The sequence below is a fragment of the Dokdonella fugitiva genome (genome assembly GCF_004342425.1).
Taxonomy (GTDB): domain Bacteria; phylum Pseudomonadota; class Gammaproteobacteria; order Xanthomonadales; family Rhodanobacteraceae; genus Dokdonella_A; species Dokdonella_A fugitiva.
Window position 1 is genome coordinate 1 of sequence record NZ_SLWQ01000011.1, and the last position, 57004, is coordinate 57004.

Annotated in this window: 50 protein-coding genes and 1 riboswitch; of the genes, 31 read left to right on the forward strand and 19 right to left on the reverse strand. The window is 69.3% G+C overall.

The window, feature by feature from the left end; translation table 11 throughout:
- Positions 1-355: 355 nt before the first annotated feature.
- The 3 genes from tnpC to tnpA are packed head-to-tail and all read right to left on the reverse strand — an operon-like array spanning position 356 to position 2567.
- Complete coding sequence (gene tnpC, locus EV148_RS16075; protein ID WP_425479882.1) at positions 356-1909, reverse strand: IS66 family transposase; 1554 nt, start codon at positions 1907-1909, stop codon at positions 356-358.
- A 41-nt stretch (positions 1910-1950) separates the two neighbouring features.
- A complete protein-coding gene (gene tnpB, locus EV148_RS16080) occupies positions 1951-2292 on the reverse strand; it encodes an IS66 family insertion sequence element accessory protein TnpB (RefSeq protein ID WP_131999873.1) in 342 nt (113 codons plus the stop codon).
- Positions 2286-2567 (reverse strand): IS66 family insertion sequence element accessory protein TnpA, encoded by a 282-nt coding sequence (gene tnpA / locus EV148_RS16085; RefSeq protein WP_131999874.1) that lies wholly within the window; start codon positions 2565-2567, stop codon positions 2286-2288. Before tnpA ends, tnpB begins: the two co-directional genes overlap by 7 nt.
- A gap of 127 nt (positions 2568-2694) precedes the next feature.
- Between tnpA and mobI the strand changes: the two genes are divergently transcribed.
- On the forward strand, positions 2695-3282 hold the full coding sequence (gene mobI / locus EV148_RS16090; protein ID WP_131999875.1) for a conjugative transfer protein MobI(A/C): 588 nt from the start codon (positions 2695-2697) through the stop codon (positions 3280-3282).
- A 107-nt stretch (positions 3283-3389) separates the two neighbouring features.
- Here the strand turns inward: mobI and EV148_RS16095 are convergent, their stop codons facing one another.
- Positions 3390-4394, reverse strand: a complete 1005-nt coding sequence (locus EV148_RS16095; protein ID WP_131999876.1) for a tyrosine-type recombinase/integrase — start codon at positions 4392-4394, stop codon at positions 3390-3392.
- A 102-nt stretch (positions 4395-4496) separates the two neighbouring features.
- On the opposite strand from EV148_RS16095, the gene dusA reads away from it, so the two are divergent.
- Complete coding sequence (dusA, locus tag EV148_RS16100) at positions 4497-5531, forward strand: tRNA dihydrouridine(20/20a) synthase DusA (RefSeq protein ID WP_131999877.1); 1035 nt, start codon at positions 4497-4499, stop codon at positions 5529-5531.
- 66 nt (positions 5532-5597) lie between these two features.
- Here the strand turns inward: dusA and EV148_RS16105 are convergent, their stop codons facing one another.
- Positions 5598-6530: a LysR family transcriptional regulator gene (locus tag EV148_RS16105; RefSeq protein ID WP_158287510.1), complete on the reverse strand. Its 933-nt coding sequence runs from the start codon at positions 6528-6530 to the stop codon at positions 5598-5600.
- A gap of 96 nt (positions 6531-6626) precedes the next feature.
- Here EV148_RS16105 and EV148_RS16110 point away from each other — a divergent pair, with 96 nt between their 5' ends.
- The 4 genes from EV148_RS16110 to EV148_RS16125 all read left to right on the forward strand — a co-directional run bounded on the left by EV148_RS16110 (position 6627) and on the right by EV148_RS16125 (position 10246).
- Positions 6627-7007 carry a tautomerase family protein gene (locus EV148_RS16110; protein ID WP_131999879.1) on the forward strand — a complete coding sequence of 127 codons (381 nt, stop codon included), beginning with the start codon at positions 6627-6629 and terminating at the stop codon, positions 7005-7007.
- The gene (locus tag EV148_RS16115; protein WP_131999880.1) at positions 7004-7900 is read left to right on the forward strand and encodes a DMT family transporter; all 897 of its coding nucleotides are present in this window, start codon (positions 7004-7006) and stop codon (positions 7898-7900) included. Before EV148_RS16110 ends, EV148_RS16115 begins: the two co-directional genes overlap by 4 nt.
- 170 nt (positions 7901-8070) lie before the next feature.
- Positions 8071-8256: a hypothetical protein gene (locus EV148_RS16120; protein WP_131999881.1), complete on the forward strand. Its 186-nt coding sequence runs from the start codon at positions 8071-8073 to the stop codon at positions 8254-8256.
- A gap of 76 nt (positions 8257-8332) precedes the next feature.
- Positions 8333-10246 carry an ATP-binding cassette domain-containing protein gene (locus EV148_RS16125; RefSeq protein WP_131999882.1) on the forward strand — a complete coding sequence of 638 codons (1914 nt, stop codon included), beginning with the start codon at positions 8333-8335 and terminating at the stop codon, positions 10244-10246.
- Between the two features lie 141 nt (positions 10247-10387).
- On the opposite strand, the gene EV148_RS16130 is transcribed toward EV148_RS16125, so the two are convergent.
- From EV148_RS16130 to EV148_RS16145, 4 genes are all read right to left on the reverse strand, one after another.
- Entirely contained in the window at positions 10388-12439 is a 2052-nt protein-coding gene (locus EV148_RS16130) for a M13 family metallopeptidase (RefSeq protein WP_158287511.1), read from the reverse strand.
- A gap of 179 nt (positions 12440-12618) precedes the next feature.
- On the reverse strand, positions 12619-13872 hold the full coding sequence (locus EV148_RS16135) for a PDZ domain-containing protein (protein WP_131999884.1): 1254 nt from the start codon (positions 13870-13872) through the stop codon (positions 12619-12621).
- Positions 13873-13879: 7 nt separating this feature from the next.
- Positions 13880-14443: a hypothetical protein gene (locus tag EV148_RS16140; protein ID WP_131999885.1), complete on the reverse strand. Its 564-nt coding sequence runs from the start codon at positions 14441-14443 to the stop codon at positions 13880-13882.
- A gap of 2 nt (positions 14444-14445) precedes the next feature.
- On the reverse strand, positions 14446-15027 hold the full coding sequence (locus tag EV148_RS16145) for an RNA polymerase sigma factor (RefSeq protein WP_131999886.1): 582 nt from the start codon (positions 15025-15027) through the stop codon (positions 14446-14448).
- 305 nt (positions 15028-15332) lie between these two features.
- On the opposite strand from EV148_RS16145, the gene EV148_RS16150 reads away from it, so the two are divergent.
- From EV148_RS16150 to metJ, 13 genes are all read left to right on the forward strand, one after another.
- Positions 15333-16601 carry an efflux RND transporter periplasmic adaptor subunit gene (locus EV148_RS16150; RefSeq protein WP_131999887.1) on the forward strand — a complete coding sequence of 423 codons (1269 nt, stop codon included), beginning with the start codon at positions 15333-15335 and terminating at the stop codon, positions 16599-16601.
- Between the two features lie 112 nt (positions 16602-16713).
- A complete protein-coding gene (locus EV148_RS16155; RefSeq protein ID WP_131999888.1) occupies positions 16714-17442 on the forward strand; it encodes an ABC transporter ATP-binding protein in 729 nt (242 codons plus the stop codon).
- 11 nt (positions 17443-17453) lie between these two features.
- Positions 17454-18758 (forward strand): ABC transporter permease, encoded by a 1305-nt coding sequence (locus EV148_RS16160; protein ID WP_131999889.1) that lies wholly within the window; start codon positions 17454-17456, stop codon positions 18756-18758.
- A gap of 113 nt (positions 18759-18871) precedes the next feature.
- Entirely contained in the window at positions 18872-20083 is a 1212-nt protein-coding gene (locus tag EV148_RS16165; RefSeq protein WP_158287512.1) for an ABC transporter permease, read from the forward strand.
- 170 nt (positions 20084-20253) lie between these two features.
- Entirely contained in the window at positions 20254-22053 is a 1800-nt protein-coding gene (locus EV148_RS16170; protein WP_131999891.1) for a DUF885 domain-containing protein, read from the forward strand.
- A gap of 171 nt (positions 22054-22224) precedes the next feature.
- A complete protein-coding gene (locus EV148_RS16175; RefSeq protein ID WP_131999892.1) occupies positions 22225-23574 on the forward strand; it encodes a sigma-54-dependent transcriptional regulator in 1350 nt (449 codons plus the stop codon).
- Positions 23575-23812: 238 nt separating this feature from the next.
- Positions 23813-25168, forward strand: coding sequence for a sensor histidine kinase (locus tag EV148_RS16180; RefSeq protein ID WP_131999893.1), 1356 nt, complete (start codon positions 23813-23815; stop codon positions 25166-25168).
- 316 nt (positions 25169-25484) lie between these two features.
- Entirely contained in the window at positions 25485-26435 is a 951-nt protein-coding gene (locus EV148_RS16185; RefSeq protein ID WP_131999894.1) for an SPFH domain-containing protein, read from the forward strand.
- 11 nt (positions 26436-26446) lie between these two features.
- Positions 26447-26887 (forward strand): NfeD family protein, encoded by a 441-nt coding sequence (locus tag EV148_RS16190; RefSeq protein ID WP_131999895.1) that lies wholly within the window; start codon positions 26447-26449, stop codon positions 26885-26887.
- 192 nt (positions 26888-27079) lie between these two features.
- A complete protein-coding gene (gene gcvT / locus EV148_RS16195; RefSeq protein WP_131999896.1) occupies positions 27080-28180 on the forward strand; it encodes a glycine cleavage system aminomethyltransferase GcvT in 1101 nt (366 codons plus the stop codon).
- Between the two features lie 149 nt (positions 28181-28329).
- Complete coding sequence (gene gcvH, locus EV148_RS16200) at positions 28330-28728, forward strand: glycine cleavage system protein GcvH (protein ID WP_131999897.1); 399 nt, start codon at positions 28330-28332, stop codon at positions 28726-28728.
- A 443-nt stretch (positions 28729-29171) separates the two neighbouring features.
- Entirely contained in the window at positions 29172-29717 is a 546-nt protein-coding gene (locus EV148_RS16205) for a hypothetical protein (RefSeq protein WP_131999898.1), read from the forward strand.
- 38 nt (positions 29718-29755) lie between these two features.
- On the forward strand, positions 29756-30169 hold the full coding sequence (metJ, locus tag EV148_RS19110; protein ID WP_131999899.1) for a met regulon transcriptional regulator MetJ: 414 nt from the start codon (positions 29756-29758) through the stop codon (positions 30167-30169).
- 272 nt (positions 30170-30441) lie between these two features.
- Here metJ and EV148_RS16215 read toward each other — a convergent pair whose 3' ends face one another.
- The 4 genes from EV148_RS16215 to EV148_RS16230 are packed head-to-tail and all read right to left on the reverse strand — an operon-like array spanning position 30442 to position 32544.
- On the reverse strand, positions 30442-31545 hold the full coding sequence (locus EV148_RS16215) for an AI-2E family transporter (protein ID WP_131999900.1): 1104 nt from the start codon (positions 31543-31545) through the stop codon (positions 30442-30444).
- Positions 31542-31841, reverse strand: coding sequence for a hypothetical protein (locus EV148_RS16220; RefSeq protein ID WP_131999901.1), 300 nt, complete (start codon positions 31839-31841; stop codon positions 31542-31544). Before EV148_RS16220 ends, EV148_RS16215 begins: the two co-directional genes overlap by 4 nt.
- The gene (locus EV148_RS16225; RefSeq protein ID WP_131999902.1) at positions 31838-32245 is read right to left on the reverse strand and encodes a hypothetical protein; all 408 of its coding nucleotides are present in this window, start codon (positions 32243-32245) and stop codon (positions 31838-31840) included. Before EV148_RS16225 ends, EV148_RS16220 begins: the two co-directional genes overlap by 4 nt.
- A gap of 2 nt (positions 32246-32247) precedes the next feature.
- Positions 32248-32544 (reverse strand): DUF883 family protein, encoded by a 297-nt coding sequence (locus EV148_RS16230; RefSeq protein ID WP_131999903.1) that lies wholly within the window; start codon positions 32542-32544, stop codon positions 32248-32250.
- 290 nt (positions 32545-32834) lie between these two features.
- Here EV148_RS16230 and EV148_RS16235 point away from each other — a divergent pair, with 290 nt between their 5' ends.
- Positions 32835-33917, forward strand: a complete 1083-nt coding sequence (locus EV148_RS16235; protein ID WP_131999904.1) for an energy transducer TonB — start codon at positions 32835-32837, stop codon at positions 33915-33917.
- Between the two features lie 155 nt (positions 33918-34072).
- Here the strand turns inward: EV148_RS16235 and EV148_RS16240 are convergent, their stop codons facing one another.
- A complete protein-coding gene (locus tag EV148_RS16240; RefSeq protein ID WP_338419069.1) occupies positions 34073-35452 on the reverse strand; it encodes a serine hydrolase domain-containing protein in 1380 nt (459 codons plus the stop codon).
- Positions 35453-35666: 214 nt separating this feature from the next.
- Here EV148_RS16240 and EV148_RS16245 point away from each other — a divergent pair, with 214 nt between their 5' ends.
- From EV148_RS16245 to EV148_RS16255, 3 genes are all read left to right on the forward strand, one after another.
- Complete coding sequence (locus tag EV148_RS16245) at positions 35667-36254, forward strand: LemA family protein (protein WP_131999905.1); 588 nt, start codon at positions 35667-35669, stop codon at positions 36252-36254.
- Positions 36255-36309: 55 nt separating this feature from the next.
- Positions 36310-38238, forward strand: coding sequence for a M48 family metallopeptidase (locus EV148_RS16250; protein WP_131999906.1), 1929 nt, complete (start codon positions 36310-36312; stop codon positions 38236-38238).
- Between the two features lie 128 nt (positions 38239-38366).
- Entirely contained in the window at positions 38367-40577 is a 2211-nt protein-coding gene (locus tag EV148_RS16255) for a winged helix-turn-helix domain-containing protein (RefSeq protein WP_158287513.1), read from the forward strand.
- Positions 40578-41113: 536 nt separating this feature from the next.
- Here EV148_RS16255 and EV148_RS16260 read toward each other — a convergent pair.
- The gene (locus EV148_RS16260; RefSeq protein ID WP_158287514.1) at positions 41114-41854 is read right to left on the reverse strand and encodes a DUF1223 domain-containing protein; all 741 of its coding nucleotides are present in this window, start codon (positions 41852-41854) and stop codon (positions 41114-41116) included.
- 326 nt (positions 41855-42180) lie between these two features.
- Here EV148_RS16260 and EV148_RS16265 point away from each other — a divergent pair, with 326 nt between their 5' ends.
- The 5 genes from EV148_RS16265 to EV148_RS16285 all read left to right on the forward strand — a co-directional run bounded on the left by EV148_RS16265 (position 42181) and on the right by EV148_RS16285 (position 48375).
- Entirely contained in the window at positions 42181-43053 is an 873-nt protein-coding gene (locus EV148_RS16265; RefSeq protein WP_158287515.1) for a helix-turn-helix transcriptional regulator, read from the forward strand.
- 291 nt (positions 43054-43344) lie between these two features.
- Positions 43345-46272: a TonB-dependent receptor plug domain-containing protein gene (locus tag EV148_RS16270; protein ID WP_241988128.1), complete on the forward strand. Its 2928-nt coding sequence runs from the start codon at positions 43345-43347 to the stop codon at positions 46270-46272.
- A 717-nt stretch (positions 46273-46989) separates the two neighbouring features.
- Complete coding sequence (locus EV148_RS16275; protein WP_131999911.1) at positions 46990-47544, forward strand: RNA polymerase sigma factor; 555 nt, start codon at positions 46990-46992, stop codon at positions 47542-47544.
- 4 nt (positions 47545-47548) lie between these two features.
- On the forward strand, positions 47549-47980 hold the full coding sequence (locus EV148_RS16280) for a hypothetical protein (protein WP_131999912.1): 432 nt from the start codon (positions 47549-47551) through the stop codon (positions 47978-47980).
- A gap of 215 nt (positions 47981-48195) precedes the next feature.
- Entirely contained in the window at positions 48196-48375 is a 180-nt protein-coding gene (locus EV148_RS16285) for a hypothetical protein (RefSeq protein ID WP_131999913.1), read from the forward strand.
- 75 nt (positions 48376-48450) lie between these two features.
- Here EV148_RS16285 and EV148_RS16290 read toward each other — a convergent pair whose 3' ends face one another.
- Entirely contained in the window at positions 48451-50055 is a 1605-nt protein-coding gene (locus tag EV148_RS16290) for a peptide chain release factor 3 (protein ID WP_131999914.1), read from the reverse strand.
- 589 nt (positions 50056-50644) lie between these two features.
- A riboswitch (SAM riboswitch) is annotated at positions 50645-50782 on the forward strand.
- Positions 50783-50865: 83 nt separating this feature from the next.
- Between EV148_RS16290 and metX the strand changes: the two genes are divergently transcribed.
- The 3 genes from metX (at position 50866) to EV148_RS16305 (ending at position 54416) form a co-directional block, all read left to right on the forward strand.
- Positions 50866-51924, forward strand: coding sequence for a homoserine O-succinyltransferase MetX (metX, locus tag EV148_RS16295; RefSeq protein ID WP_131999915.1), 1059 nt, complete (start codon positions 50866-50868; stop codon positions 51922-51924).
- Between the two features lie 147 nt (positions 51925-52071).
- The gene (gene metB, locus EV148_RS16300) at positions 52072-53250 is read left to right on the forward strand and encodes a cystathionine gamma-synthase (protein ID WP_131999916.1); all 1179 of its coding nucleotides are present in this window, start codon (positions 52072-52074) and stop codon (positions 53248-53250) included.
- The gene (locus EV148_RS16305; protein WP_131999917.1) at positions 53247-54416 is read left to right on the forward strand and encodes a homoserine dehydrogenase family protein; all 1170 of its coding nucleotides are present in this window, start codon (positions 53247-53249) and stop codon (positions 54414-54416) included. Before metB ends, EV148_RS16305 begins: the two co-directional genes overlap by 4 nt.
- 298 nt (positions 54417-54714) lie before the next feature.
- Here the strand turns inward: EV148_RS16305 and EV148_RS16310 are convergent, their stop codons facing one another.
- Genes EV148_RS16310 through EV148_RS16320 form a run of 3 tightly spaced genes read right to left on the reverse strand, consistent with a single transcriptional unit; the run spans position 54715 to position 56730 of the window.
- On the reverse strand, positions 54715-55620 hold the full coding sequence (locus EV148_RS16310; RefSeq protein WP_131999918.1) for a DUF4097 family beta strand repeat-containing protein: 906 nt from the start codon (positions 55618-55620) through the stop codon (positions 54715-54717).
- Positions 55621-55635: 15 nt separating this feature from the next.
- The gene (locus EV148_RS16315) at positions 55636-56112 is read right to left on the reverse strand and encodes a hypothetical protein (RefSeq protein WP_131999919.1); all 477 of its coding nucleotides are present in this window, start codon (positions 56110-56112) and stop codon (positions 55636-55638) included.
- 57 nt (positions 56113-56169) lie between these two features.
- On the reverse strand, positions 56170-56730 hold the full coding sequence (locus EV148_RS16320; protein ID WP_131999957.1) for an RNA polymerase sigma factor: 561 nt from the start codon (positions 56728-56730) through the stop codon (positions 56170-56172).
- Positions 56731-57004 lie beyond the last annotated feature (274 nt).

Below are 57004 nucleotides of genomic sequence, written 5' to 3' on the forward strand. Positions count from 1 at the left end.
AGGCAATGCAGACCTTCCAGATCCTGTTCGGCGAAGACCGCGTGCCGGTCAACACATGACACCAACCGCAGTTACACAGTTCGTTTGACAGACCCTCGCTCCGTCGCAAGCAGCCGGTCGCGTGGGCGTTGCCGGCGCAGAGAAGCGCGCGACCGAAGGCATACCGGTGAAGCGGCGGTGCACCGGGTGCTCCTCGATAATTGGCGCTGCGCCGGTGCTACGCTAATGACACACTTGGGATGGCAGGTTGGCGCAAGCGATCGCTTCGCAACGAGGGGGGCTTCACTTTCGATCTTGCGAGGTCCTGGTACAAGGGTAAGCGTCCGCCCACCGCACCTTGCAGCGCGTGGCGGGATCAGGCCAGCGGCAGCAGCGATTCGATGTCGCGGTCCCTGGTGGTCGGCAGGCGCGTGAGCACGTCGGTGAGCCAGGCGTGGGGTTCGATGCCATTGGCCTTGGCAGTGGCGATCAGGCTCATGATCGCGGCGGCGCGGCGCGCGGCGGTTTCGGAGCCGGCGAACAGCCAGTTCTTGCGGCCGACGGCGATCGGCCGGATCGCATTCTCGATCGGGTTGTTGTCGATCGGGAAGGCGCCGTCTTCGACGACGCGAGCGAGCGCAGACCAGCGCCGCAGCGCGTAGTCGATCGCTTTGCGCACGCCGCTGTTGCCGAGCGTTTGCGCGCCGTCGAGCCAGGCCTTGAACGCGGCCAGCCATGGACCGATGTAGCGCTGCCGTTCGGCGCCGCGCGCTTCGTCGTCAAGGTCACGCAGTTTGGCGTCGATCGCGTAGAGCTCGGCGATGCGATGCAGGGCGTCCTGCGCCAACGGATGACTGCTGGCGGCGTAGGCGTCGAAGAACATGCGCCGCGCGTGCGCCCAGCACGCCAGCTCGGTGATGCCGCCCTGGTCGAACAACGCCTTGTAGCCGGCATAGTCGTCGACCATCAGCGCGCCGTTCCACTCACCGAGGAACGCAGCCGCGTGCTTGCCGGCGCGGCTCGGGCAATGGTCGAACACGACGATCGGCCGCGGGCCCGTGCTGCGATAGGCGAACAGGTACGTGCGCCTGGTCTTCCCGGCACCCGGATCGAGCTGGGCGACCGGCGTCTCGTCGGCGTGCAGCACCGGACACTGCAGCAGTTTCCTGCGCAGCGCATCCACCAGCGGCTGCAGGCGCAGTCCGATCACGCCGGTCCACTCGGCCAGCGTGGTGCGGCCGATCTCGATGCCATGGCGCGCGAAGATCGCTTCCTGCCGATACAGCGGCAGGTGATCGGCGTACTTCTGGATCACCACCTGCGCCAGCAGGCCCGGCGCGGCGAGGCCTCGGTCCAGGATCGAGGGCGCCACCGGCTCGGCCACGATCGTCTCGCAGGTGCGGCAGGCGTACTGCGGGTGCACCTCGCGGCGCACGAAGAACCGCAGCGGTTCGACGTCCAGCTTCTCCGATACGTGCTCGCCGATCTTCACCAGCGCCGCACCGCAGGCGGAGCAGTTGCAGGACGCCGGTTCGTGGATCGTCTCGATGCGGGGCAGCTCGGCAGGCAATGGGCGGCGTTGCGGCGCACGACGCTGCGCCGGCTCGCGGGTGCCCGTCGGCGAGCGCAGGTCCTCCAGCTCCGCTTCCAGTGCCGCGATGTCCGCCGCCATCGCCGCGTCGAACAGCTCGCGCTGCGTCGGATCCATGCGCTCGGACTTCGCCGCGTACTGCAACCGTCGCAGCCGCGCGATCTCGTGCGTCAGATGGGCAATCTTCGCGTCCTTGTACGTGATCGTGCGGTCGCGCTGTTCGATCAGCGCGTCGCGCTGCGCGATCATCGCTTCATGATGCGCCAGTGATGCCTGGTGATGCGCGATCGTGTCGATCTGCTCGCGCACCAGCGCACGCAGGACCTCGACATCGGTGATCGCATTCAGGGCGGCGGCATCCATGCCCGTAGTCTAGCCGTCTAAACGATCTTTGGAAGCGTGCGCACGTCACGCGACAGGCGCTGCCAATCGACACCCGCCGCCAGCCACGCGAACTGCTCGCGCGTCAGCGACCACGCCGCCTCGCCCGAGCGCGGCCAGTGGAACGACCCCTCGTGCAACCGGCGCACGCACAGCCACACGCCCTGCGCATCCATGCACACCACCTTGATGCGGTTCCCGCTGCGGTTGCGGAACACGTACGCGCCGCCCGCGCGCGCATCCTGGCCCAACCCCGTGCCGATCGTCCCCAGCAGGCGATCGATCCCGCAGCGAAGGTCCACCGGCTCCAACGCCAGCCACCAGCCGGTCGGACTCAACACAGCGCGCGCACCAGCGCCGCCAGCTCCGCCATCGGCAGGGCCGGCACGCGCAGCCGCAATCCGCTCGGCAGCACCACCTCCACGCCCGCGACCGACTCGGCCTGGGCGGCAGGCCGCGTCTCGATCGCCACCGGCACCAGCGCCGACGAGCGACGCTGCCAGTACACGAACTGCGAATACGACAGCCCACGCGCACGGCAGTAGGCCGCCGCCGACTCACCACTCGACCGCCACGCCACTATCCGCTTCGACCACACCGTCGCCTTGCCTTGCACTGCGCACTCCTGTTCGCAAAGGAACGCGGATCGCAGCAGGTGTCACGCACGGGTGGAAGGTGGCGGACGCTTACGTACAAGGCGATTCCGTCAATGAAGAAGCATCACGCGTAAACGCGCCTGCTTTGTGGAATGGCTGTTCGATAACGACACGCAGCTACAGTTGTCACAGAGGCGGGCGAACGGAATGGATGTGAAAGACGTTAACGACGCGGAATGGGGCATGCTGGCTCTCTGCAATGGCGAGGCAAGCCTCGATGCGTGGGCGCACGCCGTTCGTACGCGAGCGAAGGCGCTGTGCGATGAGTTCTACGCAGTGAGGATGGCGCCGCCGGAAGGGGCGCCATACGCGCCGTTGAACTGCCAAGCGCGGGCGCACGGAAACACGCTTGTGCTCGAGTGGTACCAAAGGCATCGTTTCAAGGGGAAACCGGCGTTCCGGCTGCCGATTGCACGACAGGCAGACGGCCTTTCGTACAATATCGCCGAATTGCAGGCGCTGGCGAGGCCGGACGAACGGGAAGTGGTCGCGCGGGTCGAGGCCGAGATGGTGCTGATCCGCAAGGTCTATATGGAGACGTTGGTCATCCGCAAAGCCTTCACCAGCGCCCATCGCGCCATGAAGGCGATTTGCGACGGCAAGACACCCCGAGTGCGCAAGGTCATGAAACGGCCCCAGCGCGAGGGCAGCCGTCTCATCCGGCGGCCAGAGTAGCCCGATACCAAGCGCGCCTCGGACGAGAGCCAGTAGGGGCGCGGGCGGAGAATTTGCCGTAGCGAGGCGGTACGGTGATCCGGTTCGGTTCCGCATGCCACGCGAACTCATTTGCGAAGCAGCTCATGTAACGCCTCCGGCTTGAGGTTGGTGTAGCGCTTGAGTGACTTCCAGTCACGATGCCGCGTCACGAGGGCGACCTGCTGGATCTGCAGGCCTGCTTCGAACAAGCGCGAAGCACCTTCGTGTCGGAGGTCATGGAAGTGAAGGTCGTCGATCGCGCAGGCCTTGCATGCGCGGAGGAACGCGCGACTGATGGCATCCCGGTGGAACGGAAAGACCAGCTCGCCGCGTGGCTGGCGGAGCAGGATGTCCCAGCTGTCACCGAGAAGCGGTATCCACAGATCGTTGCCGATCTTGTCCGTGGGGTGCTTGCTGTCCCTGATCAGCGCGAGCTTCTTTTCGTGGTCGATGTCGGCCCACCGGAGGCGGACGATCTCTCCGAGGCGCATCGACGTCGCGATCGCGAAGTCCATGATGGCGGTCATAGGCAGTTCCTTCCCACGGGGAAAGCGCCAGTAGTCGCGCAGCCGCTCGAGTTCGAGCGCGGTCGGCCTGCGCGTGCGTTCCTTCGGTTTCGCGATCAGGTGGAGCCGGCGCAGCATCGGCCGCGCATCGGCCACGGGGTTGCCGACGGGAAGCTTCATTCGCGCATAGGTCAAGAGCTCGTCGAGGAATCCGATCTCCATGTTGAGCGTCGCAGGACCGGTGCCCGTCGCTCGGCGGCGCCGCACGTGCGTGAGGACGTCGTCCGCTGTCAGGGCCACGACAGAAAGAGCGCCGAGGCCCTGACGCAGCATTCGGTAGGCGCTGAGCTTCGTCTTGCTTCGGCGATTGCTGGCCCGCAACTCTTTTTCGTAGTCGTCGATCACCGTGGCCAGGGTGACGGATGAGGCTTGCGCGGACCGGAACTCACCGCGGTCGATCTGTGACTCGACCCTGCGCGCCCATTCCTTCGCGGCCGACTTCGTGAGGAAGCTCTCCGATACACTCTCGCCCTTGCGGCGAACGAATGCGCGCCACCGTCCGTTGCGTTCCTGGATGCTCGCCATTTACACCACCTCCTGGGATTTGGCGGCCTCAAGTTGACTGGTGCAGATTTGGTGCACAAGCATCGGGAATCCGCGGGAAAGTTGAGGAATGGTCGGGAAGCGATGGGCATTGAAAATCAACATGTTGCGGAAAAATCGGCGGCGCTGAAGAGCACGAAATTCAGCGTAGCACCGATGATGGACTGGACCGACCGCCATTGCCGGTACTTCCATCGCCTGCTCGCGCCGCACGCGTTGCTCTACACCGAGATGGTGACTGCGCCCGCGGTCATCCACGGCGATCGCGCGCGCCTGCTCGGTTACGACGAGGCGGAGCATCCGGTCGCGTTGCAGCTCGGCGGATCGGAGCCGGACGAGCTCGCCGAGGCGGCGCGCATCGGTGCGGAGCTCGGTTACGACGAGATCAACCTCAACGTCGGCTGCCCTTCGGATCGCGTGCAGTCGGGGCGTTTCGGCGCTTGCCTCATGCGCGAGCCGGCGCTCGTGCGCGATTGCGTCGCGGCGATGCGCGAGGCGGTCGCGCACCTCGGCGTGCCGGTCACGGTGAAGTGCCGCATCGGGGTCGACGACCAGGACGAATACGCGGGGCTCGCGTCGTTCATCGAGACCGTGCAGGCGAGCGGCTGCGACACCTTCATCGTGCACGCGCGCAAGGCGTGGCTGCAGGGCCTGTCGCCGAAGGAGAACCGCGAGGTGCCGCCGCTCAACCATGCGCGCGTGTACCGGCTCAAGCAGGAGCACGCGCGCCTCACGGTCGTCATCAACGGCGGCATCGCGACGCTTGCCGAGGCCCTGGAACACCTGCGCCACGTCGACGGCGTCATGCTCGGGCGCACCGCGTACCACGAGCCGTACCGGCTCGCCGAGATCGAGCATGCGTTGCACGGCACGCCGTTGCCGGATCGCGACGAGGTGCTGCAGCGCCTGCGGCCATACGTCGAGGCGCATCTCGCGCGTGGCGATCGCCTGCAGCACATCACGCGGCACGTCCTCGGGCTTTACCAGGGGCTGCCCGGGGCGCGCATGTTCCGGCGCGTGCTGAGCGAGCAGGCGCATCGGGCGGATGCGGGGTGGGATGTCGTCGAGGCTGCGATCGAGGCGCGTCGGGCGGGTGAGCGGGCGTTGCGCGCGGCGTAACGCACTGCGCGGCGAAGGGCAAAATGGATTCCCGCTTTCGCGGGAATGACGTCGAGGTGGGCGAACTCAGCGGCGCGACGCGCGTGCGCGCGGTCGTGCTCCGGCACCGACGCCGCGCACGCAGGTTTCGACGAACTCGACGAACGCTCGCACCTTGGCCGGGATGAAGCGGTTGCCCGGGTAGATCGCGAAGATGCCCTGTTCCATCGCGGCCCACGCATCGAGCACGCGCACGAGGCGCCCGGCCGCGAGGTCGTCGGCGACCGCGAATTGGGGCAACAGCGCGATGCCCACGCCGACGCGGCAGGCGTCGAGCAGGGCGAGCGCATTGTTCGAGCGCACGCGGGCGCGCACGCGCACGGTTTCGCCGTGGCCGCGCCGCTCGAGTTCCCAGCGCTCGGCGATCGCGCCGACGTCGAGCACGAGGCAGGCGTGACGGTCGAGGTCGGCCGGCCGCCGCGGCCGGCCCGCCGCCGCGAGGTACGCGGCGCTCGCGACGAGGATGCGCCGGCTGTCGCCGAGGCGGCGTGCGACGAGGCGCGAGTCGCGCAGTTCGCCGACGCGGATCGCGACGTCGAACGCCTCCTCGACGAGGTCGACGTTGCGGTTGGACAGGTGCAGGTCGAGTTCGAGTTCGGGGTGCGCAGCGAGGAACTCGCCGAGGCGTGGCGTGAGGTGGGCGAGGCCGAGCCCGCTCGGGATGCTCGCGCGCAGCCGTCCGCGCAAGGCGCCGCCCGTGGCGCTCGCCGCGGCTTCCGCCTCGGCGATCTCGGCGAGCACGGCTTCGCAGCGCGCGAGGTGTGCGCGGCCGGCTTCGGTGAGGCCGACCTGGCGCGTCGTCCGCTGCAGCAGGCGCACGCCGAGGCGCGACTCGAGCGCGGCGACCGCGCGGCTCACGCCGGATACATGCATGCCGAGCCGCACCGCCGCCTGGGCGAAGCTGAGCCGGTGCGCGACCTCGACGAAGCAGGCGATCTCGGCAAGCTGGTTGCGCAGCATTGTTGCCATTCTCGCAATGATGATTTCGCCGAGGGCGAGTTTATCGCAGCGCGGCGCGTCCGTATGTTGGGCGGGGTTTCCAACCGGAGGTGCCCCATGCCGCTCGTCACCGTGACCGTCCGCAAACCGACGCCCGCCGTGCGCAAGCGCGCGATCCTCGACGCCGTGCACGACGCGCTCGTCGCGAGCGGCGTCCCCGTGACCGATCGCTTCCAGCGCTTGCTCGAACTCGATGCCGCGGACTTCGTGTTCGACCCGCGCTATCCGGACCTCGCCACCGACCGCGGCGAGGACTTCGTGCTGATCGAGATCCTCTGGTCGGTCGGACGCAGCGTGAAGGTCAAGCGCCAGCTGCTGGCCGGCCTGCTCGCGGGGCTCGCCGGCCACGACATCGACGGCGAGCACGTGATGGTCGTGTTCAAGGAGACCGCCTGGGAGAACTGGGCGTTCGGCGGCGGCAGGATCCTGCACGCATGAGCCGCCTCGCGACCTGGCCGCTCGATCGCGAGGCCGACGCGCGCGTGCGGCGGCGCGCGATGGCGGTCGCCTTCGTCGTGCTCTGGTGCACGGGCTATCCGGCCGGGTTGATCGCCGTGCAGCACGCGGCGCCGTTCACGATCCTGTTCCTGCGCTTCGCGTCGGCGGGTGCGATCTTCGCGGCGATGGCGTCGTTCGCGCGTGCGCGCCGCCCGGCGTTGCGCGAGGTCGCGCACCACGCGGTGGTCGGCGTGCTCTCGCTCGCGATTGCGTTCGGCGGCATCTACGAGGCGCTGCGGCTCGGCATCGGCACCGGCATCGCCGCATTGTTCGTCGGTGCGCTGCCGCTCGCGACCGCGACGATCGGCCTGCTGCTCGGCGAGCGCATGCGCGCGGTGCAATGGATCGGCCTTGCGTTCGGCCTCGCCGGCGTCGTGCTCGTGCTGCAGGGGCGCTTTGCCGCCAGCGGCGACACCGCCGCGTACGCGGCGAGCACGCTCGGCCTGTTCGCGCTCGCCGCCGGCACGCACTACCAGAAGCGACGCGCCCCCGCGATCGACCTGCGCGTCGCGCTCGCCGTGCAGCACATCGTCGCGGCGCTCGCCCTGCTGCCGGTCGCGGTGCTGGCCGAGCACTTCCGCATCGATGCGGGCGCGGCCTTCGCGGCGGCGCTTGCGTGGCTCGTGCTGGTCAACTCGGTCGGCGGCTTCGCCCTGCTGTTCACCCTGCTGCGCGGCGGCGCCGCGACCGAGGTCGCGACCCTGTTCTTCCTGATGCCGCCGGTCACCGCGCTCATGGGCTGGCTGGTGCTCGGCGAGCACCTCGCGCCGGCGATGATCCCGGGCTTCGCGCTCGTTGCATTCGGCGTCTGGCTCGGCACGCGCTTGCGTTGAGCTGCGTGGCGGGATCGGGCGCCAAACGACGTACTGGACCTTGGGAGGCAGACGCCGGCGGCGAGGGTGGCATGCACGAGGACGATACGACTTCGAACGGCGCCAAACGGCGCACGTGCGGCGAAGGCGCCCCGTCCCTGGACGCCGCGGCCGTGCCGGCCGGAAAGCCAGTGGCGCGGACGCCCGCGCCGCTCGACGTGCGCTGCCTCGCCTGCGGCAGTGCGGACCTCGACATGAGCGTCCATCCGCGTGGCGACGAGCCGGTGCAGTGCCGCCAGTGCGGGGAATGGAACACCTATCTGCGCCTGGAGATCGCGGCGGTCGAACGCGTGCGCCAGCGCCTGCGTCGCCGCTGAGCGCACCGCCCGCCGTACTTCGCGCGCCATGGCGCCGAACCGCTAGAATCGCAGGCCCGATCCGTCCCCTCCTGCGATGTCCCTCGTCAATCTCGTCAACGTCGACTACTCGGTCGGCGGCCCGCTGCTGCTCGATGGGGTCGATCTCGCGATCGAGCGCAACGAGCGCATCTGCGTGGTCGGCCGCAACGGCGCGGGCAAGTCGACCCTGCTGCGCCTGATCGCCGGCGAGCTGCGTCCGGACGACGGCGAACTGCGCGTGCAGGGCGGCGTGCGCATCGCCAAGCTCGCGCAGGAAGTGCCACACGACGTCGCCGGCAGCGTGTTCGACGTCGTCGCGGGCGCGCTCGGCCATCTCGGCGCGCTGCTCGCCGAGTTCCATCACCTGAGCCACCACCTCGACGTCGCCGGCAATACCGAGGCGCTCGCGCGCGTGCAGGCGCGCATCGAGGCCGAGCATGGCTGGGACCTCGACCGCCGCGTCACGCACGTGCTCGAACGACTGGAACTGCCCGAAGACGCGGAGTTCGGCGCGCTCTCGGGTGGCATGAAGCGCCGCGTGCTGCTCGCGCGCGCGCTCGTGCTCGACCCCGACGTGCTGTTGCTCGACGAACCGACCAACCATCTCGACATCGACGCGATCGCCTGGCTCGAACGCCTGCTGCTCGACTTCGCCGGCAGCGTGGTGTTCGTCACCCACGATCGCCGCTTCCTGCGCGCGCTGGCCACGCGCATCGTCGAGATCGACCGCGGTGCGCTGACGAGCTGGCCGGGCGACTGGGACAACTACCTGCGCCGGCGCGAGGAGCGCCTGCACGCGGAAGCGCAGGCGAACGCGCAGTTCGACAGGAAGCTCGCGCAGGAAGAAGTGTGGATCCGCCAGGGCATCAAGGCGCGCCGCACGCGCAACGAGGGGCGCGTGCGCGCGCTCGAGGCGATGCGCCGCGAACGCGCGCAGCGGCGCGAACCCGGCGGCAACGCGAAGCTGCAGGTCGGCATGGCGGGCGCGTCCGGGCGTCGCGTGATCGAGGCCGAAAACGTGCGCTTCGGCTGGAACGGACGCGTCATCGTCGACGGCTTCTCGACCACGATCCTGCGCGGCGACCGCGTCGGCCTGATCGGTGCCAACGGCTCCGGCAAGACGACCCTGCTCAAGCTGCTGCTCGGCCAGCTCGCGCCGCAGGCAGGCGAAGTGCGGCTCGGCACGAACCTCGAGATCGCCTATTTCGACCAGCATCGCGCGCACCTGCGCGAGGACCAGAGCGCGCTCGACAACGTCGCCGAAGGGCGCGAATACATCGAGATCGGCGGCAGCCGCAAGCATGCGCTCGGCTACCTGCAGGATTTCCTGTTCTCGCCCGATCGCGCGCGCGCACCGATCACCGCGCTGTCGGGCGGCGAGCGCAACCGCCTGCTGCTTGCCAAGCTGTTCGCCCGGCCGTCCAACCTGCTCGTGATGGACGAGCCGACCAACGACCTCGACGTCGAGACGCTGGAACTGCTGGAGGAACTGCTCGCGGGTTACGCGGGCACCCTGCTGCTCGTCTCGCACGACCGCGACTTCCTCGACAACGTCGTCACGAGCACGCTCGCGCTCGAGGGCGACGGCCGCGTCGGCGAATACGTCGGCGGGTACAGCGACTGGTTGCGCCAGGCGCCGCAGAAGGCGGAGAAGGGCGCGGCAAAAAAGGGGACGGAGGCATTCTCACGACCCGAAGCTGCAGCTGCGAAGGCGCCTTCCGCGAAAATGCCTCCGACGCCCTCTTCGGCAAAGCGCAAGCTCAGCTACAAGGAATCGCGCGAACTCGACGAGTTGCCCGCGCGCATCGACGCGCTCGAGGCGCGCATCGCCGCGCTCGGCGAGGCGATGCAGGATCCCGGCTTCTACCAGCAGGACAGCGCGCGCATCGTCGCCGCGAACAACGAACTCGCGGCGTTGCAGGCCGAGCTCGACGCCGCCTACGCGCGCTGGTCCGAACTCGACGCCTGACGCCATGCCGCGCGCGGCGGCACGCGCGGTGCGCGTACCGCCCTACGACGCACACCGACACCGTAGGGCGGGTCGAGCCGCGCAGCGGCGAGTCCCGCCGCAGGCACGCCGCGACACCCCGCAGCCCTCAGCCGTTGCTTCTCACCACACCTCGCACCGCTCGGCCCCCTGCCGCACCATCGGCGCATCCGCCTTGCACTGGAACGCGTCGCGGAACGCGGGGAGGTTCGACAGCGGCCCGTTGACGCGATACTTCGCGATCGGATGCGGGTCGCCCTGGACCATCGTGCGCTGCGTTTCCGGGCGGATCTCGTCGCCGCGCCACTGGCCCCACGAGAGGAAGAACTGCTGCTCGGGCGTGAAACCGTCGAGGGTCGGCTCGGCCGGCTTGCCTTCGCGCGACTTCCGGTAGGCGAGGAACGCGAGCTTCGCGCCGGCGAGGTCGCCGATCGATTCGCCGAGCACGAGTTTGCCGTTGTGGTGGATGCCCGGTTCGATGAAGTAGCCGTCGAACTGCTTGACCACGCATTCGGCGCGCGCCTTGAAGCGCGCTTCGTCCTCCTGGGTCCACCAGTTGGCGAGGCGGCCCTGCGCGTCGAACTGCGCGCCCTGGTCGTCGAAGCCGTGGCTGATCTCATGCCCGATGACGACGCCGATCGCGCCGTAGTTGACCGCATCGGTCGCGTTCACGTCGAACGCGGGCGGCTGCAGGATGCCAGCCGGGAACACGATCTCGTTGAGCAGCGGGTTGTAGTACGCGTTCGAGGTCGGCGGCGTCATGCCCCAGCGGCCGCGATCGACCGGCTTGCCGATCTGCGAACGGCCGTCGGCGACGTTCCAGCGCGAGGCGGAGACGACGTCGTCCCAGTACGAGCCACGCGTGACCTTGACCCCGGCGTAGTCCTTCCACTTGTCCGGGTAGCCGATCTTCGGGTTGAACGTCGCGAGTTTCTCGAGCGCCTTCTGCTTGGTCGCGTCGCCCATCCAGTCCAGGCCCTGGATCGTGTCCTTCATCGCGAGCAGGATGTTCTTCACCATGTCCTGCATGCGCGCCTTCGCCTCGGGCGGGAAGTACTTTTCGACGTACTTGCGGCCGAGCGCCTCGCCGAGCTGGTTGTCGGTCGCCTCGGCGCAGCGCTTCCAGCGTGGCTTCATCTCGGTCGCGCCGGTGAGGTACTTGCCGTTGAACGCGAAATGCTCTTCGACGAAGGGCGCGGAGAGCGTGTCCGCGGCCGCGTTGAGCACGTGCCATTCGAGGTAGGTACGCCACTGCGCCGCCGGGGTCGAGGCGAACTCCTTCTGCACCTGGCGCAGGAATCTCGGCTCGGTCACGTTGACGTCGTCGTGCGGGATGCGCGCGGCGTCGAAGTAGGCCTTCCAGTCGAACGCGGGCACGAGCTCGCCGAGCTGGGCGAACGTCGTCTTGTTGTCCTGCAGCTTCGGGTCGCGCAGCTGCACGTTGTCGAGCGAGGCCTCGGCGAGGCGCTTCTCGAACGCGAACACCGCCTGCGCGTCGGCCTTCGCCGCGGCGGGCTTCGCGCCGGCGAGCTCGAACATCTTCGCGACGTGCGCGAGGTACTTTTCGCGCGCTTCGACGAAGCGCTTGTCGGGCTTCAGGTAGTAGTCGCGGTCGGGCATGCCGAGCGTGCCGGGTGCGACGTGCGCGATCACGCGCGTCGGCTCGTGCAGGTCGGACGCCGCCACGATCGTGAACGGCACGGCGATGCCGACGTCGTGCAGGTGGCCGATCGTGCGCTGCACGCCGGCCTTGTCCTTGATCGCCCGGATCTCGTCGAGCATCGGCTGCACCGGCTTCACGCCGAGCGCATTGACACTCTTCTCGTCCATGCAGGCGGCGTAGAAATCGCCCGACAGCTGCTCGGCGCTGCCGGCTGGCCAGTCGGTGCGCGCGGACAGCTCGGCGAGGATGTCGCGCACGTGCTCCTTGTTGACCTCGCCCGATTCCCAGCGCCGGCTCCAGCGATCCATGTAGTCGGGGATCGGATGGCTCGCGCGCCAGGCGCCGTTCGCGTAGTCGAAGAAGTCGTTGCAGGCGGCGCCGTCGCGGCGGATGTCCCCCGCTTCGATGCCGTGCATGGCCAGCACGGGCGTTGCGCAGGCGGCGAGTGTCGCGGCGAGGAGGCGGCGGGCGATCCGGCGCATCGGAGCGCCGTTGTCACGAACGTGGAGCATGGCGTCGTCCTGGAGGTCCAAGTGGGGGCATCGTGGCCGATGCGGCCCGGCGCCGACATGGCCCGAATGGCATAGGTCCACAATGCCGCACCGCGACACGAGGCGCCATAGAGCGCACCCCGTGCGCGACCGCGGCATCCGATTCCGCGGTCACGACGGGTCGCCCACGGGGCGGGCTCCTACAACGGAAGCGAAGCGCGGTGCGGAGGTGGTGGCGGTGGCGGTGGCGGTGCGGGCACCGCGGCCGGCGCGGGCGCGGCCGGCACGGCCGGGACGGCCGGCACGGCCGGAGCCGCGGGGACGGCCACGGGCGCCGCCGGCATCGGCGGCATGGGCGGCACCGGCACGCTGAAGATCGACTTGAACTCGGGTGTCTTCATCGTCAGCGCGAGCACCTTGTGGTCGCGCATGAGCTTGATCGCGACATCCTTGCCCTCGGGCTGGTCGCGCAGCGCGCGCATGACGTCTTCCGGTCGCGCGATCGCATCCTTGCCGACGGCCGTGATCACGTCGCCCCCGCGCAGACCGGGCAGCGATGCCTCGTCGCTCGCGATCACGAGCGCGCCGCGATCGGTGCCGAAATAGCGCCCGAGCTCGCCGTTCATCGGCGCGAGGTTGAGGCCCCACCACGGCATCGAATGGCGCATCGACTCGCGCGCCCGGGCGAACGCTTCGCGCACCTGCTCCGAGTCCATGTGCCCGCGCGCCTGCGCCATCGCCTCGCGCGCGGCACTGCGGGCGGCCTCGCGTTGTGCTTCGCGACCGGCCACGTGCGAGGCACGTTCGACGTCGGCGCGAATCCGCTCGTCGAAGTCCTTCGGCAGGAACGGATGCTCGGGGTCCTCGTTCATGAGCGCAGGCCAGTTGAGCGCCTCGCGCCGTTCGGCGTTGACGACGACGACGCCCTTCTGCGTGCCGCGCCGGTATTCGATCGACACGGCCTGGCCTTCCTTGAGGTCGGCGAGCAGGCCGCGCGCCCTGTCGACGGCTTCGCGCGGCGTCTTGCCGGCGACGGCCTGGCCGTCGATCGCGGTGATGACGTCGCCCGAACGCAAGCCCGCCCGCGCAGCCGGGCCGTCGGGCGTGAGGCCGCCGAGCACGACCTGGCCGTCCTCGACGCCGAGCACGATGCCGACCATCGCGCGGTCGGGGTCGCCGATGTAGCGGAACGCGTAGGCGCGCGGACCGACGTCGCCGAGCTGCGTCGACAGGTCGGCCATGCGTCGCGACAGGTCGCGCATCTGCGCGCGCAGTTCGCCGAGTTCACGCCGGGCGGCGGCTGCTTTCGCGTCGGCGGCGGCATCGGCATCGGCGTCGGCGCGCGCCGTGGCCTTCGCGGCCGCGCGCGGTGCGGGCGCGGCGGCGGGTGCGTCGGTCGCAGCGGCGACGCCGGTGGCGAGCACGCATGCGAGGTAGAGCAGGGTGTGTTTCATGGCGTCCTCAGTCGATCCCGTGGTAGGCGGCGTCCTGGACGCCGGCGATGTCGTCGTTCGCGGCAATCGCGAAGGCGCTGCCGCGGATGGTGGCGAGGTCTTCGAGCAGGGCGACGCGCTGGCGCCACAACGGCAGCGCGTCGGACGGCGCACGCGCGCCGGAAAGCTGCAGGTCGACGAGGCCGATGAGGTCCTCGACTTCGACCGCCGCCATGAGGTCGCGGCTGCTCTGCGGTGCGCGCGCGGCGACCGCGGCGATCCAGCGCTCGAGCGTCCGCGATCGCGTGCGCAGCGCGTCGAGTTCGTCGTCCGTCGCGTGCATGGAGGGCGCCTCCTGCGCGGGCGCGACGACCACGTCCGGCGGCGTGGCTTCATGCATGAGCGCACGCGGCAGCAGCACCGCCAGCAGCAAGCCGGCGGCGAGCGCGAGTGGCACGACCGTGCGCCACGCGCGCGGCTTGCGGCGTGCGGCGAGTTCGCGCGCGAGGCCGGGCCAGAGGTCCGGCTGCGGCGCCGCGTCGGGCAGGGCGCGCAGCGCGGCGGCGAGCATGGGGTCGCGTTCGGTGTTCATGGTCAATGCGCGGTCGCGCCGAGGCACGGTGCCGCCTCCTGTTCCGGTTCGAACAATGCACGCAGCCGGCTGCTGCCGCGTGCGACCTGCGATTTCGAGAAGCTGACCGACTTGCCGGTCATCTCGGCGATTTCCTGGTGCGTGTATTCCTCGACGTGGTAAAGCCAGAGCACGCTGCGCGTGAGCGCGGGCAGCTGCGCGAGCGCCTGTTCGAGCCGGCGCGCGTCGGCGAGCGCCCATGGCGGCGGTGCGTGCCCTTCACTCGCGTCGTCGTCGGGCAGTTCCTCGAGCACGAGGCCACGCTCCTTGCGCAGGCGCATGAGCGCCTGGTTGACCACGATCTGGCGCAGCCAGCCCCAGAACGGCGCTTCGCCGCGGAACTGCCCGATGCGTTCGAGCAGGTGCAACATCGCGTCGTGCACGGTCTCACGCGCGTGGTCCGCGTCGCCGAGCATGCGCAGCGCGAGCGTGTACGACGGCCGTTCGAATGCGCGGTAGATCTGCTCGAGCGCGCCGACCTCGCCGCGCCGGGCGCGGGCGAGGACGGTGTCGGGGACGTCGATCTGGAAGCTGGCGGCGCTCACGGTCGGGTCAGATGCACGAGGCGGCGATTGGGTCGCATGGAAAAGGGGACGGGGCAATTTCCCCGGCCTCGTCCCTGGCCCGGTAATGATGAGCCGAAATTGCCTCCGTCCCCTTTTCGAGCCCGGTTCCCCTCCGTGCCCTTTCCGCGCCGACGACGCGTTGTCCGCCGCGTGTCCGGCAGCGTACTGGACACTGTCCGCGTCGCGGTGTCCGCCAGTTTTGTCCATTCAATTCAAAGAGTTGATTGTTGGCACGCTCGTTGCTGAAACGAGCGCAGACCACCTTTCGATGGAGCCCGCCCCCGATGATCCGCGACACCTCGGCACAGGACCGCCCGATCGCCGCCCCGCGCAACCGCAAGAAGCAGATCGTCTGGATCGGGCTCGGCCTCGGCGCGCTCGTCGCGCTCGGCCTCGTCGTGCCGACGGTCGCGCGCCTGATGTCGGCCGATTCGTCGGCGAGCACGGCGCGCCTGCGCATCGCCGAGGTCAAGCGCGGCACGCTCGTGCGCGACGTGTCGGTGCAGGGGCGTGTCGTCGCCGCGGTGAGCCCGACGCTGTATGCGCGCACCGCGGGCACCGTCACGCTCGACGTGCATGCGGGCGACCAGGTGAAGAAGGGCGACATCGTCGCCGAGATCGATTCGCCCGAACTCACCAACCGCCTCAAACAGGAACAGGCGACGCTCGACAGCCTCGCGCTCGACGTCGAACGCACGACGATCGACAACCGCAAGGCCGAGGCGGCGTCGAAGATGGCCTACGAGCAGGCGGTGATCGATCGCGAGACCGCCGAGCGCGAGGTCGAGCGCAACGAGAAGGCGTTCCAGCGTGGCGCGCAGCCGGAGATGACCGTGCTGCGCGCGAAGGACGCGCTGGCCAAGGCGAAGCTGTCGGAGGTGAATGCGCAGCACAACGTGCAGCTGGATCGCGAGAGCCTCGCGTTCAACCTCAAGACCAAGCGCGTCGCGCTCGATCGCCAGAAGCTGCTGGTCGAGGACCTCAGCCGTCAGGTCGACGAACTGAAGATGCGCTCGCCGGTCGACGGCATCGTCGGCCAGCTCATCGCGCAGCAGCGCGCCAACGTCGCCGCGAGCGCGCCGATCCTCACCGTGGTCGACCTCACCGCGCTCGAGATCGAAGTGCAGGTGCCGGAAGTGTTCGCGCACGACCTCGGCGTCGGCATGGCCGCGGAGATCCAGGACGGCGGCGAACGCTACGCGGGCCAGGTCAGCGCGATCTCGCCGGAAGTGCAGAACGGCCAGGTCACCGGCCGCGTGCGCTTCGGTGACAAGAAGCCGGCGGGCCTGCGCCAGAACCAGCAGCTCACCACGCGCATCCTCATGGACGAACACCCGAACGTGCTGATGGTCGAACGAGGCCCCTTCGTCGACACCGGCGCCGGTCGCGTCGCCTACGTCGTGCGCAACGGCACCGCCGAACGCACCGCGATCCAGGTCGGCGCGACGAGCCTCAACGCTGTCGAGATCGTCAGCGGCGTCAAGGAAGGCGACCGCATCGTGATCTCGGGTACCGACGAGTTCAAGGGAGCGCAGAGGGTGGCGTTGAACTGAAGCCGTGATTGGTGATTCGTGATGGGTGATTCGGAAAACCGAACCCTTTCGACGCGTCGCCGAACACGAATCACCAATCACCAATCACGAATCACAAACCGAGGCCAAGCCGATGCTCAAGATGACCCACCTCCAGAAGGTCTACCGCACCCACCTGATCGAGACCTACGCGCTGCGCGACTTCTCGATCAACGTGCGCGAAGGCGAATTCGTCGCGGTGACCGGCCCGTCCGGTTCCGGCAAGACGACGTTCCTCAACATCGCGGGCCTGCTCGAGGAGTTCACCGGCGGTGAGTACCTGCTCGACGGCGACGACGTCGCGGGCCTCGGCGACGACGCGCGCTCGCGCCTGCGCAACGAGAAGATCGGCTTCATCTTCCAGAGCTTCAACCTGATCCCCGACCTCAACCTGTTCGACAACGTCGACGTGCCGCTGCGCTACCGCGGCTTCGGTGCGGCCGACCGCAAGAAGCGCATCGAGGAGTCGCTCTCCCGCGTCGGCCTCGCCTCGCGCATGAAGCACTACCCGGCCGAACTCTCCGGCGGCCAGCAGCAGCGCGTCGCGATCGCGCGCGCGCTTGCCGGCTCGCCGCGCCTGCTGCTCGCCGACGAACCGACCGGCAACCTCGACTCGCTGATGGCGCGCGGCGTGATGGAACTGCTCGAGGAAATCAACCGCCAGGGCACGACCATCGTGATGGTCACGCACGATCCCGAGCTCGCCGCGCGCGCGCACCGCAACGTGCACGTCATCGACGGCCAGGTCACCGACTTCGACGACGAACCGAAACTGCGCCGCCCGGTGCGCGACGGCGACGCCGCGAACGCCGCGATCGCCTGAGGAGGACGCGCATGTTCGCCTACTACCTGCAACTGGGCCTGCGCAGCCTGAGGCGCAACCCGATCCTGACCGCGCTGATGGTCGCCGGCATCGCGCTCGGCATCGCCGCGAGCATGACCACGCTGACCGTGCTGCACCTCATGGGCAGCAACCCGATCCCGTGGAAGAGCGACAAGCTCCACTACGTGCAGCTCGACAACTGGAGCGGCGACCAGCCGTATTACGACGACGGCCGGCCGCCCGACCAGGTCACCTACCAGGACGCGGTCGCGCTGATGAAGGCGGGCAAGGCCGACAAGCAGGCGGCGATGTTCAAGCTGTCGCTGCCGGTGCAGCCGGAGAACAAGGACCTGAAGCCGTTCCAGGCGCTCGGCCGCGTGACGTACTCGGACTTCTTCGCGATGTTCGAGCCGCGCTTCCGCTACGGCGCGCCGTGGAACCACGACCAGGACGAGGGCCATGCGCGCGTCGTCGTGCTCGGCAACGACATCAACGAGAAGCTCTTCGGCGGCCAGGACAGCACCGGCCGGAGCGTGCGCCTCAACGGCATCGATTACACCATCGTCGGCGTGCTCGACAAGTGGAACCTGCGCTCGCGCTACTACGACCTCACCAACGGCGCGTTCGCCGACCCGGACGAGTTCTTCATGCCGTTCACCACCGCGATCGACCTCAAGCAGCGCTCGACCGGCAACAACAGCTGCTGGAAGTCGTCCGGCGACGGCTGGGATGCCTACCTCGCGTCCGACTGCGTGTGGATGCAGATGTGGGTGCAGCTCGATTCGCCCGCGCGGCTCGCCGAGTACAAGTCGTTCCTCGACAGCTACGTCAACGAGCAGAAGAAGCTCGGCCGCTTCCCGCGCCCGCTCAACAACCGCCTGCTCGACGTGACGGAGTGGATGAAGGACCAGAAGGTCGTGTCGCGTGACATGGAGGTGCAGACCGGCCTCGCGTTCGCATTCCTCGTCGTGTGCCTGGTCAACACGATCGGCCTGCTGCTCGCCAAGTTCACGCGCAAGTCCGGCGAGATCGGCCTGCGCCGCGCGCTTGGCGCGAGCCGCCGCGACGTGTTCACCCAGTTCCTGGTCGAGTCGGGCGTGGTCGGCCTCACCGGCGGCGTGCTCGGCCTGATGCTGACCGGGCTCGGCCTGCTCGCGGTGCGCGCGCTCTACAGCGAATACAAGACCGTCGCGAGCCTCGATTGGGCGATGGTCGCGACGACGATCGTGCTCGCGGTCGTGTCGGCGCTGCTCGCGGGGCTCTATCCGACCTGGCGCGCGTGCCGCGTGCAGCCGGCCGCGCAACTGAAGGTGTGAAAGGCAGGGAATCGGGCATGGGGAATCGGGGATCGTCGAAGCAGTACACCGCGTGACGCCCCGAGGCCCTCTTCCGGTTCCCGTTCCCGTCTCCCCATTCCCGGATGAAAACCATGGAAATCCGCCCGATCCTCTCCGCGCTGATGCGCAGCAAGGTGTCGATGATCCTGATCGGCCTGCAGGTCGCGCTCACGCTCGCGATCGTCTGCAACGCGCTGTTCATCATCGGCCAGCGCCTCGACCTCATGAACCGCCCGAGCGGCATGAACGAGGCCGACACGTTCCTGTTCGGCAGTTCCGGCTTCGGCCAGGGCTACGATGCGCGTGCCGTGATGAAGTCCGACCTCGCCCTGTTGCGGCAGATCCCCGGCATCGTCGACGCGGCGCCGGCGAACTCGGTGCCGATGAGCGGCGGCGGCTGGAGCTCGGGCATCTCGCTGCAACCGAGGCAGAAGACCTCGACGGCCGACTCGACGTTCTACATGGTCGACGACCATGGCCTGAACACGTTCGGCGTCAAGCTGATCGCCGGCCGCAACTTCACGCCCGCGGAGATCGAGGACCACGACCAGGGCGCGCGCGTGCAGCCGCCGGTGATCATCGTGACCAAGGCGCTCGCCGACAAGCTGTTCCCCAACGGCGATGCGCTCGGCAAGCAGGTCTACCTCGACGAGGACGAGCCGCGCAGCACGATCATCGGCATCGTCGAGAAGACGCAGGAACCGTGGACCGACAGCGCGGACATCGAGCACGCGACGTTCATCCCGTACTTCCTGCCGTACGGCAACTACACGCGCTACCTCGTGCGTACCGAGCCGGGTCGCCGCGACGAAATCATGAAGACGGTCGAACAGAAGATGGCGGAGGCGAACCCGAGCCGCATCATCGGCAAGCTGCGCAGCATGGAGCAGGTGCGCCACGAGGCGTACGCGAACGACCGCGCGATGGCGATCATCCTCGGCGCGGTGATCCTCGCGCTGCTCGCGGTGACCGCGCTCGGCATCGTCGGCATGGCGAGCTTCTGGGTCGCCCAGCGCACGCGCCAGATCGGCACGCGGCGCGCGCTAGGCGCGACCAGGTTCGACATCCTGCGCTACTTCCAGACCGAGAACTTCATCATCACGACGATGGGCCTGGTCGTGGGCGGCATCCTCAGCTACGCGCTGAGCCTGTGGCTGATGCAGCAGTACCAGTCGCCGCGCCTGCCGTGGTATTACGTGCCGATCGGCTTCCTCTGCCTGTGGGCGCTCGGCCAGGTCGCGGTGCTCGGCCCCGCGCTGCGCGCGTCGCGCGTGCCGCCCGCGGTGGCGACGCGCAACGTCTGACGCGTGAACGGATGCGCCGGACCGACGGCCTGCGTCGTCGGTCCGGTGCGCGCCTGCGACTTCCGGCCCATTCGCGCGCCGGCACGATCGCCGACCATTGCCGCCCGCCGGCGTATGCCGGTGTCCTTGCGCCGCCGGTCCGCGCCGGCACCATCCGAACGGAGTCCACCATGTCGCGCAAACCCCATGCCCTGCTCGCCGTCGCCGCCGCGATCGGCGTCGGCTTCATGTCAACCGCGTTTGCCGCCGGCGACGTCGCCTCGCGCGTCAAGGCGCTCAACGACCTGCTCGCCGAGCAGTGGGAGTACCAGCTCAAGGAATCGCCGGAGTTCGCCTCGATCCTCGGCGACTACCGCTACAACGACAAGTGGGGCGACTACTCGCTCGCCCACGCCGCGCAGCAGGACAAGGACGCGAAGGCATTCCTCGCGCGCTTCAAGGCGATCGACACCACCGGCTTCGCCGAGCAGGACCGCCTGAACCAGGAACTCATGGTGCGCCAGCTCGAGGACGGCATCCGTGCCTACGAGCTCAAGACCTTCGAGATGCCGCTCGACCAGTTCTCGGGCGCGCACCTGCAGCTCGCCCAGTTCGTCTCGGCGCTGCCGTTCGACAGCACCAGGCATGTCGAGGACTACATCACGCGCCTCGACGGCGTGCCGCACCTGATCGACTCGCTGATCGAGGTGCTCAAGCAGGGCGAGAAGGACAAGCTCATGCCGCCGCGCTTCCTGCTCGAGAAGGTGGTCGAGCAGTGCCGCGCGATCGCCGAGCCGGCAGGCGAGGCGAGCGTGTTCGGCATGCCGGTCGCGAAGTTCGCCGACAGCGTGCCGGAAGCCGATCGCAAGCGCCTGCACGATGCGGTGATCGCCGCGGTCGACGGCAAGGTGCGCCCGGCCTACCGCAAGCTCGCCGACTTCGTCGAGAAGGACTACGCGCCGAAGGGTCGCACGCAGGAAGGCCTGTGGGCGCTGCCGAACGGCGACAAGCTCTACCGCTTCGCGGTCGAGCAGATGACCACGACGACGATGGACCCGGCCGCGATCCACGAACTCGGCCTGGCCGAGGTCAAGCGCATCGAGGGCGAGCAGGCCAGGATCGCGCTCAAGCTCGGCTACAAGGACCTCAAGGCGATGCGCGTCGCGCTGGAGCACGATCCGAAGGCGCATGCGACGTCGCGCCAGCAGATCGTCGACCTCTACAAGAAGTACATCGCGCAGATGCAGCCCAAGCTGCCCGAGCTGTTCGGCCTCCTGCCCAAGACCCGGGTCGAGGTGCTGCCGACGCAGGAATACCGCGAGAAGGAGGCGTCGGGTGCCGAATACGCCCAGGGCACGCCCGACGGCAAGCGCCCGGGTCGCATCTACGTCAACACCTACGACTTCAGCAAGCGCCAGATCGCGAACATCGAGACGACCGCCTACCACGAAGGCGTGCCCGGCCACCACATGCAGATCTCGATCGCGCAGACGCTGCCCGGGCTGCCGCCGTTCCGCCAGCAGGCCGGCTACACCGCGTACATCGAGGGCTGGGCGCTGTACGCCGAACGCCTCGGCGAGGAGCTCGGCTTCTTCCAGGAGCCGCTCAGCTACTACGGACATCTCTCCGACGAGCTGCTGCGCGCCAACCGCCTCGTGCTCGATACCGGCGTCCACTACAAGCACTGGACGCGCCAGCAGATGGTCGACTTCTTCCGCGAGCATTCGTCCGAGGACGAGCCGAGCATCCAGGCCGAGACCGACCGCTACATCTCGACGCCGGGGCAGGCGCTCGCCTACAAGATCGGCCAGCTGAAGATCCTCGACCTGCGCGCGCGCGCGAAGAAGGAACTCGGCGACCGCTTCGACATCCGCGGCTTCCACGACACCGTGCTCGGCGGCGGCGCGCTGCCGCTCGACGTGCTCGACGAGCGCGTGAGCGCATGGATCGCCTCGGTGAAGGCCGGCAAGGCCGGCGCGCACGCGAGCTGACGGCACGACCCCGAGGACGGCGCCCGTCCAGGCGCCGTCCCCGCCGGCCGGCATCGGCCGATTTGAACGGGATGCACGGATCGACCGATACTGCAGCCCTCCCACGCAACCTTTTCGCGCCCCGCTGCATCCAAGCCGCGGATGTGCGAGCCGACCTCCCAGCACGAAACCATGCGAACGGTCCTCGTGATCGACGACAATCCCGCGGTCGGAACCTCGCTCGACCTGCTGTTCGGCCTGCGCGAGATCCGCACGCTGATCGCGCAGTCGCCCGAGGAAGGCCTCGCCGTGCTCGCGCGCGAGCCGGTCGACCTCGTCGTGCAGGACATGAACTTCACCGCCGACACGACTTCGGGCGAGGAAGGCATCGCATTGTTCCGCGCGATCCGCGAGCGCCATCCGGACCTGCCGATCGTGCTGCTCACCGCATGGACGCACCTCGAGACCGCCGTCGAGCTGGTCAAGGCCGGCGCGGCCGACTACCAGGCCAAGCCGTGGGACGACCACAAGCTCGTCGCGACGGTCGAGAACCTGCTGGAGCTGTCGGAGGCGACGCGCGAAGTCGCGCGCTTCCGCGACGAGCGCCGGCGGCGGCGCAAGGCGCTCGATGCCAAGTACGACCTGCGCGGGCTCGTGTTCGCCTCGGCCGCGACCGAGCGCGTGGTCGAACTCGCCTGCCAGGTCGCGCGCGCGGACATCCCGGTGCTCATCACCGGCCCGAACGGCGCTGGCAAGGAACGCATCGCCGAGATCATCCAGGCCAATTCGTCGGTCAAGGACGGCCCGTTCGTGACGGTCAACTGCGGCGCCCTGCCGTCCGAGCTCATCGAGGCGGAACTCTTCGGTGCCGATGCCGGTGCCTACACCGGTGCGCCGAACCGCGCGCGCGAAGGGCGCTTCGAGATCGCCGACGGCGGCACCTTGTTCCTCGACGAGATCGGCAACCTGCCGCTCGCGGGCCAGGCCAAGCTGCTGCGCGTGCTCGAGAGCGGCCAGTTCGAACGGCTGGGTTCCAGCAGGACGCGCAAGGTCAAGGTGCGCGTGATCAGCGCGACCAATGCCGACGTCGCCGCGATGATCCGCGAAGGACGCTTCCGCGAGGACCTCTACTACCGCCTCAACGTGATCGAGCTGCGCCTGCCGCCCCTGGCCGAGCGCAGCGACGACATCGTGCCGCTCGCCGAGCATTTCCTCGCCGGCGCGGCGGTGCTCGACGACAGCGCGCGCAGTGCGCTCACCGCGCATGCGTGGCCGGGCAACGTGCGCGAACTCAAGAACGCGATCCAGCGCGCGGCGTTGCTGTGCCAGAACGGCATCGTCACCGCGCGCGACCTCGGCCTCGCCCCCGCGCGCGCCGGCAATGGCCGCATCGCCGCCGACGCCGAACCCGATCGCGAGGCGATCGAGACCGCGCTGCGCAACGCACGCGGCGTGATCAGCCAGGCCGCGGCGGAACTCGGCCTGTCGCGGCAGGCCCTGTATCGGCGCATGGAGAAGGCGGGGCTCAAGGCCGAGGGCTGATCGGAGCGAGGGCTGATTGCGGGCGATGGCGCAGGGCTGCGCGGCAGGCTGCGCGAGGGCGAATCCTGCTTCGCCGTGCAGCATGCCGATGACGCGCAAGCCCGTTTGCAGCCTTGAGCCCTCGGCCCTCGCTCGCGACAGGGTTGAATTCCGCTTCGCCGCGCAGCATGCCAATAATGCGCAACCTCGATTCCAGCCTCGGCCCTCGCTCCACCAGGCCCCCAGTCCTCCCGACCCCATGCGCCTCGTCTCCCTCGAAGGCAAACTCGTCGCCGCGCTGTTCGTCGCCGTCGTCGCCGCGTCCGCGATCGCGGGTTGGGCAACGGTCTGGTTCGGTTCGCCCTGGTACGGCGCCGCGGCGACCGTGCTCGCGCTCGGCGTGCCCGCGCTCGTCTTCGCGCGCCAGCTCGCGAACCCGGTCGCGTCGCTGATCCGCGCGCTGTCGGGCAGCGTCGTCGCGTTCCGCGACGGCGATTTCAGCTTTTCGATCGGCACGCGTCGCGGCGACGAGGTCGGGGAACTCGTCGCGGCGCACAACGAACTCGGCCGCGTGCTGCGCGAGCAGCGCCAGCACCTGTTCCAGCGCGAGCTGCTGCTCGACACGGTGGTGCAGAACACGCCGACCGCGCTCGTGCTGGTCGAGCCGGGCGGCCACGTCGTCTATGCGAACGTCGCGGCGCGCCAGCTGCTCAACGAGGGCCGCACGCTCGCCGGCGAGGACTTCGACGCGCTCGTCGCGACCGCTCCCGCGCCGCTCGCTCGCGCCGTCGCGGGCGGCGGCGACAGTCTGTTCAGCGTGCCGTTCGAGCACGAGGACGAAACCTTCCACCTGTCACAGCGCGAATTCAAGCTGCAGGGACGACCGCATCGCCTCTACCAGATCAAGCGCCTCACGCGCGAACTCGCGCGCCAGGAAGTCGTGACCTGGAAGAAGGTGATCCGCGTGATCAGCCATGAGATCAACAACTCGCTCGGGCCGATCCGCTCGCTGTCGCACTCCGGGCGCGAGCTCGCGCGCCTCGGCGATGCCGCCCGCCTCGGCATCGTGTTCGACACGATCGAGGAGCGCACGCGCCATCTCGAAGGGTTCATCTCCGGTTACGCGCGCTTCGCCAAGTTGCCGCTGCCGCACCCCGAGCGCATCGAATGGGATCCGTTCCTCGCCGGCCTCGCGCGCCACTATCCGTTCCGCATCGCCGGCGCCACGCCGGCGCAGCCGGGCTGGTTCGATCGCGCGCAGGTGGAACAGGTGCTGATCAACCTGCTCAAGAACGCGCACGAGGCGGGCGGCGCCGCCGACGCGATCGAGCTCGGCGTGGTGCAAGGCGCGCGCGAAACGCGCATCGAGGTCGCCGATCGCGGCAGCGGCATGAGCGAGACCGTGCTCGCCAATGCGCTGCTGCCGTTCTACTCGACCAAGCGCGCCGGCTCCGGCCTCGGCCTCGCCCTCGCACGCGAGATCGCCGAAGCCCACGGCGGCCGCGTGCAACTGGCCAACCGTCCCGGCGGAGGCCTCGCCGTCACGCTGATCCTGCCGCTGGTCGAGCGTGTCGAGGCTCAGGTTGAAGGCCTACAGCCGAAAGAGAGGAGCTGAAAGACAAGATTGAAACACGAAGGGCACGAAGGAGCGCAAAAGCCCAAAGATTGAAACACGGAGCACAGGGCACGCGGAGAATGCCAGAAGCGAGAAGAGCTTTTTACTTGAAGCTTTTCCTCCGTGTGCTCCGTGTTTCAAGCTTTGCCGATTCGCGAAGGCAGACGGCGTGCGCCCCAGCCCATCCGATGAATCTTTCCCTTCGTGTCCCTCGTGTCCTTCGTGTTTCAGGCTCCTGCCCTGGCTTCACCGTCACGCAACGTGCGGCGTCGCGGAGCGGGGCTATACTGGCGGTCCAGTCCTGGGAGGGAAGGCCATGGGTTTCTATCTGCCGCTGATCGTCGTCGTCGTCGCGGTCATCCTGTTGTCCAAGCTCGTGCGCATCGTGCCGCAGGGCTACGAGTGGACGGTCGAGCGCTGGGGCAAGTACACGCACACGCTGACGCCGGGCTTCCACCTGCTGATCCCTGTCATGCAGAACGTCGGGCGCAAGATGAACATGATGGAGCAGGTACTCGACGTGCCGTCGCAGGACGTGATCACCAAGGACAACGCGGTCGTGAAGGTCGACGGCGTCGTGTTCTACCAGGTGCTCGATGCGGCGAAGGCCGCCTACGAGGTCGCCAACCTCGAACTCGCGATCATCAACCTCGTGATGACCAACATCCGTACCGTGCTCGGCGGCCTCGATCTCGACGAGTCGCTGTCCAAGCGCGACCAGATCAACGCGGCGCTGCTCAAGGTCGTCGACGAGGCGACCCATCCGTGGGGCCTCAAGGTCACGCGCATCGAGCTCAAGGACATCCAGCCGCCGCGCGACCTCGTCGATTCGATGGCGCGCCAGATGAAGGCCGAGCGCGAGAAGCGCGCGAACATCCTCGAGGCCGAGGGCTTCCGCCAGGCGGCGATCCTCAAGGCCGACGGCGAGAAGCAGTCGGCCATCCTCGCCGCCGAAGGCCAGAAGGAAGCCGCGTTCCGCGAGGCCGAGGCGCGCGAGCGCCTTGCCGCGGCGGAAGCGAAGGCGACCGAGGTGGTGTCCGCCGCGATCGCCAGCGGCGACGTCAACGCGCTGAACTACTTCGTCGCCAACAAGTACGTCGAGGCGCTCAAGGCGATGGCCGATTCGCCGAACCAGAAGATGCTGCTGCTGCCGATCGAGGCGACCGGCGTGCTCGGTTCGCTCGCCGGCATCGCCGAACTCGCCAAGAGCGCGCTCGACAAGCAGGCGGTCGACAAGGCGGCGCCGCGCGTCGCCCCGCCGCGTTGAGCGGAGGCGCCATGGACTTCGTCGACAACTACGGCTGGTGGCTGCTCGCGCTCGTGCTGATCGGCGCGGAGATGATCGCGCCCGGTTACTTCCTGCTCTGGATCGGCATCGCCGCGGGCGCGATGGGCATCATCACCTGGATCTTCCCGGCGCTGCCCGCGCTCGCGCAGGCCGTGTCGTTCGGCCTGCTGTCGATCGCCGCGTGTGGCGCGTACTGGCGGTTCGTGCGCCCGTACGCCGAGCAGCGCGACGACCAGCCGCTGCTCAACAAGCGTGGCGCGCAGCTGGTCGGCCAGCGCTTCGTCGTCAGCGAGGCGATCGTCAACGGCCGTGGCAAGGTCAAGGTCGGCGACGGCTCCTGGCTCGCGAGCGGACCGGACCTGCCGGCCGGCAGCGAAGTCGAAGTCGTCGCGGTCGAAGGCACGACGCTCACGGTGCGCGCGGTCTCCTGATCCCGCCGCGCTGGCCGGCAGTGCGTGCCGCGCGCATTGCCACGGTCCTGCGACCTGATACGCGCCGATGCACGGGAATACCGGCGTGCACGCGTCGACGCCGGCGCACGTCGCCGTATGGTTCGACGTACTTGGACTTGCGCGCGGGTGGCCGCGATAATGCGCGCCCCCGCATGCCCCACCGGACCGACGATGACGCAGAAGACGATCCTCAACGACAGCCACCGCGCACTCGGCGCGAAAATGGTCGACTTCGGCGGCTGGGACATGCCGATCAGCTACGGCTCGCAGATCGAGGAGCACCACGCGGTGCGCCGCGACGCCGGCATGTTCGACGTCTCGCACATGACCGTGGTCGACCTCGCCGGCGCGCGCACGCGCGAATTCCTGCGCCGCCTGCTCGCCAACGGCGTCGACAAGCTCAAGCTGCCGGGCAAGGCGCTCTATTCGTGCATGCTCGACGAGCAGGGCGGCGTCATCGACGACCTCATCGTCTACTACCTCGCCGAGGATTTCTTCCGCCTCGTCGTCAATGCGGCGACCCGCGACAAGGACCTCGCGTGGATCACGCGCCAGGCCGCCGCGTTCGACGTGAAGGTGACCGAGCGGCCGGACTTCGCGATGATCGCGGTGCAGGGGCCGAATGCGCGCGACAAGGTGCTCGGCCTGCTCACGCCCGAAACGCGCGCGAAGGCGGCGAAGATCGGCAAGTTCGTCGCGACCGAGGCGGAAGGCCCGGACGGCATGCCCCTGTTCGTCGCGCGCACCGGCTACACCGGCGAGGACGGCTTCGAGATCGTCGTGCCCGAAGCGCATGCGGTGACGCTGTGGAACCGCCTGCGCGAAGCGGGTGTCACGCCGGCCGGGCTCGGTGCGCGCGATACGCTCCGGCTCGAAGCGGGCATGAACCTCTACGGCCAGGACATGGACGAGTCGGTCACGCCGTGGGAAGCCAATCTCGGCTGGACCGTCGCGCTCGACGAGGGACGCGACTTCATCGGCCGCGCCGCGCTCGAGCGGCAGAAGGCCGCCGGCGCCCATCGCGTGATGGTCGGCCTCGTCATGGACGAGAAGGGCGTGCTGCGCCATGGCCAGCGCGTCGTGACCGCGCAGGGCGACGGCGAGATCCTCTCCGGCAGTTTCTCGCCGACGCTCGGCAAGTCGATCGCATTCGCGCGCGTGCCGGGCGGTGCCGGTGAGACGCTGCAGGTCGACATCCGTGGCAAGCTCGTGCCGGTGCGCGTCGTGAAGTATCCGTTCGTGCGCGACGGCAAGGCCTGCGAAGGTGTCTGAGGGACAGCGGGAAGCGGCCACGCCAGGAACGGTTCGGACCGGGCAGCCCGGCACGTGGCCGATGCCTGCGAGGCGCCTCGCCCGGTCGTTCGCGCAGTCGTTGCCGCATTGCTAGAATCCATACCGCTGACTATCCAAGGACCCGTGTCATGCAAGAGATTCCCGGTGATCTGAAGTTCATGAAGTCGCACGAGTGGGCGCGCGTCGAGGACAAGGGCACCGTCACCTGCGGCATTTCCGACCATGCGCAGGGCCTGCTCGGCGACCTGGTCTACGTCGAACTGCCGAGCGTCGGCGACACGGTGAAAGCCGGCAATGCCTGCGCGGTGGTCGAGTCGGTCAAGGCGGCCTCCGACGTCTATGCGCCATTGTCGGGCGAGATCGTCGCGGTCAACGACGCGCTGCCCGACAAGCCGGAGACGATCAACGAGGATGCCTACGGCGATGGCTGGCTGTTCGTGATCAAGCCCGACAACCTCGCCGAAGAGCTCGAGGAACTGCTCGATCCGGACGCGTACGCCGAGCTCATCGAGAGCGAGGATCACTGAGCCGCGCGCGACGTCGCCACGGTGCAACGAAGGGCGTGCGCGAGCACGCCCTTTCTTTTTCCGAACCTTTGCCGGCCTGGGCCGGACACGGCGTCTCCACTCCACCGTCGTCATTCCCGCGAGAGCGGGACAAGCACCGGGCGCGCGGAACGCCCGAAGGGTGGCTCCGAAGGAGCGAGCGTAGCGGGTGATCCATTTTCCATCGTCCCCGGGGCGACCCACCGCCTCATTCCGTGAAAGCGGGAAACCATTCTCCGCTGCGCCTGAGGGCCACCCACCGGCGTCCTTACCGCGAAAGCGGGACAAGCGTGAAGCACGGTCGACGCCCGGAGGGCGGTGCCGAAGGAGGAAGCGCAGCGAGTGATCCATTCTTCGTAGCCCTCGGGACTGCATGAGCAAGAGCACGAAGGATTCCCGCCTTCGCGGGAGGGAATGATGTCGGCGTGTTCCTCGCCGCCATGATGTCGATGCGCGTCGCGACGACGGTGATGACTTCGTCACGCGTGCCGCGAACCGATCGTCGTCGCGCGATCGTGGCGGCGATCGCGAGGCGTTCGTCGCGACACCCGGCGAGGTCCTTCACCGCGATCGCGATGGCCGGATCGTCCCGCGGCGGGGACGATTCGCGACCGTCGGCCAGGAAATTTTCCGGGGCGTTCACCCGCCGTTGGGGCACGCGCCGACCGCGTGCGGACGAGCGGCGCGAGATCGCGCGGGGGCGCGCGATGTCGCATCACGCGTCATCGCGCGATATCGCGATCATGCGCGTCGAAAGCCCGGAAACCCGCGCCACAGCTGGCTTTCCGGGCTTTCCACGGGTTCGCCAAGCAGTCCATATATGGACGTCTATACGTATAAATGGCCTGTGCCAACGGCGCGCCGCCGGGTGTATTTTTTCGCCTCCGGCGGGCGTCGGCGGGGCGTCGGCGGGGTTTCGGGAACTGCTTGTTTCCCCTCAGAAATTTGTTGACACGCGCGTGGGACAGTAATAGCTTCCGCGTCGGCGTGACAAACAAACAAAGGAAACATGACTGCGACACGCTTCATTGCCCCCTACGTTGAACACGGCGCGAAGGCCGGGTCGGTGAAGAAGATCACTGTGTCGGTTCCCTTTCACATCCTCAAGCTTCTGTCCGACGAACGGACCCGCCGCCAGGTCGGAAACCTGCGCCACGCCACCAACAGCGATCTGCTGTGTGAAGCCTTCCTTCACGCTTTTACTGGGCAACCACTGCCAACTGACGAGGAGCTAAGACGCGATATGGCTATGAAGAAAGCAGCTGCGAAGAAGAAACCCGCCAAGAAGGCCGCCAAGAAGGCGGTGCGCAAGACCACGGCGAAGGCCAAGACCGCCACCGCGCGCAAGACCGGCGCGGCGAAGAAGCCGGCAGCGAAGAAGGCTGCCAAGAAGGCCGTCAAGAAGGCTGCCAAGAAGAAGTAAGACCACCCGGGGCCGCCCGTCGCCGACGGGCGGTCCAGGGACGAAGCGGCGCTGTCGGAACCAGGCAGCTCCGCGGTCCCGAACGAGCACTACCGCAACACGCGACACTGCAACAACAAGCAACATCGGAAAGCCACTGATCTCTCCCTGCGGATACGCCCAGCGCAGGGAGAGACTTTCCCCTCCGGCTCTTCCCCTTCTCCCCCCGAGTTCCTGCCGTGTATCCCGACGCGATCACTCGCGCCGAGGCGCGCCACGCGTCGGCGCGGCGATCAGCGCGACAGCAGCGTCGCGACGACCTGGCCGCCGGGCACGCGCGCGGCGATGATCTTCGTGCAGGCCATCAGCGGCACGGCGAGCAGCAGGCCGGCGACGCCCCAGATCCAGCCGAGCACGACCAGCGCGAGGAACACCATCACGGGATCGAGCTCGAGGCGGCGACCCACCAGGTGCGGTGTGATCAGCTGGCCTTCGAAAAGATGCAGGCAGAGGAACGCGGCTGGCGCGGAGAGCGCGGACCACGGCGAGGCGAACTCGGCGAATCCGGCCACGGTCAGCACGCACGCGGTCAGCAGCGGACCGATGAACGGCGCGAAGTTCATCAGGGCGGCGAGGCCACCCCACAGCAGCGGGTCGGGAATGCCGAGCAGGTACAGCGCGCCCGCCGTCGCGAGGCCGAGCGCCGCGTTGATCAGCGTGATCGTGATCATGTACAGCGAAAGCTCGTGCTGCGCGAGCCGGGTCGCTTCGACGAGATCGCGCTTGGCGCGCAGGTGCGGCGCGAGCGTGACGAACTTGCGCAGCAACGCATCGCCGTGCAGCAGGAAAAGGAAAGTCAGGAAGACGATGATCGTGATGCCCGCGAGCAGTGCCGGCGCCATGCTGGCGACCTGCGCGAGCAGGCCGGGCGTGCTGTCGACCACGCGCACGTTCTGGCCGCCATCGATGCTGGCGAGCTTGCCGAGCTCTCGCGTCGCCGCGCTCGCCGCCTGCAGCGGGCGGCGCAGGTCGCGGATGACGGACTCGAGGTGGGCGAGTGCTCGTGGCATGCGCGCGATCCATTCGCGCGCCGGCGCGGCGAGCAGGGCGAACGCGCCGATGCCGAGCGCGAGCGCGATCGCGACGGCACCCAGCGCGCCGACCGGCCGCGGTACGTGCCAGCGTTCGAGCGTGCGCACGAACGGAGCGAACATGAGGCCGAGCAGGATCGCGACAAGGATCGGCACGATCATCGTCTCGGCCACGGCGCAGGTGTAGGCGACCAGCAAGGTGACGAGCGCGCCGAGGAGGCGCGTGCGCAGGACGGCTTCGGGTGTCGCCGTCGCCGCGGGCGAGGTTTCCGCGGATTCTTCCGCGGCGCCGGTGCCGCCGTTCATGCCGGTCGCTCCTGCTCGCCAGGGTCCGCGGCGGCGAGCGGGATCGGCAGGCGCCGCACGAACAGCGTGGCATCCATGGCGAAGCGGGCCGTGCGCAGCAGCGCACGCAGGGGCAGCCACGCCGCGACGATCCCGCAGGCGAAGCCCCCGCCGAGGAGCCAGCGCGGCGCATGCCGTTCGCCGCGCGCACGCAGGCGGGCGAACGCGCGGACGAATGCACCGCGCTCCGCCAGGCAGCGGTGTTCGGCGAGTTCGGCCGCGCGACGCAACCCGGCATTGCCAGGCTGAGGCTTCATGCGCGCGCCGTGCCGAAATGGCTGATTGCGCGGCGCGTGCGCGGCAGCGCGAGGTCGCCCCAGCAGCGCTTCATCACGCGCAGCACGAGCAACGCTCCTGCGACGTTGGCGAGCGCGACGCTGCCGATGCCGTAGAACAGGTTGCCGCTCAGCAGGTAGACGCCGATGGCGATCGCCGCGCTCGTCGCCAGCCACGCGCCGACGCCGAGGAACACCAGCAGGAACGACAGCCAGACCAGCATCAGTGCGCTGCTGCGCGCGAGGCGCAATTCCGCGCGCAGCAGCGCGAGCGCGGCTTCGGCGACGCGCACGGCGTGCGCGATCGCCTCGCGTGCGACGGCGAAGTCACCGCGCTGCGCGTCGTCTTCCGATCCGCCTTCCCCGACCGCAGGCCGCGCGTCCATGCTCAGCTCCGGCGCAGGGCGCGCGACAGGATGAAGCCGGCGGCGAACGCGACGCCGAAGGCGGCCAGCGGATGCGCCTTGACCTGTTCGACCGCGGCGTTGCCGAACGTCTTCGCGCCTTCCGCGAACCGCTCGCCGGCATCACGCAGTTCCTCTTCGAGGTGCGCGCCGTTCGCGCGCAGCTTGGCGCGCAGCCGGCGCAGTTCGCTGCGCGTCGCCTCGACGCTCTCGCCCGCGGCTTCGGCCACGTCTTCGCCCGCTTCGCCCAACTGCTGCTTCATCTCGCGTACGCTCGCCATGTTCGTGCTCTCCCGTGGTTGGTTCGTCATCCGATGCAGCCGGCGCGGCGCGCGAGCCCGGAAAACCACCGCGGGGCGCGGCCGGCACGGGGTGCTCGGACCGGATCGCGGCCGCCCGTGACATTTCCGCTTGCGATGCGGCGACACGCGGGACAAGCTTAGATGTCCGAAACTGAACGCAAACACCGTCCAGTCCGGACAAGCACATGGCGTGCAATATGCATACAGGGGACGACATCAGCTTCGCGCGCGGCTCGCCGCGCGCCCAATCAAGCAGTGGGAGGGTGGACATGCGGAATCCAATCGGCGAAGGCGTTTCGACGCCACGGTCCGTCGCGGCGTCCGGCAAGGCAATGCCGCGCGTGCGCGGGCTGGCCTTGCCGCAAATCATCGTGATCGTGCTCGGGCTCGCCCTGCTCGCGGTCGCCGCATGGTGGTTCCTCGGCAGTGGCGGCACCACCGTCACGTCGACGGCGACCGCGCCGACCCAGGCCGCCGCGCCCGGCGAGAACTCGGCACCGAATGCGGAGCCGGCGAGCGCCGACCTCAGCGTCGACCAGCTCTACAAGGAAGCACGCGCGGCGATGAGCGAGAACCGCATGGTCACGCCGGCGGGCAAGAACGCGCTCGAGTACTACCTGCGCATCGTCGCCAAGCAGCCGGACGACAACGGCGCCAAGGACGCGCTGCGCGAGCTGTTCCCGTTCGCCACCGCCGGCGTCGAGGACCAGATCAACCAGGGCAACTTCGACGAAGCGAACCGCATCATGGCGCTGCTCGCGACGGCGGATCCGAGCAACTACACGCTGACGATCCTGCGCAGCAAGCTCGACCTCAAGAAGAAGCAGGCCGATCGCGACCTCGCGCAGAAGGCCGCGCAGGAAGCGGCGGCCGCCGCCGCGGCGACGCGCACCGCGCAGGGCGGCACCGCGCCGGGCGCAAGCGAAGCGGGCGCGACGCCGGCGACGGCGCCGGCGTCGACCGCCGCAACCGGAGCCGAAACGAGTGCGGCGCCGGCGTCGACCCCGACCGAAGTGGCCAAGGCAACGCCGCCGCCGAGCGCGGCGCCGACGCCTGCGCCGCCTGCGCCGGTGGGCGAGACGCGCGACGTGCGCGTGGTCACGCCGCCGCGCCCGACCTATCCGCCGGCGGCGGTGCGCAACCGCCAGGATGGCTGGGTCGAAGTCGAGTTCACGGTCGCCGCGGACGGCTCGGTGCAGAACGCGCACGTGACCGCGTCCGAACCCTCGCGCGTGTTCGACCGCGAAGCAGTGCGCGCAGTGCAGCAGGCGAAGTTCGAGCCGAAGCTCGAGAACGGCCAGGCGGTCGCCTCGACCTTGCGTCGTCGCATCGAGTTCAAGCTCGGCAACTGATGCATCACGCGGCGCGACGGCGATCCCGCCGCGCCGCAACCGCCCGCGCGCGGCGACGTGTCATCCCTGTGCCGCCTGCGTCAGATTCGGACAGGATGCGCGGCCGCGCCTGCGCGCCGCAAGGCGATGGATGACCTCGAGCCGCTCCCGACCGATCAGCCGCCGCCGCTGCCGCCGCCACTGCCGACATCGGTGGCATCGTCGTCGCGGTCGATGCCGGCCCAGTTCACTTCGGGCAGGCCGAGATAGCGGTCGAACAGCATCGGCATGAGGCCCGCGGGCAGGCCCGACTCGCAGTTCCAGAGCATGACCGCGCCGAAGCGGTACCTGGGCAGGAAGGCGATCATCGCGCGATAACCCTGCACCGCGCCCGCGTGGAAGATCAGCGTTTCGCCGGCGTAATCGTAGATGCGCCAGCCGAGCGCGTACTGCGCCTCCTTGAGGCGCCCGCGCTTCCACGGCGAGCCGCGCAGTTCGCGATCGGTGTCGACGAGCGGCTTGTGCAAGGTCTCGAGCAACGCCGGCGACAGCACGTCGGGGCGCCCGCCCATCTGCGCGATCAGCCATTGCTCTATGTCGCGCACGCTCGCGTTGACGCCGGCGGCCGGCGCGACGCGGTAGTACGCCTCGCTCGGCACGAACGACGCCCAGCCGGTGCCGGCATGGTGGTGCGGACGCGCCCAGCTCTTCGAGCTTTCGAGCGCGTCGCGGCCGTAGGTCGCACCGGTCATGCCGAGCGGATGGAAGATGCGCTTCTCGACCTGGTGGTAGTAGAAGTCGCCGGTGGCGGCGAACACGACGTCGCCGATCATGCTGAAGGCGATGTTCTGGTAGCCGTAGCACGCGCCGACCGGGCAGGCCATCGGCACGTCCTTGAGGCGGTCGACGAGCAGTTCGTACGGCTCGTCCTGCTCGAGCAGGCGGTCGTAGGTGTTGTGCGGCAGGCCGACGCGGTGGCTGAGGATGTCCTGCACGGTGAGGCGCTGCGTGTCCTCGACGTCGGCGAGCGTGAACGACGGCAATGCGTCGGCGACCTTGGTGTCCCAGTGCAGGCGACCCTCCTCGACGAGCAGGCCGGTCAGCGCCGCCGCGAACGCCTTCGACAGCGATGCGAGGCGGAACACCGTCTCGGTCGTGACCGGTTCGCCGGTGCTCCAGTCGGCCACGCCGATGCCGCGCTCGAGCAGGACCCGGTCGTCCTTGACCACGGCCGCGGCGAGACCGGCGACGCCGCCCGAGCGGTCGACCTCGTCGAGCCAGCCATCGAACTCGCGCGCGATCGCCGCGGCGTCGTGCGCGACCGCGCCGGGATCGACGACCGGAATCGCGATCGCAGGCAGGCTTCGGCGGCTGCGCGTCGCGTGCACGGCCTTGCGCGAAGCCGCCTTCGACACGCTGCGCTTGGCGCCGGTGCTGCTCGCGGCGCGCGGCGCGGCGTGCGCCTTCTTCGACGCGCCGGCGGCATCGGCCGGAGCGGAAAGGGCGACAGCGATGGCCGCTACGAGGGAAACCAGGACGCGCGGGGTACTGCTCAATTCAGACTCCGGGGCCTCGAACGGCCCTCGTGTTATGCTCGAAACGCCTTGATTCTAGCAGGATATGTGCCGGCCGAACCGCGTACTTCGTTGCATCCCCTGCGCGTCGCAGGCGGAATGCGCGGCCGGTTCCTGAACGCCGTCGCGGCCAGCCGTCCGCCGGTCGTGTCCGCGGCGTCCATTTGCAGTGAAGGTATGGAGGGGAGAGCGCAGCATGGGCATGGTCATCGCACTGGTCGTCCTCGTCGGACTCGCGATCTACGTCGTCGGTCTCTACAACGGTCTCGTCGGCGGACGCAACGCCTACAAGAACGCGTTCGCGCAGATCGACGTGCAGCTGACGCGACGCTACGACCTCATCCCCAACCTGGTCGAAACGGCAAAGGGCTACATGAAGCACGAGCGCGAGACGCTCGAAGCAGTGATCCAGGCGCGCAACTCGGCGCTGAGCGGCCTGTCCGCGGCGAAGGCGAACCCCGGTGACGCGGCCGCGATGCAACAGCTCGCCGGCGCCGACAATGCGCTGACGCAGACGCTTGGCCGCCTGTTCGCCTTGTCCGAGGCCTACCCCGACCTCAAGGCGAACCAGAACATGATGCAGCTCAGCGAGGAGCTGACTTCGACCGAAAACAAGGTCGCGTTCGCACGCCAGGCGTACAACGACGCGGTGATGGGCTACAACAATCGCGTCGAGATGTTCCCCGGCTCGATCGTGGCCAACATGTTCGCGTTCCACCCGGCCGAACTGCTCCAGATCGAGTCGGCGCAGAAGCGCGAGGTGCCGAAGGTATCGTTCACCTGAGGTGCGAAGCGTGCCTCCTTCCGGGCGTCCGGGCTGACGGCACGCCCCATCGCGCATGAACTTCTTCGCCCACCAGGACCAGGCGCGGCGGCAGACGCGACGCATGCTCGCGATGTTCGTGCTCGCCGTCGTCGCGATCGTGCTCGCGGTCGACCTCGTCGTGATCGTGCTCGGCCACGGCCGCGCGTCGACGGCCGGGCTCGCGATCATCAGCGCGCTCGTGCTGTGTGTCATCGGCACGGGTTCGGCGTACCGCATCGCGACGCTGCGCGCCGGCGGCGCCGCGGTCGCCGCGCAACTGGGCGCGCGCGCGGTGCCGAGCGACACGCGCGAGTTCGCCTACCGGCGCCTGCGCAACATCGTCGAGGAAATCGCGATCGCCGCCGGGGTGCCGGTGCCGCAGGTGTTCGTGCTCGAGGACGAAGCGGGCATCAACGCGTTCGCCGCCGGCTACACGCCGGCTGACGCGGCGATCACGGTCACGCGCGGTGCGCTCGACAAGCTCACGCGCGAGGAACTGCAGGGCGTGATCGGCCACGAGTTCAGCCATGTGCTCAATGGCGACATGCGCCTCAACATCCGCCTCGTCGGCGCCGTCTTCGGCATCCTCGTCGTGTCGGTGATCGGCCGCAAGATCGCCGAAGGCGCCGGGCGCGGCGGCCGCGACTCGAGCGGCGCGGTGATCTTCGGCCTCGTCCTCGCAGGCATCGGCTACGTCGGCGTCGTGCTCTGCCGCATCATCAAGGCGTCGATCTCGCGCCAGCGCGAATTCCTCGCCGACGCGTCGGCCGTGCAGTTCACCCGCCAGACCGAAGGCATCGCGGGCGCGCTCAAGAAGATCGGCGCGCTCGCCGAGGGCTCGAGGCTCGACAGCGGCGGGAAGGAGGAGGTTGCGCACATGCTGTTCGGCGACGGCGTCGGTTACTCGGCGCTGTTCGCGACCCACCCGCCGCTGGAGCAGCGCATCCGCCGCCTCGATCCCTCGTTCCGCAAGGACGAACTGCGCGCGATCGCCGCGGCGTGGTCGCAGCCGACGCTGGTCGACGACGTCGACGCGCCGGGCGTGTCGATCGCGGGCTTCGCGCCCGCGGGCGGGGCGGCGCCGGGCGCGGCGCACGCGCGCAAGGGCGTGTCGTTGCCCGCGGCGCAGGCGGAATTGCGCATCGCGCCGGAAGGCGTCGTGCGCCAGGTCGGCAACCCGGGCAACGACGACCGCGTCGTCGCGCGCGCGTTGCGCCGGGAGATCCCCGATCGCCTGCGCGAAGCCGCAGTGCACGCGGCGCAGGCGGTGCCGCTGCTGTTCGCGCTCGTCCTCAACCGCGACGACGGCGTGCGCGAGCGCCAGCTCGCCCTCGTCGCGCAGCGCTTCGACGCCGGCAGCGCCGCGCTCACGCGCGAGCTCGCCGGCGCGCTGGCCGACCTGCATCCGATGCAACGACTGCCGCTCGCCGCGCTCGCGTTCCCCGCGCTGCGGCGTCGCCCGCGCGCGCAGCTCGAGGCCTTCGTCGCGCTGCTCGGCGAACTCATCGACGCGGACGGGCAGGTCACCCTCGACGAGTACTGCCTCGCACGCCTGGTCGGCCTGCAGGTCGCCGACGCGCTCGACCCCGCTGCCACGCGCGTACTCGGCCGGCTCAAACTCGGCGACGTCGCGCCGGAACTGAAGGACGTGCTCGCGATCGTCGCCCGTCACGGCCACGACGACGAGGCCGCCGCGCGGCGCGCCTATGCACTCGGCCTTTCCGATGTGCTGCCGTCCACGCCGATCGCCTACGCGCCGCCGGCGGCGTGGATGGCCGCGCTCGACCGCGCGCTGCCGCGGCTGGACCGGCTCGGTGGGGCCGGCAAGGAACTCGTCGTCGCCGCGCTCGTGCGTGCGATCAGCGCGGACGGCGCGGTCAGCGTCGCCGAAGCCGAATTGCTGCGCACGATCTGCGCCGCGCTGCATTGTCCGCTGCCGCCGCTGCTGCAGGTTGCGGGCTGACCTCCGTCACCTGACTTTTCGTACGAAGCGGCGTAACGTGGGCGCAGCGAATGTCGGCCATGTTGCAGCAATTGCTGCGACGGCATGGCTGCCGGTCTTCCCATGAATGTTCCGCCAGAATTCGCGCCATGAACCTGCACGTATCGCCACAGCGCGCCACGGACCAGCTGCTCGGGCAGCCGAACCTGCGCCTGCGCGTCGGTGACCACGTCGTCGACGTCGGCGCGTTGCGCGTCGTCACGCGTCCGGAACTGCCGCGACTCACCGGCAAGGCGGTCGCCGTGCTGATCGAGCTCGTGCGCCACGCGGGCTCGACCGTCACGCGCGACGAACTGCTCGATCGCGTCTGGACCGGCCGCCTGACGACGCCGGACGTGCTCAACCAGGCGATCAAGGAATTGCGTCGTGCCTTCGCCGACGACCGCAAGCCGCCGCACTACATCGAGACGATCCCCAAGGTCGGCTACCGGCTCGTCGCGACCGTGCTCGTGCTCGACGGCCCCGCCGGTGGCGTGTTCATCGAGGCACCGGACGAGGCCGGCGGCGATGTCACCGCCACCGATGCGCCGTCGGTGTCCATGCCGCGCGTGCAGCCGCGAGCGCCGCGCCGCGCGCTCATGCCGGTCGCCGCGGTGGCCGCGCTCGTCGCGCTCGTCGGTGCACTTGCCTGGTGGCTCGCGCCGTCGCCGCGATCGACCTGGCGCGTCGAGGACGTGCATGCGCTCACCTCCGATCCCGGTTCGGAATACCGGCCGCATCTTTCGCCGGACGGCACGCGCGTGGCGTTCTCGGTGTACGACCCGGAAAGCCGCTTCGAGCGCCTCGTCGTGCGTTCGGTCGGGCCTTCGCGCACGATCCGCCTCACCAACGCCGGCACCGCGATCGAAGGCCTGCCGATGTGGTCGCCCGACGGCACGCGCATCGCGTTCGAGCGACTCGGCGTCGGCTACTGCGAGATGTTCCTGGTGCCGAGCCTCGGCGGCAACGAGCGCCGCATCGGCCCGTGCCAGGACTACAACTTCAACGTGTTCGACTGGACGCCGGACGGCCGCAGCCTGATCTTCGCCGAACGGCCCGATCCGACCCGGCGGGCGCTCGCGCTCGCGCTGTGGAACCTCGACAGCGGCGAGAAGCACCGGTTCGACTATGCGCGCGGCGCCGACGACGAGGACATCGACGCGCATTACTCGCCGGATGGTCGCTTCATCGCGTTCCGCCGCGGCCTGTCGCCGTACAGCGACATCTGGGTCATGCGCGCGGACGGCAGCGACGCGCGCCGCGTCACGCACGTGTCGGCGACCATCCGTGGCCACGCCTGGATGGCGGACAACCGCAGCATCGTGTTCTCCTCCACCTGGTCCGGTTCGCCGGCGCTGTACGTGGTCGACGTCGACAGCGGCGAAATGCAACCGCTCGGCGTCGGCAAGGCGCAGTTCCCGCACGCGGCGCGCACCGGCGACACGGTCGTGTACGAGCTCACGCGCACGCAGGACCGCCTCAAGCTGCTGCCGATCGGCGACGCGACGCGCCTGCGCGTGCTGTCGCCATCGACCGGCAGCGACTACGCGCCCGCGCTGTCGCCCGATGCGCGCCGCGTCGTGTTCTCGTCCGACCGCAGCGGCCAGCTGCAGCTGTGGCTGCACGACCTCGCCGCGAACACGACCGTGCAGCTCACCGACGACACGGCCAGGCCGGTGCTGTTCGCGCGCTGGAACCGCGACGGCGATCACGTCCTCGCGGTGCAGCGCGAAGGCGCGCAGCGCCGCCTCGTCGAGATCGACATCGACAGCCATCGCCAGCGCGTGCTGTCGCGACCCGACGACGTGGTCATGTTCGGCGACTACGACGTCGAGCCGGACAGTTACCTCGTCGCCGTGCACGGCGCGGGGCGCAGTTCGAAACTGTTGCGCATCGAACACGCAGGAACGCCGCAGGAGGCACGCAGCGTGCTCGTCGAAGGCATCGCGCAGGCGCAGGTGGACGGCAAGGCGCGCGCGCTCTACTACACCGCCGAGGGCATGCCCGGCCTCATGCGGCGCGAGTTCGACGGCGGTACCGAACGCCTCGTGACGCCCGCGATCGGCCCCGATCTCGGCGGCGGCTGGCGCATCGTCGACGGTCGCATCTGGTACTTCTCCGACTTGGGCATCCGCAGCGCCGCGCTGCACGAGCTCGATCCGGCGACGGGTGCGGACCGGCTCGTCACGCGCCTGGACCTGCTCATCGGCGACGTGAGTTTCAGCGTGATGCCGGGTGGCCAGGCAATCCTGTTCGCACCGGTCGACATCGAGGACACCGACATCGGCGCACTGCGCCTGGTGCGCGCCGGCGCGCACTGACGCGCGCAGCGGATGCGCACGCGAACTCGCAATTTCCGTCACCCACCTCGTTTCTTCGCGCAACGCGCACGCGGGCACGGCGCGCGATACTGGTTTCGCCCCCTCCAACGGGCCGATGTGTCACAGCATCGATGTGCGAAGACCCTCGGCGGGACACCGGGTTCGGGACCTTGGTGCCCGCCCTTTTTCTTGTTCCTCGTCCATCGCCTAGTCCTTCCCGCCACGCTGCCGTCTTGCGGCGAAAGCCGGAATCCAGCTCTTCGGCCAACCGCCGTCGTTCCCGCGAAAGCGACAATCCATCGTGCTCGTGCTCGCGTCGGGGACCGGCGTAGCGCGCAGGGCGGGGCGTGCGTCCATGGACGCCGCATGGCTGCCGGCGCGGGTAGTCGAAAGTCCGCATCGTCGTCCCGGCGAAAGCCGGGACCTGGCGCGCTCGACCCACCCGTCATCGTGTTGCTACGCGAAAGCCCGCGAGACCGCGACAGTGCAAACGTACCGGTAGTTGCCCTCGAGACCCGGTTGGCCGCGGCCCGCCATCAACGGCCGCACTGCGCGAGCGGCACGCGTACCACCTGCACGACGTCGCCGTTGCGGGCGTCCTGCACGAAGGCGACCACATGTGCGTGCTCGCGCTGCACGCCGGCCGGCAGTGCGAGCTCCGCATCGGCTTCGCCAGGCGGGAAGGGGCCGGCGAAGGCGCGCACGACATGGTCGTGCGCCAGCGTCTCGCCGCGGTTCTCGCCGCCGGTGATCGCATTGGCGAGCCCGTTCTCGGTGACGGCGACGTAAGCCCGGTATTCGCCGCCGTCCGCGGCGGTCGTGCGCGTGCGCGCGTGCACGGTGTCACCGACCTCGAGTTCCAGCGTGAGCGGAACACCGCGCGCGTCCGGCGGCTGCGGTGGCGGTGCCTTCGGCCAGTTCTTCCAGGCGCGGCCGTCGACGTACACCTGCGGCGTATAGATCCGCCCGCGCAGCGCGTGCGCGGCCGCGGCCTTCTGGCGCGCGGTGTAGCGCGCATCGGAATACGGATCGTGCCAGTCCGCCGAGTCCCAGTAGTCGACGTGGAATTCGAGCGGCGCATAGCCGGGCTTGTCGCGCAGGGTGCTGAGCCAGCGTTCCGCGGGAGGGCACGAGCTGCAGCCTTCGCTCGTGTAGAGCTCGACGAGGTGCGGCCGCTCGCCGTCGGCGTGCGCGCTGCAGGTCGCCGGCGCTGCGGATGCGCGGCCGGCGCATGCCAGCCCGAGGGCGGCGGCCAGCGCAATGGTTGGATGCGGCATCGGTGTCGTCCTCGAAACCCACCCCAGCATAGGCCGGCTCGCATATGCAGCGGGTGCGCATTCGCGGTGCACGCGCGCAAAGCGGGTCGGTTGCCCGGCGACCGGTTTACAAAACGCGGCGAAGTAGTAGTATCAACGTACGACGAGATTCGTATGAACGCGCTTCGACGGCCGGCCGCGGTGCTGCGTGAGACGCATGCAAGCCGCTGAAAAAAAAGGGTTCATGGATTCTTCCGGAAGATTTCGCAGCGATTTCGTGCGGATTTCCTGACAACCGGGACGCCGCACCCTAGACAGGAACCACACACATCATGAGTGGAGGTCGCGTGCACATCGTCAACCAACTGCTCGGCCATGGCGCGAGCCTGGACCTCAATGCGCGGGCGACCAACGCGAGCGGCGAACTGGCGCTTTGCGTCGTCGCCGGTGGCGGCCGCGGCTGCGTGCTGAAGGCGGACGCGCCGGTCGCCGGCATCTGGATCCCGCTGCGCGGCCGGCTCCAGCTCGGCAGCGGCAGCGAGGCGCTGCTCATGCCCGGCGAAGCGCGCGTGACCGAAGCCGATGCGCGCCTGCATGCGGTCGGCCGCGGCAATGCCGTATGGGTCGCGTTGCTCGGCACCTTGCCCGCATGGCGCCAGGTGCTGCATGGCCAACTCGGCGTGCCTTCGCCGGAGGCCGTCCTCATGCCCGCGCGGCACGTCGCCGATCGCGAACTGCGCCGCTCCGCGCTCGCGCTCGCGCGCGCCGCGCAGAAGGATGATGCAGCCGCCGCCTGCGAAGCGCTGATCGATCGCATCGTCGCATTGCAGGCCGGCTTCGCCGAGGCGATCGCGCGCTGTCCGGGCCGCACGTACGCGCAACGCCGCCAGGTGTTCATGCGCCTGCAGCGCGTGCGCAACTACCTCTCGGCGAACTGCCACCTGGACATCGACAACGACAGCCTCGCGCGCATGGCGAACTACTCGCCGTGGCATTTCATCCGCGCGTTCCGCGCCGCGTACGAGGAGACGCCGCACGCCTTCCTCGTGCGCCAGCGCCTCGAACGCGCGCGCCGGCTGCTGCGCGCGAGCCCGCTGGCGATCGCCGAGATCGCACTCGAAAGCGGGTTCGAGAACCGGAGCGCGTTCTCGCGCCTGTTCCGCCAGCGCTTCGGCACCACCGCGGGTGCGCTGCGCCGCCAGGCCGGCAGTCGCTGCTGACGCGCGCCGCGCGCCGTGCGGCGCGCCTGTTCCCCTCGCCATGCCGCGGTCGCTCCGCCTCCGGTGGGGCGATCGCGCGCGCGCGTCCGTGCCACGCGCGCGGATTCGCGCGTCAACCCAACACGCAATTGCAGCAACGCGGCGTGGCCGCCCACGGCAACGTCGCGCCTTCACGGGTTTTTAAGGTTGGCCGGAAGGCGCCGCGTGGTTGCGGCGCCTCTTCTGCTTCACGACGGGAGAATAATCATGAGAAACACACTGCTCCGTGACGCCGTCCGACGCGGTTTGCGCATGTACGGCATCGCGGGTGCGTCGGCCGTGCTCGGAGCCGGCGCGATCCAGGCGAACGCGCAGGACAGCAGCAGCGAAGGACAGAAGCTCGAGACGATCACCGTCACGGGTTCGAACATCCGCCGCGTCGACATCGAGACGTCCAACCCGGTCGTCACGATCGACCGCGCGGCGATCGAGAAGACCGGCAAGCTCACCCTCGGCGACCTCGTGCAATCGCTGCCCGCGGTGACCGGTCCGAACATGAATCCGCAGGTCAACAACGGTGGCGGCAGCGGCTTCTCGAGCATCGGCCTGCGCGGCCTGGGTTCGCCGCGCACGCTCGTGCTCATCAATGGCCATCGCTTCCTCAGCGGCGACCCGAACGCGATTCCGACGAACATGGTCGAGCGCATCGAGGTGCTGACCGACGGCGCGTCGTCGGTGTACGGCTCCGACGCGATCGCGGGCGTCGTCAACTTCATCCTGCGCAACGACTACCAGGGCGCCGAGTTCACGGTCGACTACGGCATCTCCGATCATGATGACGGTACGTCGAAGGGTTACTCCTTCACGTTCGGGCAGAGCTCCGAGAAGGGCTCGATCATGGCCGGCATCAACTACAAGAAGATCGATGGCGTCGAATCGGGCCATCGCAAATTCTCCGAGGATGCACTCTCGCGCCTCGGCTCGGCCCTGAGCACGATTTCCACGTTCGTCGGCGGTTCCCCCGCATCGCCGTATGGCTGGATCAAGATCCCCAGCGGGTTCGAGAATCTGTTCCCGGGCTGCGAAGGCGGGCGCATCGCGCGAAACCCCGACGCGAGCGGCATGAATGTCGCGACCGACTACCACTGCTACCGCACCGCGCCGACGGCAGCCGGCCCGAGTGACCTGTACAACTACGCGACGGTCAACCTGATCATGACGCCGCAGGAGCGCACCGGCCTGTTCGTCAACGGCAACTACAAGATCACCGATTCGATCGAGGCTTACCTGTCCGTTCTGCACAACAAGACCTCGGCGTCGTTCCAGCTCGCGCCGTCGGTGTACGGCGCGCGCTACGGCACGGTGGTTTCCGCCGACAGCTACTACAACCCGTTCGGCGTGGAGTTCTCGCCGGCGGGCGGCGACACGTTCCGCGCGCGCCTGGAATCGCTCGGCAACCGCCGCGCCGAAAACGGCGTCGCGAACGACCAGCTGTCGGCCGGCTTCAAGGGGTCGTTCTCGATCTGGAACGACCAGCAATGGAACTGGGAGCTCGGCTTCGACTACGGCCACGTGCACCAGTCCACGACGACGATCGGCTTGCCCAACCTCTCCATCCTGAACCAGGGTACCGGGCCGTCGTTCTACGATCCCGAGACCGGCACGGTGCGCTGCGGCACGCCGGACGATCCGATCGACGGCTGCATCGCGTTCAACCCGTTCAACCTGCAGGATCCCAACAGCGTCGCCGCGCTGAAAGCGGCCGCCGCGCCAGGCGTGAGCGCGTTCTTCACCAAGGAAACCGTCAAGCGCATCGACCTCAACGGCGGGCTGTTCGAACTGCCCGCCGGCACGATGCAGCTCGCGCTCGGCTACAACTATCGCACCGAGTACACGCACTCGAACGTCGATACCGGCCTGGTCACGGACTTCTTCGGCAACTGCACCCTCGGCAGCCAGTGTGCGTCGGCGCTGCAGGGTGGCTACAACGTGAAGGAAGCGTACGCGGAACTGTTCGTGCCGATCCTCAAGGACCTGCCGTTCCTGCATGCATTGAACCTGACCATCGGCGATCGCTGGTCGAAGTACTCGACCTTCGGCAGCACCAACAACAGCAAGATCGCCCTGGAATACCGCCCGGTCGAAGACCTGCTGCTGCGCGGAACGGTGTCGAAGGTCTTCCGCGCGCCGACCATCAACAACATCTTCGCCGGCGCCGCCGCCGATGCGCCGCGCATCTCGCGCGACCCATGCGACTGGGACGGACCGGGCGCGAACCCGAACGCGGGCCTGCCGGTCTGCGTCGGCGTACCGGCGAGCGGGCCGTTCCACAATGAAGCGGTCGCCGACGGCTCCCAGCTGTCGGGCATCGCGTCGGGTGCAGCCTTCGCCGGTTTCCCGATCGGACCGGAGAAGGGCAAATCGTTCGACTTCGGCGTGGTGTACGACCCGCACTGGCTCGAGGGCCTTTCGGTCAGCGCGGACGTCTGGCGCCTCTACCTCAACAACAACATCACCGGCATCGGTGCACAGCAGGTGATCGACCTGTGCTATGCAGGCCAGTCTCAGTACTGCCCGTTGCTGGTGCGCTACACCAGCGGCGACACGCAGGGCCAGATCCGCACGGTGTACGAGCCGACCGGCAATCTCGGCCGCGTGGACGTGGGTGGCGTCGACTTCGCGTTCAACTACCGGCTGCCGGAGTTCTCGTTCGGTCGCTTCAACGTGTCGGTCAACGCAACCTACCTCAAGAACTTCGACCTGCAGACGGCACCTGGCCTCGACGGCAATTCGACGTTCCACTACGCCGGCCACTTCATGGGCTTCGGCTCCGCGCCGGCGGCAGCCTGCACGGGCGCGAACGGCGGCATCTGCCTGTTCCCGCGCTGGCGTGCGCAGAGCCAGGTCGGTTGGCAGATGGGTCCGTTCGACGCGACGTGGGCGATGCGCTACGTCGGGCGCTTCCGCATGGGGTCGCCGGCCGAGTCGCAGGACACGCATCCGTGGGGCGGCGGACTGGACGGCCAGTACCGCGACTACGGCGCGACGGTCTATCACGACCTGCAATTCGGCTACAACCTCGAAGCACTCAATACGCGCTTCGACATCGGCGTGAACAACGTCGGCGACAAGCAGCCGCCGTTGCTGTACGCGAACAACACGCTCAACGCGAACACCGACCCGAGCGACTTCGACCTCATGGGTCGCTACTACTTCGGCCGCGTCACCGTGAAGTTCTGACCCTGGAGAGTGTCAGGCCTTGCAGCCGCGCGGTTCGCCGCGCGGCTTTTTTTCGATGGGCGCGTGAGGCGAATGGGTTGCACGCTCCCTCGGTGGTGTTGTCGCTCGGCGGCAAGCAAGACGCCGTCATTCCGGCGAAAGCCGGAATCCAGCTTTTCGCGTGGATGGGTTGAGGCGTCGGCTCACGCGGGTGCGCGGCTTCTTTCGCGTAGCGCGATGCTGTCGCAATGTTCCGCTCGTCTCGGCGGCGAGCGGGTGTCTTCTCTTTGCTTGCCCAAAGAGAAGGCGCCAAGAGAAAGGGCACCCCGCGTCGCCGCCCGCGAGGCTTCGCCTCGCGGGTCCGCGGTCGTCGGCCGGTTGCGCCGACAGCGCATCCCTGCGCTGACGGCGCAATGCGCGCGATCCATCGCGCGCCCCCTTCGGGCTTTTTCGGCCGACGCCCGCCGGCGCCGAGGGGACCCCGGTGGAGCGCAAGCAGAAGCGCAGAAGCGCAGAAGCGCAGAAGCGCAGAAGCGCAGAAGCGCAGAAGCGCAGAAGCGCGGAGCTACCCTGCCGTCGTCCCGGCGAAAGCCGAGACCCGGCACCTTCGTCCGACACGAAGCGCCGGGCCCGAGGGCTTCGCCGGAATGAGGGCGTTTGCGCTCGCCAACCGCCCGCCGGCTTGCGCCGCGCGGCGGCCTCGGGGAGCATAGCCGCCCCCTCCGTCCCGACCGGCCGATGCCCCCATCGCGCGATCCCCTGCATGCCCGCCTCGAGGAGCTGTTCAGTGCCTACGGGGCCAAGGTGCGGCGCCTGCTGCAGGGCTATGGCCTCGACAAGCAGGGTATCGACCCGGCCGACATCGAGCAGGAAGTCCGCATCCGCCTCTGGCATGCGATGGAGCGTGACCGGTCCGGCGCCTTTCATGCGTCTTATGTGCAGAGGGTAGTGGCCAGCACCGTGATCGACGCCCTCCGGCGGGCCCAGGTAAGGGCCGCCGAACCGTTGCCGGAGAGCGACGAGGAGGTGTTCGACCTCGGCGACGGCCCGGTGGGGCCGGAGCGGAGCGCCGGCGACAATGAACGGATGCAAGGCCTGGAGCGGTGCCTGGGCGAGATTCCGGAGCGGCGGCGCTTGCCGATCACGCTCCACCTGCAGGGGTTTTCCTTGCAGGAAATCGCCGACCTGGCCGGGATTGCCTCGGTCGAGGCGGCGAGAAAACTGGTGTCGCGCGGCCTGGACGAACTCAAAACCCGGCTGCGCGACTTGGGTTACGGTGATTTCGAAGACTGACGCCATGAACGACAGGTCGCTTTCCCAGCTCTACCGCCGCCTCTCGGCCGAGCGCCCCGCGCTGCCCGAGGCCGAACTCGGTCGCCTCCTGCGCGAACTCGAGCCGGAGTCGGAGGCGCTCGCCGCCGCCGTCAACGCGCTGCGCCGCCCGGCCCATCCGGTGCGTGCGCGTGGTCAGCGGTTCGCGACCCACCGGCCGGCCGCATTGCGCTGGGTCGGCAGCCTGGCCGCATGCTGCGCGCTCGCCGTCGGTGCGTTCGCGCTGCATGGCCACCGGGCCACGCACTGGGACGAAGTCGCGTCGAATTCCACGACGGCCGCTGCGCCGGACCGCATCTTCAGCTCGAACGACCGCATCTTCGCCTCGAACATGCCGCACGAGAAAACCCTGCATGGCGACGAGTTGTTCAGGTCGGATTTCTCCACCGGCGGCTGATCGCGCCTGGTACCCCGATTGCACGAACGCCCGGCCTACGCCGGGCGTTCTGCTTTTTGGCCTCCGGCAGAATCCGCCGGAATGTGAACTCCGTCACTGGCCTACTGCGCACTTTGGGGCGGAGCGGGCCGTCGCGCCTGCGTAGGCTGTCGATCAACGGCACCGCGGAACCGGCAAGGTTCCGCCCGCCGCATCCAGCCGAAGGGAGCAAGACCATGCGTTCCGTAGCCCACCAGCGCCTGCGCGAGATCCAGTGGCTCAACCACGCCGACAACTACCTCGCGCTCGTGCGCGACGCGGTGCAGAAGAATCCCGAGGACGAGGAACTGCGCGAACTCATGGCCGCGATGGAGCGCGCGATGGCGGTGCAGCGCAAGCGTCGCCCGTTGCACTGACGCCGTGTGGCGGCGCCGGCGCCTGCATGGACGCAGGCACCGGCGAGGCCGGCCGCAGGGACGGCGGCCGGCCCGTCAGTCGGCGTCGACCGCGTGCGCGTGCTCGCGCGTCGCGGCGAACGTGACGCCGGGCCAGCGCTCGGTCGCGAGCTGCAGGTTGACCCGCGACGGCGCGAGGTAGACGAGTTCACCGGCCGCGTCGATCGAGAGGTTCATTGCGTTCTTCTCGCGGAATTCCTCGAGCTTCTTCGCATCCGCGCAGCGCACCCAGCGCGCGGTCGCGACGCCGACGTTCTCGAACGCGGCCTCGACGCCATACTCGTCCTTGAGCCGGTACGCGACCACGTCGAACTGCAACACGCCGACCGCCCCGAGGATGAGGTCGTTGGACATCAGCGGCCGGAAGAACTGCGTCGCGCCTTCCTCGGACAACTGCGCCAGACCTTTCTGAAGCGCCTTCATCTTGAGCGGATCCTTGAGCCGCGCGCGGCGGAACAGCTCCGGCGCGAAGTTCGGGATGCCGGTGAACGAGAGCGCCTCGCCCGCGGTGAACGTGTCGCCGATCGAGATCGTGCCGTGGTTGTGCAGGCCGATCACGTCGCCGGGGTAGGCGGTCGCGACGATCTCGCGGTCCGACGCCATGAAGGTGAGCGCATTGGCGATGCGCACCTCCTTGCCGGTGCGCACGTGCAGCATCTTCATGCCGGCGTCGTAGCGGCCCGAGCACACGCGCAGGAACGCGACGCGGTCGCGGTGCATCGGGTCCATGTTCGCCTGGATCTTGAACACGAAGCCGCTCAGCGTTTCCTCCTCCGGCGCGACCTCGCGCGAGGTGGTCGAACGCCCGCGCGGCGAGGGCGCATGCTCGACGAAGAAGTCGAGCAGCAGCTGCACGCCGAAATTGTTGACCGCCGAACCGAAGAACACCGGCGTCAGGTGGCCGGCGCGGTACGCATCGAGATCGAACGGATGCGAGGCGCCGCGCACGAGTTCGAGCTCGTCGCGCAGCTCCGCCAGTGCCTCCGCGCCGATGCGCTCGGCCAGCCCCGGATCCTCGAGGCCCTTGAAGATCGTCGAGTCCTGGCGCGTGAAGTTGCGCCCCGCCTCGAAGATGTGCACCTCGTCGAGCAGCAGGTGGTAGACGCCCTTGAGGCGCGAGCCCATGCCGATCGGCCAGGTGATCGGCGCGCACGGGATCTTCAGCACCGACTCCACTTCATCCAGCAGCTCGATCGGCGCGCGGCCTTCGCGGTCGAGCTTGTTGATGAAGGTCATGATCGGCGTGTCGCGCAGGCGGCACACGTCCATGAGCTTGATCGTGCGTTCCTCGACGCCCTTGGCGCAGTCGATCACCATCAGCGCGGAGTCGACCGCGGTGAGCACGCGGTAGGTGTCCTCGGAGAAGTCGGCGTGGCCCGGCGTGTCGAGCAGGTTGACGATCTTGCCTTCGTACGGGAACTGCATCACCGACGAGGTGACCGAGATGCCGCGTTCCTTCTCCAGCGCCATCCAGTCCGACGTCGCATGGCGCGCCGCCTTGCGCGACTTCACCGAGCCGGCCATCTGGATCGCCCCGCCGAACAGCAGCAGCTTCTCCGTGAGCGTGGTCTTGCCGGCGTCGGGATGCGAGATGATCGCGAACGTGCGGCGACGACGGGTTTCGATGAGGTGGTCGGGCATGGCGTGAAGGGGTGTTGCGGGCAGCCCGCTAGTTTATCAGGGGTCGCGGGGGCGCGTTTCTTCCCTCTCCCGCGTGCGAGAGGGGAGGGTGAGGGGGCTTCTGCTTCTGTGCGTTGTTCTTCATTGTCCTTGAGCAGCAGGCAAGGCTTCTTTCGCGACAACCGGCCCGCGTCCGTGCGTGTTCGTCCCGCATCCCCGCCGGGCCGGCTACTTTCTGTGACTCCGGGCATCCTGCCCTCCGCCCTTCGGGCCAGCTGCGCTGTTCGCGCCGCTCCTGCGCCGCAGTGCTTGCCCAAGAGAAAGTAACCAAAGAGAAGGGCACCCCGGGTGGCCCGGTCAGCGGGCTTCCTTGCCCGCTGACTACGCGAGCGGTCTACGGGGTTCGTTGGCGACACATCCTTGTGTCGTCAACGAACGCGCGCGCTTCCTGCGCGCGCCCCTGCTGGCTTTTCCTCCGCCCGCTCGCCGGGCAGTGAGCGCGCCTACGGCGCGACGCCGCCAGGCCCATATGGCGATTTTCGATATAGGACGTATAGACGTCTAAATGTCTATTGACGACGCCGGGTCGCGTCGCTACAGTGCGCGCCACTGCTCATCAAGACCGGTCGAGGGACAGGCCCGACGACGCCGGGGCAACCAGCGGGGCGGGGATCGCATGATCCCGCGCCGCCGCCAGGTGCCAACTCCCGCGGGGACGCGCGACGCGCGATCCGCCGAGAGATGGGTGGCGCGATGCATGGCCGTGCGGCCGGTGCATGTCGCCTCCGTTTCCGGTTCCCCCGCGGCCGATGGGCGCAACGGAGAACCGCGATGAGCCTGCACGCCGAAGCCCGATCCACCGCCGAATCCGCCGCGGCCACGCTCGCGCTGCACATCGATGCGGCGTTCGATGCCGTGTTCGCGCCGACCGCACCGGACGCGTCGCCACGGCTGCGCCTCGGCGAATCCATCGTGCGCCTGCGGCCGAAGCACGCGCAGGACGTGCGCGACGTGCGCGTGCGCTGGTCGCTGCACGGCGCCGCCGATGCGCCGCTCGTGATCGTGCAGGGCGGCATCTCGGCCGACCGCCACGTCGCCGCGCGCGGCGACGGGCCGGGCTGGTGGGGCGGCATCGTCGGCGACGGTGCGGCGATCGACCTGCGATGTCGGCGCGTGCTGTCGATCGACTGGCTCGCGCGCGGCGAACTCGGCGACGTGTCCGCAGTCACCAGCGACGACCAGGCCGACGCGATCGCCGCCGTGCTCGACGAACTCGGCGAGCGTCGCGCGCACGCCTGCGTCGGCGCCTCGTACGGCGCGATGGTCGGCCTCGCGTTCGCCGCGCGCCATCCGCATCGCCTCGACCGCCTCGTCGCGATCGCCGGCGCGCACCGCGCGCATCCGCTCAGCATTGCCGTGCGCAACATCCAGCGCGAGATCGTGCGCCTCGCCGCGCGCCACGGCGACGTCGCCGCCGGGCTCGACCTCGCGCGCCGGCTCGCGATGACGACGTATCGCGGCGAGCGCGAATTCGCCGAGCGTTGCGCCGCGCCGCCGCGCCAGGCCGACGGCCGCTTCCGCTTCGCCGAGGAAGACTGGCTCGCCGCAGCCGGTGCGCGCTTCGCGCAGCGCTTCGACGCCGAACGCTTCCTCGCCCTGTCCGAATCGATCGACCTGCATGCGGTCGCGCCCGAGCAGGTGCGCGTGCCGACGACGCTGGTCGGCATCGCATCCGATCGCGTCGTGCCGCTCGCCGACCTGTGCGACCTGCAGCGCCGCTGCGGCGCCGCGGCGACCCTGCACGTGATCGATTCGCGCTACGGCCACGACGCGTTCCTCAAGGAGCCCGCCCAGATCGGCGCGCTGCTGCACGAGGCCCTCGGCGCCTGAGACGGATGCGGTCCACGGAACGACCGCATCACAGCGACGTCACCCCCGTCGTCGCTCGCTGCAAGCGGGCCGCAACCGCGGCTCGCCGGATCGCGGAAGGACAGGGTCGTCCTTCCGCGATCGACCCGCCTTCCACCGGAGCCCGCGATGAGCCCCACGCCCTGTACCCGCGCCGTGCGCGCGGGGATCGAATCCGACACGCAGCACGGCGCCGTCGTGCCGCCGCTGCATCTCAGCACCAACTACACGTTCGAAGGCTACGGCCGCAAGCGCGCGTACGACTACTCGCGCAGCGGCAACCCGACGCGCGACCAGCTCGCAGCCGCGCTTGCCGCGCTCGAACACGGCGCCGGCGCGGTCGTCACCGCGAGCGGCATGGCGGCCGTCGCCCTCGTGCTCGAACTCGTGCCCACGGGCGGACTCGTGCTCGCCGCGCACGACTGCTACGGCGGCACCTGGCGCCTGCTCGACGCATGGGCGAAGAAGGGGCGCTTCCGCGTGCGCTTCGCCGACCTTACCGATCCCGCGACGCTCGCGGTCGAGCTCGCTGCCGCGCCCGACTTCGTCTGGGTCGAAACGCCGTCGAACCCGCTGCTGCGCATCACCGACGTGCGCCACGTCGCGCAGGCCGCGCGTGCGGCGGGCGCGCGCTGCGTGGTCGACAACACCTTCCTGTCGCCGGCGTTGCAGCAGCCGCTCGTGCTCGGTGCGGACATCGTCGTGCATTCGACCACCAAGTACATCAACGGCCACAGCGACGTCGTCGGCGGCGCCGTCGTCGCGCGCGATGCCGAAACCGCGCAGCAGCTCGCCTGGTGGGCGAACTGCCTCGGCCTCACCGGCGCGCCGTTCGACAGCTTCCTCACCCTGCGTGGCCTGCGCACGCTGGTGCCGCGCCTGCGCGCGCATGAGGACAATGCGGCGCGCATCGCCGCGCTGCTCGACGCGCATCCGCAGGTGGGCCGCGTCTACTGGCCCGGGCTTCCCGACCATCCGGGCCACGCGCTCGCGCTGCGCCAGCAGTCCGGCTTCGGCGCGATGCTGAGCTTCGAACTGCTCGGTGGCGACGAGGCGATCGCGGCGTTCCTCGACGGGCTCGACTATTTCTCGCTGGCTGAATCGCTCGGCGGCGTCGAAAGCCTCATCGCGCATCCGGCGACGATGACGCACGCATCGATGGCGCCGGAGGCGCGGCGCACGGCCGGCATCGGCGATGCGCTGCTGCGCGTGTCGGCCGGCATCGAGGATGGCGCCGACCTCTGCGCCGACCTCGAGGCGGCGCTCGCGCGTGCCGCGGTCGCGACGCGAAAACAGGTGCGCGCATGAGCGCGTTGCCGAAGCATGCGGCGGCCGTCCGCACGCCCGCCGTGGACGAAGCCGTGCAGGCCCCGCACGCCACTCCGCGCGCACGCGCGCGCACGTCCGCTGCAACGGATGCACGCCACGCGGCGCTCGTGCTGCTCGGCACCGGCGTCGTCGGTGGCACGCTGCTGCGCCTGCTCGCGACGCCGGCCGCCGCGGGCCTGCACCTCGTCGGCATCGCCAACTCGCGCGTGCAGCACGCCAACCCGCGCGGGCTCGTGCCGCTGCAGGCGGCGCGCCTGCTGGAAGGCGCGTCCGCCGTGCGCGACGACGACGCGCTGGTCGCGGCGCTCGCGGCGAGCGGCGCGGCGCAGCGCATCGTCGTCGACGCGACCGCGGCCGATGCGGTCGCCGCGCGCCACGCCGACTGGCTCGCACGCGGCCTGCACGTCGTCAGCGCGAACAAGGCCGTGCTCGGCGGCACGTACGCGGCGTTCCACGACCTGCGCCGCGCGGGCGCGACCGGCAATGCGGTCTACGGCGACGCGGCGACCGTCGGCGCCGGCCTGCCGGTGCTGTCGACGCTGCGGCGCCTGCGCGACTGCGGCGATCGGCTCATCGCGCTCGAAGGCGTGTTCTCCGGCACGCTGTCGTGGCTGTTCAACCACTACGACGGCAGCCGGCCGTTCTCGCACCTCGTGCGCGAGGCGCGCACGCTCGGCTACAGCGAGCCCGACCCGCGCATCGATCTCGCCGGTACCGACGTCGCGCGCAAGCTGCTCATCCTCGCGCGCAGCGCCGGACATGCGATCGACGCCGACGAGGTGTCGATCGAAAGCCTCGTGCCGGAAGCGCTGCGCGGGGTCGACGTCGCGACGTTCCTGACCCGCCTCGGCGAATTCGACGCGACCCTCGAAGCACGCCGTGCCGCCGCCGCCGCGAAGGGCTGCGTGTTGCGCTACCTCGCGCGCATCGACGACGACGGCGCTGCGCGCGTCGGCCTCGCCGAAGTGGAGCCGACGCATCCGGCCGCACGCCTCGCCGGCACCGACAACCTGTTCGCGCTGACCACCACGCGCTATCGCGCCCAGCCGCTCGTGATCAGCGGGCCGGGTGCAGGGCCCGAGGTGACGGCGCAGGCCTTGCTCGGCGACCTGCTCGCGATCCGCGGCCGCGTGGCGCACGCGTAGGCACACAGGGTGCGTTCCTGCCGGTGACATGCGCCGCGTTTGTGCGGGAGCCCGCGAAGCAGGCGCAGTCGAAGCGCCCGCCGTCGAGGCAACGGCGCGTCGATTCCGGGCCTGCGGCCTGCGCTCGGGGCGCACGGATGAACGCCCGTCGCCCGCGCGGTGCAACGGTAGAAGCTCACCCGTGGGCGACCACAGCGTCGCGATGCGCCGAGGCGCGACGGTCGCGCACAGGGTGCGCCTGCAGGTGACAGGCGCCGCGCTCGTGCGGGCGCGGCGGAAGCCGCGATGCTTTTCGTTCCTATTGCTTGCGGATGTCGATGTCGCCGCTGAATGTCTCGAGCTTCACCTGGCCGCTGCCGCTGCCGGTGGTCACTTCGAGGCTGCTGCCGGGGCCGTGCTCGGGTTCGCTCACGGTGCCGAAGTCGCTGCGGATGCGGCCGCTGAAGCTCGACGCATTGACGCGCGCGGACAGGTCGGCGGGCAGGAACAGGTGCACGTCGCCGCTCATCGTTTCCACCTCGACGCGCGCGCCCGCGTCCGGCTTGCCGCGCAGGCTGACGTCGCCGGAGACGGTGCCCGCGGTGATCTCGCGATAACCGGCGTTCTCGGCATCGACGTCGCCGGAGACGGTGTCGAACTTCACCTGGCCACCGAGCCCGCGTGCGCGGATGTTGCCCGACACGGTTTCCACATGCGCGCGCTCGGCGTTGCCGGTGATGTCGATGTCGCCGCTGACGCTGTCGATCTCGACCTCCTTCGCGCTGCTCTCCAGGCGCAGCTTGCCGCTGACGCCGTCGACGTCGAGGCGACGGCCGGCGACACCGCTGAGGGTCACGTCGGCGCTCACCACTTCGATTTTCATCTCCGCATTCTTGGGCACGCGCACGTCGAGCACGCTGTCGCTCATGCGCGTGTCCGCACCCCAGCTGAACCAGCCCTGCCGGTCGGGCGGCTCGACCTTGATGCGCAGGTGGTCGGCGCTGCCTTCGACCGAGAGCTTCTTCGCGCCGTCGCCGAGCGTGCCGGTGATCGACACCTCCGGCTTGTCCCAGCCGCTGACGGTGACCGAACCCTTGACGTTGGAGACGTCGATCTGCGCGGTCGGGCTCACGTCGCGGTGTTCGTTGATCGGCGTGCCCGCGCGCGCGTCGCCGAGGGCGAAGGCGATGGCGAGCGCGAGCGCGGTGGATGCGGCGGCTTTCATGACGAGGCTCCTTGGTCAGCCGGCGCGCGCGCCGTAATGTTCGAGTTTCATGCGACGTGCATTGGTGCGGTTGAGCAGGCTGACCAGGAACACAGCGTCTGGGCGCTGGTCGAGGGCCTGTTCGAGTTCGGCATGAGCGGCATCGAGCACGACCGCGGCGCCGAGGAGGCGCGGATCGCCGCCGGGTGCGCGCGAGAGATCGTGCGCATCGCGCGGCGACACGCGTACCGGCAGCGGGCTCGCGGTGTCGGCGACGAATGCGTCGGCGGCGCGCTGGCGTTGCAGCGTGTACGCGGTGAACCCGCCGGCGACCGCGAGCAGCACGCCCGCCGCGGCGGCGAACGGCAACCAGTGCCGGCGACGTGCCGGGGCGGGTGCCGCGGCCGCGTCGGCGGCGGCGATGCGCGCCGCGATGCCCGGCCAAAGGTCCGCCTGCGGCATCCGCGGCGTGTTCATCTGGCGCAGTCCGCGCTGGATCTCAAAGTCCGTCATACGACCTCCGGCGATCTCCATGATCGCGCTGGGAAAGCGACCATCCCGGCCGCACGCTCACGAAACCTCTCCGAGCATCGCGCGCAGCAGGCCGCGCGCGCGATGCAATTGTGCTTTGGACGAGCCGACCGCCATGCCCAGTTCGCGACCGATCTCCTCGTGCTTCCAGCCTTCCACATCATGCAGCACCAGCACCGCGCGGGCGCGCGGCGGCAGTTTCGCCACCGCCTGCTCGAGGTCCGAGCGCTCGCCGGCGCAGAACGGCACGACCGGTTCGGTCGCGGCCTCGAGCACGTCGCTCTCGACCGCGTCCTCGGGATCGCGGCTGCGCAGGTCCATCAGCGCGACGTTGACCGCGAGCCGATGCAACCAGGTGGAAAACGCGCTTTCATGGCGGAAGCTGTCGAGCTTCTGCCAGGCGCGCACGAACGCTTCCTGGGTGAGCTCCTCCGCGCGCGCCTCGTTCATGCCGCTGAGCCGCCACACGGCGCCGTGCACGCGACCCGCGTGGCGGCGGTACAGGGCCTCGAACGCACGCATGTCCCCGGCCGCAGCGCGGCGCACCAGTTCGGTGTCGGCCGATTCGCTGACAGCTTCGGCTCGGGGCACATCGCTCATCGGCAAGGGCATGGCAAGGCAGGCGTTCATCTTGCCAGCTTGGATGCCCCGGCGGGGCGCAGGGTTTAAGGATTGGCCCGGACGCGGGGCAATCCGTCCCGCGGGCAGGCCGGGACGCAGCTGGACGAGCGGAGGGCTCACCTGCCATGCGTCCGCCCATCCGATGCAGGCGCACGTGCGCGGGTCGGTGACGCCGAGCTCGGCCGCGATGCCGCGGTCGCCCACAGGTGGGCTCCTGCAGGCGTGACGACGCCGTACGCCGCCTATCCGACGT

Coding starts and splice junctions, on each gene's coding strand:
- EV148_RS16220 (WP_131999901.1), bottom strand. CDS start 31,841: ATGAAGCCTCAGCCTGGCAATGCCGGGTTGCGTCGCGCGGCCGAACTC.
- gcvT (WP_131999896.1), top strand. CDS start 27,080: ATGACGCAGAAGACGATCCTCAACGACAGCCACCGCGCACTCGGCGCG.
- EV148_RS16285 (WP_131999913.1), top strand. CDS start 48,196: ATGCGTTCCGTAGCCCACCAGCGCCTGCGCGAGATCCAGTGGCTCAAC.
- EV148_RS16320 (WP_131999957.1), bottom strand. CDS start 56,730: ATGAGCGATGTGCCCCGAGCCGAAGCTGTCAGCGAATCGGCCGACACC.
- EV148_RS16115 (WP_131999880.1), top strand. CDS start 7,004: ATGAGCCGCCTCGCGACCTGGCCGCTCGATCGCGAGGCCGACGCGCGC.
- EV148_RS16225 (WP_131999902.1), bottom strand. CDS start 32,245: ATGGACGCGCGGCCTGCGGTCGGGGAAGGCGGATCGGAAGACGACGCG.
- EV148_RS16275 (WP_131999911.1), top strand. CDS start 46,990: ATGCCCCCATCGCGCGATCCCCTGCATGCCCGCCTCGAGGAGCTGTTC.
- EV148_RS16130 (WP_158287511.1), bottom strand. CDS start 12,439: ATGCTCCACGTTCGTGACAACGGCGCTCCGATGCGCCGGATCGCCCGC.
- dusA (WP_131999877.1), top strand. CDS start 4,497: ATGGGCATTGAAAATCAACATGTTGCGGAAAAATCGGCGGCGCTGAAG.
- EV148_RS16095 (WP_131999876.1), bottom strand. CDS start 4,394: ATGGCGAGCATCCAGGAACGCAACGGACGGTGGCGCGCATTCGTTCGC.
- EV148_RS16305 (WP_131999917.1), top strand. CDS start 53,247: ATGAGCGCGTTGCCGAAGCATGCGGCGGCCGTCCGCACGCCCGCCGTG.
- EV148_RS16165 (WP_158287512.1), top strand. CDS start 18,872: ATGGAAATCCGCCCGATCCTCTCCGCGCTGATGCGCAGCAAGGTGTCG.
- EV148_RS16170 (WP_131999891.1), top strand. CDS start 20,254: ATGTCGCGCAAACCCCATGCCCTGCTCGCCGTCGCCGCCGCGATCGGC.
- EV148_RS16180 (WP_131999893.1), top strand. CDS start 23,813: ATGCGCCTCGTCTCCCTCGAAGGCAAACTCGTCGCCGCGCTGTTCGTC.
- EV148_RS16175 (WP_131999892.1), top strand. CDS start 22,225: ATGCGAACGGTCCTCGTGATCGACGACAATCCCGCGGTCGGAACCTCG.
- EV148_RS16110 (WP_131999879.1), top strand. CDS start 6,627: ATGCCGCTCGTCACCGTGACCGTCCGCAAACCGACGCCCGCCGTGCGC.
- EV148_RS16125 (WP_131999882.1), top strand. CDS start 8,333: ATGTCCCTCGTCAATCTCGTCAACGTCGACTACTCGGTCGGCGGCCCG.
- EV148_RS16280 (WP_131999912.1), top strand. CDS start 47,549: ATGAACGACAGGTCGCTTTCCCAGCTCTACCGCCGCCTCTCGGCCGAG.
- EV148_RS16150 (WP_131999887.1), top strand. CDS start 15,333: ATGATCCGCGACACCTCGGCACAGGACCGCCCGATCGCCGCCCCGCGC.
- EV148_RS16250 (WP_131999906.1), top strand. CDS start 36,310: ATGAACTTCTTCGCCCACCAGGACCAGGCGCGGCGGCAGACGCGACGC.
- EV148_RS16245 (WP_131999905.1), top strand. CDS start 35,667: ATGGGCATGGTCATCGCACTGGTCGTCCTCGTCGGACTCGCGATCTAC.
- EV148_RS16190 (WP_131999895.1), top strand. CDS start 26,447: ATGGACTTCGTCGACAACTACGGCTGGTGGCTGCTCGCGCTCGTGCTG.
- EV148_RS16155 (WP_131999888.1), top strand. CDS start 16,714: ATGCTCAAGATGACCCACCTCCAGAAGGTCTACCGCACCCACCTGATC.
- metJ (WP_131999899.1), top strand. CDS start 29,756: ATGACTGCGACACGCTTCATTGCCCCCTACGTTGAACACGGCGCGAAG.
- EV148_RS16290 (WP_131999914.1), bottom strand. CDS start 50,055: ATGCCCGACCACCTCATCGAAACCCGTCGTCGCCGCACGTTCGCGATC.
- EV148_RS16140 (WP_131999885.1), bottom strand. CDS start 14,443: ATGAACACCGAACGCGACCCCATGCTCGCCGCCGCGCTGCGCGCCCTG.
- EV148_RS16260 (WP_158287514.1), bottom strand. CDS start 41,854: ATGCCGCATCCAACCATTGCGCTGGCCGCCGCCCTCGGGCTGGCATGC.
- EV148_RS16185 (WP_131999894.1), top strand. CDS start 25,485: ATGGGTTTCTATCTGCCGCTGATCGTCGTCGTCGTCGCGGTCATCCTG.
- EV148_RS16135 (WP_131999884.1), bottom strand. CDS start 13,872: ATGAAACACACCCTGCTCTACCTCGCATGCGTGCTCGCCACCGGCGTC.
- EV148_RS16315 (WP_131999919.1), bottom strand. CDS start 56,112: ATGACGGACTTTGAGATCCAGCGCGGACTGCGCCAGATGAACACGCCG.
- EV148_RS16310 (WP_131999918.1), bottom strand. CDS start 55,620: ATGAAAGCCGCCGCATCCACCGCGCTCGCGCTCGCCATCGCCTTCGCC.
- gcvH (WP_131999897.1), top strand. CDS start 28,330: ATGCAAGAGATTCCCGGTGATCTGAAGTTCATGAAGTCGCACGAGTGG.
- EV148_RS16255 (WP_158287513.1), top strand. CDS start 38,367: ATGAACCTGCACGTATCGCCACAGCGCGCCACGGACCAGCTGCTCGGG.
- EV148_RS16235 (WP_131999904.1), top strand. CDS start 32,835: ATGCGGAATCCAATCGGCGAAGGCGTTTCGACGCCACGGTCCGTCGCG.
- EV148_RS16270 (WP_241988128.1), top strand. CDS start 43,345: ATGTACGGCATCGCGGGTGCGTCGGCCGTGCTCGGAGCCGGCGCGATC.
- metX (WP_131999915.1), top strand. CDS start 50,866: ATGAGCCTGCACGCCGAAGCCCGATCCACCGCCGAATCCGCCGCGGCC.
- EV148_RS16160 (WP_131999889.1), top strand. CDS start 17,454: ATGTTCGCCTACTACCTGCAACTGGGCCTGCGCAGCCTGAGGCGCAAC.
- EV148_RS16230 (WP_131999903.1), bottom strand. CDS start 32,544: ATGGCGAGCGTACGCGAGATGAAGCAGCAGTTGGGCGAAGCGGGCGAA.
- metB (WP_131999916.1), top strand. CDS start 52,072: ATGAGCCCCACGCCCTGTACCCGCGCCGTGCGCGCGGGGATCGAATCC.
- EV148_RS16215 (WP_131999900.1), bottom strand. CDS start 31,545: ATGAACGGCGGCACCGGCGCCGCGGAAGAATCCGCGGAAACCTCGCCC.
- EV148_RS16105 (WP_158287510.1), bottom strand. CDS start 6,530: ATGCTGCGCAACCAGCTTGCCGAGATCGCCTGCTTCGTCGAGGTCGCG.